The organism is Yaniella sp., assembly GCF_030453185.1.
In the GTDB taxonomy this organism is placed as follows: domain Bacteria; phylum Actinomycetota; class Actinomycetes; order Actinomycetales; family Micrococcaceae; genus Yaniella.
On record NZ_JAKDKW010000013.1, the window covers coordinates 1 to 42,635 of the forward strand.

Below are 42,635 nucleotides of genomic sequence, written 5' to 3' on the forward strand. Positions count from 1 at the left end.
TTGGGAGGGGATGGGAGGGTGTGTCGTCGCAGCCGTAAACAATGTGACAGAAGTGACCGTAGAACTACCGATGATTGAATCTCTGTCCGAAATATTGCTGCACAAAACCATCCATGACTTCAGTGGAGCGAAGTGGGGACTGTCTCGGGAACGAGAGTGAAGTGTGACAGACGCTGTTCGTCAAACATTTGGAAGTGAGGAACGCGCCAGAGCAGAATAGTCGTTGCGGGCACACCGAAGACCGTGGCTCGTTAAGATAGATCCAGCAGCATTGTCCGACACCATCCATCGGCACTGAACCTATTGGAAAGCTACACCTTGGAAATAATGAACCTTCGGAAGCGCCGCTCCGCGCCTCGACTCCGCCCCAGAGCACGCATCTTCGTGATGGTTACTTTCGTCGCTGCCTTTATACTCACGGCCTGTGGCTCCGACGTGAATACGCAGCTCAGGCTGCAAGAGGACTATTCAGGTCAACGTCAGTTCGTGATGACTATGGCTGATGATGACGTGCAAAGCCTCAACGGAGGTGTTGACGGCGCAGCGCAAGCACTAGAGACCCATACACCGGATGAACTAACTTTCGAGGGCATCGAATCAGAAGAGGAGGGGTATAGCGCTACGTTCACAATGAACTTCGATGACGTGGACGACTACAAACATAAAATTAACGCATTGCTTGACGTCTCCGATATACCTGAAGCGGACCGGGAGATGGACGTGAAAATCGATGAACAGCAGTTAGTTACATCGATAGTCTTTGAAGAGAAGTTCTATAATGACGATCTCATGGGCTGGGCTGCAGACGCGCTGGTCGAAGAACAAGTTGTTCCGGAAAACACCACGGTGTTGACCTCTGGAGGCACCGCATCCGTTTTATATGACGGCGAAGAGGTCGAGACCTCCACATCTCTCCCCCGCATCAACTTCAGCCTGAACGATGATCGACGCTTCAACGAGGTAGCTATGGATCTCGAAATCCTCGAATCGGGAGATTTTCAGATCGCTATGTCCTACTTCGTCTCACCCGAAGACACAGCGATACAAAACACATTCGTCAGTGAACGCGTGCAGAGCCTCAATGACCAAGATGGAGTTGGTGGTGCCGTTGAGGACTCCGGTCCCACAGAAAACCACGATTCAGGCAATGCAGAAGTACGAAAAATTTCGGCGCAGTTTGAATCTCCTGAGGCAGTCGAAGAAGGCCTGCGAATATTGTTGGCAAATGAGCAAGCCACTTTTAGCGCCACCGACACGGTTGGTGATGCGTCACCCGATGCGATCACTGAATACACGGGCTCACATTGGACTTGTGAAGCCATCTGTAATCCGACGAATATTCAACAGTTGAACGGCGATACCGTATATCCCGATCACTGGCAGCTGGTAGACCAGCGTCGTGGAGATGGCGATTTTCACCTGGAGCTCAACCGAGGTATCCCCTTAGACTCCCTATCCTCCACTACTCGCTTACACTTCGATGGAGGAATGGAACAGACTTTTGAATTTGTTCTCGCCGATGAAACGACGGAAGACCACGAAGACGCTGTGGCCAAACGGTTCGAACCAGCTCAAGGAACCGGCTCGTTCCGCACTTCCAGCCAAGACGGCAAAACCGTCTACACCACAACGTTTCAGGCACAAGACGCTCAAGCCCTCGCCAGCCAATTGAACGACTATCTCGAAGAAAAAGGCGTTACCGACACCATTAGCCTGCAGCACGATCCACTCAACGGCATTTGGCCTGAATATAATCTTGACGTCGATTTGTCAGCTATCTGGGAACTCGCAACGGGTGGTGTCGAAGAGACCACAACGTTCCAAGTAATTCTGCCGGCCCTCCATTCCGGAGGGACTAATACAACAGAGGCCGCTGACGGCACCCTTGCAATCGAAGACTCCACCGGCAAGTTCAGTGTGACGGCAAGCGGCCCAACGACGACGACAGTCTGGGCAACCCTGGCACTCATTGCGTTCCTTGCGGTAGCACTAGTCGCAGCACTGGTCTGGCGGAAACGGACTGCAAATTACAGCACGAATTCACAGCCTCGGAACAGCACGGAAAGCACACCGTATAACGTACAAGGGCCTAAAGATGATTTGACCGAAACTCAAATCTTTCGGTCACCGCTAGCACCAAGGACGCTGAGCGACACCACCTCGGAAACCAGCTCAACCAACCCGCTCGCAGAGCCGGAGCGTACCCGCATATACGATCAGACGCGGCCCTTCCCTGATGTGCCGATCCCGTCAGCTGCTGAGTACCGCGAATCCGAAAATCATCATGACACTACTGAGCATGCAGTCGATACTGACGAGACAGTCAGCAATGACTCCAATTTTGAAGAAGACTCAACTGGTGAAGACGAGCAGAAGTAAACTCTGAATTATTCGACATTTGAAGAGCAGAAAACCCGCAGCATATGCTGCGGGTTTTCTGTGGAAGGACAGGCGCCAGTGGTACGGCGAGCATCATTGCTGGCGACGCCGTTCGTCCCAGCGAGATTCAAGCCCTTCTATGAAACCTTGATTTGAAGTTGATGAATTATTTCCGGAGCCACCACGTCCGCCGGATTTGCTTGGCGGCTTAGTCGTCCGTTTGGATGCCAGATAAATACCACCACCCATGACGATGAATCCAACAATACCCAGCCAAATAGCGTCTATAGTTACACCTGTAAGGAGAACCACGATGCCGGCTGTAGCAATCAGCACACCTAATACAATATTCCGAGTTGAGAAACGGCGCGCTGAATCTTTTTTACCCATCTGCATCTGTGATGCAAACTTAGGATCGTCGGAAATCAGCTGAGATTCGATCTCAGCGAATGCCTCTTTCTCTCTATCTGATAAACCCACTGTTGCCTCCACATGATCTGCCGAAAATCCCTGAGAATCATCGGTTGAGTTTGTCTCTATTCTAGAGTTTTTGCCTGACGATTTGCTGAGATTGTCACACCGTGACGTGTGAGACTCGCCAACTATCCATCTGACATGCGCTGTTGTCTTTCGTGTCGTAGTAATGTGGCGGGTTTTATTGCTGCACTAGGAAATTTCTTAGCTACATCATCCAAAATTTGGTCAGTCGAATACCAGTCTTGACTTGCGTCTCGTTGTTGAAGAGTTTCGTCCACATCGAAAAGTGACTCTTGCACCTCTTGCTGCGCCACTGGTTCAGCTACGCGATCAGCGCGTAAACCTAGAAGACGCACTGGGTGCCACCGTTGATGCATTAAGGCATCAAGCAACGGCACAGCCTGTTGAAAGAACACGGCGCCCGATGTGGCTGGGCTTTGCAGTGACATTGATTTGGTCCGCGTTGAAAACTCATTATCTTTGACTTTGACGCTCAGCCCCCACGCTACGAGGCCGTCATGTCGCATTCGGCGTGAGCATTCATATGACAGCTCCAGCAGGTACTTTTCCAGCTGCTGGCTATCGACGATATCTCGTTCGAAGGTGTGCTCAACCGAAACCGATTTTGCAGCCTGGCGTGGTTCAACAATTCTTGCATCTTCGCCACGAGCAAGTGCCACTAACTGAGGACCAATTGCCCCTAACCAAAGTCTCATCCGCTGTGGATCTTGTCTCGCCATCTCCCCAACTGTGTGGATGTCAGCATTCATGAGTCTTTGATGCAGTTTCGGCCCAACGCCCCAGATCACGTTCACTGGCAGTGGCGCGAGGTACTGTTGGGTCTGTTCAATCGGCACAACACCCAAGCCGTCGGGTTTCGAATGGTCCGAAGCAATTTTAGCCACGGATTTATTCGCGGCCACTCCAACTGTAGAAGGTAGTCCGGTCGTCTCTCGAACTCGACGTTTAATGAGTGCTGCGATTTGAACCGGAGTGCCCAGCCTGCGGCGAGCCCCGCTGACGTCGATAAACGCTTCATCGATAGAAAGCTGCTCGACATTAGGCGTGATGTCATGCAGAACGTCCATGATCCTCTTCGAGGCTTGTGAATACTTGTCACGGCTGGGTTCGATAATCGCTAACCGCGGGTAGAGAGCAAGTGCATGGGACATTGGCATTGCTGATCGGATCCCGTATTTGCGGGCTTCGTATGACGGAGACGTCACAACCGAACGCCCTGATTTCCCACCCACTACGGCAGGTAAGCCCCTGAGCTCTGGCTGGTCCAGTAGTTCAACCGACAAAAAGAAAGCGTCCATATCGATATGTAGGATGGTCGAGTCCCAGGAACTATCGGCCCACTCGGGGCGGGGAATTGAGCTTCGACCCGTAGAGATCATGTATCAATTCTACGCGGTTCGCGCAGTAAGGTTGAAGGGTAAGGATTTAAGCCGTTCGCTTCAGCAGGCAGGAGACGCAAAACAGTGACGATTACCGATGCGGTGTGGTTCCGAAACACATTACATAACCGAATGCAGGAGATGTTGCTTGAATATCAGCAACGGGCCGGCAACATAGCTGAATCAGCTGAACCACTCGTGACATCGATCGTTGAGCTCGTACAGGGAGGTAAACGCCTACGAGCCCTGCTCGCGTGGTGGGGTTGGCAGGGTGCTGGTGGAGATGCCGATGACCCTCGCATTATCGATGCTGGGGTCGCGCTGGAACTTTTCCAAGCTGCCGCTCTGATCCACGACGATATTTTGGACCGATCTGACACCCGTAGGGGCCAGGCATCAGTGCACAAAAGGTTCCAGAACCTTCATGACGATAATCGCTGGGTTCAAGATGGCAAGCATTTTGGCATTTCGGCCGGCATCCTCGCTGGCGATCTGGCGTTAGGTCTTAGCGAAGAGATCTTCTCCACAACCGCTGATGCCACAGCGTTTGCCGCCCCGGCCCGTGATGCGTTCCACGCCATGCGTTTCGAAGTCATGACTGGTCAATATCTCGACATCTTGGCTGAAGCACACATCCCGGATGATCCTGAAGTGGCACTGGAACGTGCCAGAACAGTCTTGCAATATAAATCTGCCCATTATTCGGCCGTCTGGCCGTTCGAACTGGGAGGTGTGCTGGCCGGTGCTGACGAAACCACACTGTCGACATACCGTGATTTTTCTCTCCCCCTAGGCATGGCTTTCCAACTGGGAGATGACTTACTCGGAGTATTTGGGGATCCGGAGCTTACCGGTAAACCCTCCGGTGATGACCTCGTCGAAGGCAAGCGCACGGAACTCGTAGCTCACGCGCTCAACAGTCTCGATAGAGAAGACGCTCAAATGCTCAACAACTTTTTGATGCATCCTGCACAAAGTCCCCACAGCGTCCAAGAGCTCCAGGAATTACTGGAGCGATCCGGGGCACGGGCTACGGTTGAAGCTGAAATCGAGCGACTCGGTCTCGAAACTCGCGAGGCATTGGACCGTCTCGCCATCGCAGACGATGTGAAGGTCGGTCTTGGCGACCTTGTATCTGGCCTGATCGCCAGACAGCACTAGGGTTTGCTACCAACCCAATGCTTGAGCGCGGCGCCTAATCTCAGTTTTGCGTCCAGCCCGCAGCGCGTCGATGGGCCGTCCTGGCAGGGATTCATCTTCAGTAAAGAGCCACCGTACAATTTCTTCCTCATCGAAGCCTGCGTCCTCGAGCACGATAATCGTGCCACGTAGCGGCTTCAACAAGCCCGACTCCGTCAGGAATTCAGCAGGCACATACCGAATCCTGTCATCACCGAGCCGTATATCTAATAGTTGCTTGTCCTTAATCATCTTGTGAACACGGGTCACAATTACATCAAGGCGCTCAGCAACATCTGGAAGCGTTAGCCAGGTTCCAACAAGGGTTTCTAGATCGCGTGTTTGATTCACGCCTCTACCGTATCGCAGATATTCAAGATTTCGCGATTGCATCGACATGAAAAGCGCATCTTCAAGCTGATCTGGGAATAAACTTGAATCTTCTATTAACATTTGCACCATTAGTCATGTATATTCTCGTATGTAACATTTTCATCACGTACACCTCGACGCTACTTTTGTCACACGCTGCACAAAGGAACTTCCCCTGGCTCAGGTGCCTGACGCAAGAGGATACGTTTAATGATTGACCGTACATCCGGTGCTTCCCGGTTCTATAAAACAGCGGTTGCCACATCGGCTCTGCCGCTACTAGCGATGGGCTCTGCCGCCGCAGCCGCACCTGCAGTGGCTGATGCACCTGGTACGGCATTGAGTCCGAAACCAGCAACAGCCGCCAATGTCTCTGCCGCTCAAAGCGCGCTACAGGACACTCTCCTGTCCTCCGAGCAGCTAGCAGCTCAATTGCCCGCTCGTTTCACACAGACAAACTTCCAGGCTGCAAAAACAGCACCTTCCACCTATAAGGTGAAAGCAGGCGACACCCTGGGCCACGTTGCGTACGCTAACGGAGTTTCCCTCTCGAAACTGCTGAAATGGAACGGACTGAAAGCCTCCTCGACCATTTACCCGGGAGACGTCCTGAAACTTGGGGCATCTGCATCTGCCACGACAACCGCGTCGACTAGTTCGAATTCATCGTCAAACTCCTACACCGTCAAGACTGGCGACACCCTTTCTGGCATCGCCGCGAAACAGGGCGTGGGCCTCTCCACCCTGCTCAGCGCTAACGGCCTATCAACGTCGTCGGTCATCTACCCGGGCCAAAGCCTAAAACTCTCCGGCAGCTCAGCTTCCTCCACGGTTTCTACAGCGTCGAGCACATCGGGCGGCTCATACAAAGTGAAATCGGGAGACACACTCTCAGGCATTGCGGCCAGCCAGAAGGTCGGCCTATCAACACTGTTGAAAGCCAACGGCCTATCTGCCTCGTCGGTCATCTATCCCGGCCAACAACTCAAGCTTTCCGGTAGTACTTCGTCGTCGGCTTCTACAGACTCCTCGACGGCTTCTTCGACCAACTCTTCCAGTAGCTACACGGTAAAAGATGGTGACACACTTTCTGGAATAGCCGCTCGAAACAATGTGAGCCTTTCGACAGTGTTGAAAGCCAACAATCTTTCCCTGTCCTCGCTGATTTTCCCGGGGCAGACCATCAAACTCTCGGGATCAAGCAACTCGTCCAGCTCATCGGTTTCGACTGCAAGCTCCAGCGGATCGAGCTCCGGAGGCACATATAAAGTGAAATCTGGCGATACTCTGTCCGGCATTGCTGCCAAGGAGGGGGTAAGTGTTTCTACCCTTCGCAGTGCCAACAGCTTGAGCGGTGACAACATTTATGCCGGTCAGTCGCTGAAGCTCTCAGGGTCTTCGGCTTCGTCAGGTGAATCAAGCGGAAGTACTTCGGCCAGCACCTCGAGCGCATCCAGCTACAAGGTCAAGTCAGGCGATACCTTATCAGGCGTTGCTTCCCGGAATGGCCTGAGTTTGCAGCAGTTGCTGAACGCCAATGGGATGGAGTCCACGGACATCATCCGCGCCGGCCAAACATTGAAGCTCGGCGGCTCGGGTTCCAGCTCTACCAGCACCGCGTCATCTGGCAACGATGAGCAACTGGTAGGAGATACATTCCTCGACAGAACGTACCCAGAGGACGTCGTCGCAAACGCGAACGACAATAAACGTGCGCTACTTGATTCGCAGATGCCATCCCGCAGCCAAATTCGAGAAATGGTCCGCTCGACAGCAAGCTCGATGGGCGTTGATCCTTCGCTAGCGCTCGCGCATGCACAGATCGAATCGGGCTTCGATGCCACTGCGGTGTCGCCGGCTAACGCGATCGGTACTATGCAGGTAATCCCGAGTTCAGGCGAATGGGCATCACAGTTGGTTGGCCGGGACCTGAACATTATGGACCCACAAGACAATATCACCGCTGGTGTGGCGATTATCCGTCATCTCCAGAACAGTGACCCCGGTGACATCGGCATCGCCGGCTACTACCAGGGTGCAGGTGGCGTAGCCAAATACGGCATGTACGACGACACCAAGGACTACGTGAAGAAAATCAACGAGGCCAAGAGTCGTTACTAAATCACGTCCGCTTATATGGAAACGATGCCCGGTCAGCCTGGCTGACCGGGTATCGTATGTGACGTGAATACACCCGCAGGCCCCTCGCTCGTTGGCACCACCGTCGACAACCGTTACACCATTACACAACGGATCGCACACGGCGGCATGGCCACCGTCTATCGTGCCGTCGATACCAGGCTCGATCGCGAAGTCGCGCTAAAAGTTCTGCGCCCAAATATGGCCGAAGACCCAGCTGTGATCGAAAAATTCGAAGCAGAAGCTAAGAATACTGCCAAGATCAATCACCCGCACGTGATCAACGTCTACGACCAGGGCGTGGGCCCAGCTGGAGATGGCAACGTAGCCTTCCTCGCCATGGAGTTCATTGAAGGCCATACCTTGCGTGAAGTCATGCGTGCGGCAAAGGACATGACAGTTGAAGAAACATGGAACATCGCCCTCCCGATCATCCGGGGTGTAGCAGCGGCACACCGAATCGGTCTTATCCACCGCGACATTAAACCCGAAAATGTTCTTGTATCTCACGACGGCGACATTAAGGTGGCTGACTTCGGCTTGGCTCGCGCTGCCTCAAATCATACGGGGACTGGGATGGCCCTGATGGGCACCGTGTCCTACATGTCGCCCGAACTCGTGACCGGCGAACAGGCCGATGAACGATCAGACGTCTATGCACTCGGCATCCTAGTTTTCGAGATGCTGACGGGAAGCCGTCCTTATACAGGGGAATCTGCTGTAGCTATCGCCGTCCAACACACCAACTCCCGTGTCCCGGCCCCGTCCACGCTCGTCTCGGGTATAAGCGCTGCCGTTGACGACCTCGTCCTGCATATGACCGAGCCATCCCCAGAAGATCGTCCGGCAGACGCAACTGAGGTACTCATCCTGATCCAGCATTTGCTCGAAAACCCCGATACCGCTGAACAACTCGCGGGACACGTCCCGGCTGACGAAGCTGATACTCAGGCTTTTAACGACGTCGCGACGCAACCATTCGACCAGACAGCAACGCGCCCATATCAGCCGAGTCCCGAATCGGCTGAAGTCGACGGTTCAATGGACGTTACCGGTCCCCCACAACCAGCAGCACCTCCGCAACCAAATGTCTCGATCCTTCCGCCTTCGGTCACAGCAGAAACAGCACCGGCTGGCGATTTCAACCATTACCAGCGGGAGCCTGCACCGTCTCACCGTGCGGTGATGCCTCAGACCCGCGCCCTTGACAACCAGAAGCCGCATGAACCCGCGCAGAACTTTGCACCAATCGCTCCATCGCGAGCTGCAATCATGACATTACTGATCGTCATGGCAGCCGCTGCAACCGTTTTATTCGGCCACTGGGCCGGCACATGGATTATGAGCTGGCTGTTCGGCTAACCTGATAAAAGTTTCAGTGAAGGACCGCTCACTGAAGTGGCGATAAGCTCACAGAATTCTCCCCTTCCGGTTCGAAAATACACCGTCAAAGGGTACATGCCCACTATCCTCGGGAAGTTACACGTCCACAGTCGTCATGAAGCAGTGATTGCCGCCAGACGGTTCGGGCTCATCCCCTAGTGCATCGCCTTTGAACCAATAAACATTTTGACCCCCGCAGTTTGAAGTCGAATTCTGCGAGGGTCAAACAATTTACTTGGTTGTTGGCGACGAGGCCGTGCTGTCAGCGTTCGCTTGAGCAGATAATGCTTCAGCAACTAAGAAAGCCAGTTCTAACGACTGTTGATGATTCAGCCGAGGGTCAACCAAGGTCTCATAGCGCTCGTCAAACGCGGACTCGTCTACTTCTACGGATCCGCCCAGGCATTCGGCAACATCATCACCGGTCAGCTCGATGTGCAGTCCACCCGGATGAGTTCCGGTAGCTTGGGCGACTTCAAAGAAACCACGGACCTCGTTCATGATGTCTTCCAGGCGACGGGTCTTGTAACCATTGGCCGCAGTAATGGTATTGCCATGCATAGGATCGTTGATCCAAAGTGGCGTAGCTCCGGCGGCTTTGACACCCTCCATAATGGTTGGCAACTTTTCGCGAATGGTATCTGCGCCCATACGAATGATGAAGGTCAGGCGCCCTGGTTCGCGGTTGGGATCAAGCTTTTCCACGAGTTCCATAGCCTCATCGACCGTGGTCGTTGGCCCGAGCTTCACACCGATTGGGTTACGAATACGGGAAAGGTAGTCTACATGCGCGCCATCCACCTGGCGGGTTCGTTCGCCTATCCAAACAAAGTGTGACGACGTAATGTAAGGCAACCCGGTACGTGAGTCCACGCGAGTCAATGCCCGCTCATAATCCAGCAGCAAAGCTTCGTGAGCAGAAAAGAACTCCACTGTTCGCAGTGCATCAAAATCCGCTCCAGCAGCAGCCATGAAACGGACAGCACGATCAATTTCTGCTGCTAGCTCGTCAAAACGAGCGTACGCAGGGTTGGACATAAAACCCTTGTTCCACGAGTGGACGGTACGTAAATCAGCAAAACCGCCAGTAGTGAATGCCCGAATAAGATTCAACGTCGATGCAGAGGTGTGGTATGCCTGCATCATTCGACGTGGGTCGTGACGACGGGACTCTTCAGTGAAGTCGAACCCGTTGACGATCTCTCCACGGAACGATGGCAAGGTGACATCACCGCGAGTTTCCATATTCGAAGAACGTGGCTTGGCAAATTGCCCTGCCATACGCCCCATCTTGACCACAGGCACTGATGCCCCGTAGGTCAATACAACGGCCATTTGCAAAATTGTGCGGATTCGCGATGAAATTTTGTTTGCCGTTGCGCCGGCAAACGTTTCTGCACAGTCGCCACCCTGCAGTACAAACGCGTTGCCAGAAGCTGCCTGGGCAAGCCGTTCACGCAGGACATCAACTTCACCTGCAAATACCAAGGGCGGAACGTGGGACAGCTCGTTGAACGTGTCGTTAAAGATTTGTTCGTCATACCACTGCGGTGCTTGCTTTACGTCAAGATCCCGCCATTCATCCAGGCCTGGATAGTCAGCAGCGCCTTGGGAAAGGTTCGTCCCGAAGGGTTCAATCGCTTGAGTATTTTCCGCAGTGTCATACATCATGCAGCCCAGCATACGGGGCCTAATCCCGCAGTTGGTAGTTCATGACGCTATAAGCCAATACGATCTTTTTGTGAGCGCAATCGTTGGAAAACGGCATCTGGGATCCATCCTGTTTGCGCGGGTGATTATGCTGGAGGTAATGGGTATGCAGCAATCTTCAATTTACCTTGAGCCAGATCCGCTCGGGATACTTAATCATGATGGGATCCGATGGGCTGTTCTTTTGCTGCACGGATTCACTGCGGGACCAGACTCGGTGCTCCCCTGGGGCCAAGCTCTGTCCAAAGCCGGTGCAACTGTACGCATCCCACTACTCACCGGCCACGGCACCAATGTTGCTGACCTCGCACGAACAAAAGCCGGCCGGTGGCGTACCGACGTGCAACAAGAGCTCGATACTCTGCTCGCCGGCCCCTATGATGCAGTAGCCGTTGGTGGTTTATCCATGGGTGGTGCCCTTGCACTCGATGCAGCAGCACACCGTCCAGTCAATGCAACCTTTGTTGTGAATCCTGCACTTAGCTTCAAGGTTAGTGACCGCCTAGGAGTATTCCTCTCACCACTAGTGCATCGACTGGTACCAACAGTGGGACCATTGGCCGGCGACGTCAACAAGCCTGGTGTGTCAGAAAGCGCTTATGATCGGACTCCAGTGCCCGCAGTGCAGCAGTTGGCACAGTTATTTCGCACGACTCGCAGCAACTTATCGCGTATCGATTCTCCGGTCACACTATACGTCTCTCGAACAGACCATATTGTGCCGCGTTCGTCGGCACGCTTCCTCGAACGTCATCTTGATCCTGACCTGTTTGACAAGCTCGTGCTTGAGAACAGCTATCATGTCGCAACCTTGGACCATGATGCCGAGATGATCCATCACGATAGTGTCGCTAAACTCAGCGCTATGTCTGGAGGGCACCGTGAGCCGTGACGACATGAACCGCGACGCCGAATGGGAAGACCTGGTTCGACGCCTCGGAGGAAACCCGGAGCAAGCAAAAAGCGAGCCCATCTTCGAAGAAAACGGTAATGAGGATCGTCCGCACGCCGAAGAGCAAAGCCGTCCATTGAGTGCACCCGGCCCGCGTGACTACACGCTAACCGAGGACGATATTTCCGATTTCCAGCCGCCTGAACCGAAACCAGTTTCGGCTAGCAACCCTCGCACGGTGCTGTCGTGGCTGGGAGTTATTAGCGCCGCGGTTCTGTGGATTGTGGCGGGCATGGGAGGCTGGCAACTCCCGTGGTGGCTCAATATTGCTTCAACTCTGGGATTCCTGGCCGGAGCCATCAGCCTGTTCTTTCTGTTACCTAAAACCTGGGCACACCGAGATCGTTTTGACGACGATGACTACGGTGACGGCGCAAAGGTCTAAAGGTCTAAAACCTGACTACTCCGACAGGCCCGGCTCCATAACTCGTCAATCAAGATACCAGCCGGTAGAATGTGAGTCATATCTCATAACCACTTACGCCATAGAGGAGCCACATGCGAGAGATCACCGTCCCGTTGCTGGTTGAAGCACCCCCGCATTCAAATGCTACTGATCTCATTGAGGACCACTTTGCCGACGACCCGAACCTCCCGCTGTTTGCCCGCCAAACAGCTCCCGGTGAATGGACAGACATTTCAGTCCGCGATTTTCGCGAAGACGTCCAAACACTGGCTCGGGCCCTCGCTGCCATGGGTATCGAGCAAGGTCAATCCGTAGCCATTATGAGTCCAACACGATATGAGTGGACACTCCTTGACCTTGCGATCATGTACACGGGTGCAGTCACCGTTCCCATCTACGAAACGTCTTCCCCGTCACAGATCGCTTGGATTCTAGAAGACTCCAACGTACAGGCAGCCATTGTAGAAACCTCAGAACATCAGCGTGCGGTCCAAACCGCCATCCAGCGTGAAGGCCTCCCCGAACTTCGCGGCATCTGGATCATGGAAAACGGTCTCGACGACCTCCGCGCCCAGGCTGAACTTGGCCCCAATGCCCAAGATATGAACCAACGACGTTCCGCAGCCAATTTGGACGATGTAGCAACGATCGTGTACACCTCAGGAACCACCGGCCGGCCCAAGGGCTGCATGATTACTCACGGCAACCTGGTGAATCTATCGCTCAACGTATTGGCCTCGGAAATGGGTTCCGTGTTGCCACGCGGTAGCAAGACTATTATGTTCATCCCACTGGCACACATCTTCGCGCGATTTATCTCGTTTCAGGCTATAGCAGCCGGCGCCAAAGTGGGCCACACACCCGATGTGAAAGATCTGGTTCCAGATCTGAAATCATATCAACCCGACTTCATCCTGGCCGTCCCCCGGGTCTTTGAGAAAGTCTATAACTCGGCCATGCTCAGTGCTGAACAAGATGGCAAAGGGAAAATCTTCAGCACTGGCGCCGAAATCGCTGTCAAGTACTCCAAAGCCAAAGAAGCCGGTAAGATTCCAGTCGGCCTTCGAGCGAAGCACTGGGTCTTCGATAAGTTGCTCTATACAAAAATTCGGGCAGCTATGGGGGGTAATGTCAAAGACGCGATCTCCGGAGGCGGACCTCTGGGTGCATATCTCAGTCACTTCTTCCGAGGTGTCGGCGTCGACATTAAGGAAGGCTATGGTCTAACAGAAACCACCGCACCGGTGACGGTCAATCGACCTGGTGACCGCACTCGAGTGGGCACCGTTGGGCTACCGGTACCCGGCAACAGTATCCGCATCGCCGATGACGGGGAAATCTTGGCCCAAGGTATCTCTGTGTTCAAGGGCTATCACAACCTGCCGGATAAAACCGCTGAAGAAATGGTCGATGGCTGGTTCTACACCGGTGATGTAGGCCAACTAGACGACGACGGATTCTTATCCATTACCGGTCGGAAAAAGGAAATTCTCGTTACGGCTAGTGGGAAAAACGTTGCACCAGCACAATTGGAAGACCAGATCCGTGCTGATGGATTGGTCTCTCAAGTCATGGTCGTTGGTGACAATCAGAAATTCGTCGCCGCGATCATCACATTAGATGCCGAGACTGCCCCGTCCTGGCTCAAACAACGTCAACTTGATGAGTCCATGACAATGGCCGACATGTCACAACATCCAGCAGTTCGCGATTATGTTCAAAGTCTGATCGATCAAGCCAATGAATCCGTCTCTCGGGCAGAATCAATCCGTGAATTCAGGATCACTGACCAAGACTTCACCATCGAATCCGGCCAGATGACCCCATCGCTAAAGATCCGTCGCGAGACTATTATGCGCGACTATTCTGATCTCATCGACGATATTTACCAGCCAGCTGCATCGTAATACATACACGAAACGTTCCGGACCGTGGCCGAGACCAGTCCGGAACGTTTCGTGCATACCATAGGTATTTTAAAGCTGTCCGGATTCTGGGACGTCGAGTCCCAACAGGGCATTTTCTACAACTTCTGCCATGGCTGGATGGATCCAATACTGTCCCCGAGCCATTTGATGCGCCGTGATGCCGAACGACATGGCCATAATTATCGGCTGGAGCAAGTTCGTCGCTTCCGGTCCCATAATGTGGGCACCAAGCAACAGGCCGGTTGATTTATTGGCAATGAGCTTGACGAACCCATGTGAGTCTTCCATTGCCCAGCCGTATGCGGTGTCACCGTAGGCTTGGATTTTTACGGTAATTGCGTCCTGACCAAACTGAGCACGTGCGTCGTCTTCGGTAAGACCGGTACTGGCGATTTGTGGGCGAGTAAAGACCCCCGCCGGAATTGGGCCCAACGTATCTGGTTTCATGTTGGCAGGGTTTTCTAGGTTATGCGAGACGATGCGCTGTTCATGGTTGGCAACGTGTTTCAGCATCTCAGGATTTGCGATATCTCCGATAGCCCACACGTCTTTGAGCGGGTGGCCGTTTGATAGGACACGAAGATATTCATCCCGGGCGATCACATCACCGACCAAATCGATACCGGTGGCTTCCAGATTCAGTCGGTCTGTATTGGGGAATCGTCCCGTAGCCAGCAAGACGACATCCCCGGTGAAGGACTCCACCACATCGTCGTTATTCTGGCCAGTAGCACTGACATTGACTCGTAGCTGCTCACCTTCGTGTTCGATGGAATGCAGCGTCCGGTTCAGGGCAAGTTGCCACTGTTCCTGCGCGACACGAGTGAAGCGCTCCGAAACGGTCTTGTCATGGCTCGATAGCAATTGTCCGGAACGATTGACTTGGATAACTTCGGATCCTAAGCCTGCAAAAATTGCGGCGAATTCCGAGCCAATATATTTTCCGCCGACAATAATGATGCGCTTGGGCAGTTCTTCCAAGCGCATCACTGTGTCCGATGTGTGCACTCCAGAGAGATTTGTTCCAGGTACATCGGGCAGGCTCGGTCGAGAACCCGCAGCGATCACGATCTGGTCTGCTTCAAGAACTCGACCAGACGCGGTCGTCAATTGTTTCGGACCTGAGAAATGGACTTCTTCCGCAATCAGTGTTGTGTGGTCCAGTTCCACATCCCGGTAATGTTTTCCACCGTCGGAAATGGCATCGATTCGAGAGAAAATACGATCACGGATCGCTGGCCAGTCCGCAGATTGGAAGGCCATGTCCACGCCTAGTCGGGCACCTTCAGAAGGATAAGAAGCTAACTGCGACGGGTATGCGAACATTTTGGTTGGGATGCATCCAACGTTCAAACATGTTCCACCAAAGACTCCAGAGTCGATGATGGCAACTTTTTTGTCATCCCAATAGGGCGTAATAAGAGAATTACCGGACCCGGAACCAATGATGGCCAGATCGTATTTTTCGATGCTCATGCCAACAGTGTAATGGTTCCGAATCCGGTAATGAGATACAGGTTCACATCCAGCGTTATGCGGGGTCAAGCACCACTATCAGGTCGTTTCCTGCTACGGGGGTCGGCGTAGGCAGTACCACCCGTGAGACAGTACCGGCCACCGGAGCGGTGATGCCTGCTTCCATCTTCATGGCTTCGATAGTAGCCACAGTGTCCCCCACCGCTACGGTCTCGCCTTCTTCGACCGTGACGGTCACAGTGCCCGAAAACGGTGCCGGGACGTGACCCTGGTGCGAAGCATCTGCCTTTTCAGCTTCATGAACGCTGGACTCTACGGAACGGTCACGAACATCTACCTGGCGCTGTTGTCCATTTAATGTCACCATGACGGTTCGCATGCCCTTCTCATCGGCTTCTGACACCGCTTGGAGGGTGGTCAGCAACCGCACGCCCTTGCCTAGCGAGATCACGTGCTCGTGGCCTTCGACCATCCCATAGAGGAAGTCTCGGGTATGAAGCACCGAGGTGTCGCCATACTGCCGAACATGTTCCTCATACTCGGCTGTCGGTCCAGGGAAGAGCAAGTGGTTCAAGGTTCTGCGCCGTGTCTCACCAGCATCAGCGAGTTTGGCAGCGTCTTCTTCAGAGACATCTTCAATCTCGATTCCGGTGGCATTCCGGCCTTCTAGGGCCTTGGTTCGGAACGGTTCCGGCCAGCCACCTGGAGGGTCCCCGAGTTGTCCGGAGAGAAACGCAATCACCGAATCCGGAATGTCGTAGTTCCCTGGATTTTCTTCGAAATCTGCTGGATCTGCATCAGCGGAAACCAGCGCTAGTGCCAGATCTCCCACAACTTTCGACGACGGGGTGACCTTGACGATGTCGCCCAGAATGTCGTTGGCAGCCTCGTACATGTTTTCGATATCTTCGAATCGTTCCCCCACGCCCAGTGCAATCGCCTGCTGGCGAAGGTTGGAGAGTTGTCCGCCTGGAATCTCATGGGCATAGATGCGCCCCGTTGGTGCTGGAAGACCTGATTCGAAGGGTGAGTAAATCTCACGCACCGATTCCCAGTAGGGCTCCATTTCAGCAACATGGGCGAGGTCCAAGCCTGTCTCACGTTCGGTATTGTCCGTGGCTGCGACCAACGCAGACATCGATACCTGCGAAGTGGTGCCCGCCAAAGCAGCACTAGCTGTATCAACGGCGTCAACGCCTGCAGCGGAGGCGGCTATCAACGTTGCTAGCTGGCCACCGGAGGTATCGTGCGTGTGCAGATGGACCGGCAGATCAAAGTTTTCGCGCAGTGCGCTGACGAGCTTCGTCGCCGCAGCGGGACGAAGAAGTCCTGCCATATCCTTGATCGCAAGAACGTGTGCACCAGCCTTGACCATTTCATCGGCCAGGCCAAGGTAATAGTCAAGGGTGTATAGCTGCTCCTGGGGATCCAGCAAATTGCCGGTGTAGCACAGCGCTGCTTCAGCAACTGATGCGGTGTTCTCACGCACGGCTGTGATAGCCGGGATGATCTGATTGACATCGTTCAACGCATCAAAAATACGGAAGATGTCGACCCCGGTTTGCGCTGCTTCCTCGACGAATGCCTCAGTTACGCGTTGTGGATACGGTGTGTAACCAACGGTGTTGCGCCCCCGCAACAACATCTGTAGCGGGATGTTTGGCATCTCTTCGCGGAAACGCGCGAGACGATCCCACGGGTCTTCAGAAAGGAATCGCAGGGCGACGTCATAGGTAGCTCCGCCCCAGACCTCTGCGGATACCAAATTCGGCAATAAGTGCGAGACTGCCGGAGCCGCGGCAAGCATGTCCCTGGTACGAATCCGGGTAGCCAGCAGTGACTGGTGTGCATCGCGGAACGTGGTGTCGGTAACCCCGAGTCCCTCATGGTCCCGTAGTGCTTGGGCAAAGCCTTCGGGCCCCTTTTCAAGGAGAAGGTCACGCCATCCGGTAGGTGGGGCAACCTTCGAGGGGCCATCAAACGGGCTCCGATCAGGTTCATCAGACTTATCGCCAGGAAAATCTGGCAATTTTTTACGCGGATCCATACCTTCGATCCGTGGACCGTATGGAGGGTTGACCGTGACATCTGCCAGGTACGATAACGCTCGTGAGCCTCGGTCCTGTGAACGGTTAATTTGCGTCAGGTACGGATTCTTATCAATAAAGTCTGTGGCAACGTCGCCATCGATGAATTGCTGGTTGTCAAAGACATTGAGCAGGAATGGAATGTTTGTAGCCACGCCGCGGACTCTGAATTCAGCAAGGGCTCTCCGAGCTCGACGCTGAGCTGTTAAGAAATCGCGACCACGTGCTGACATTTTGACCAGCATGGAGTCAAAGTGCGGGGAAATTTCGGCGCCCGTGTAGATCGTCCCGCCATCTAGTCGAATGCCCGAACCACCTGCAGAACGGTACGCCGTGATTTTTCCAGTATCCGGACGGAAATCGTTGGCTGGGTCTTCTGTGGTGATGCGACACTGAATAGCTGAACCGCGTACGAAGAGCTCTTCTTGACGAATATCGAGATCCGCGAAGGTTGCCCCTGCCGCAATACGAAGCTGTGCGCCCACCAAGTCAACGTCTGTAATCTCTTCGGTAATGGTGTGCTCAACCTGGATGCGAGGGTTCATCTCAATGAACACGTGCTCTCCTGCACGCTCCCCTTCGGTATCAACCAAGAATTCGACAGTACCGGCGTTGCGATAGTTCATTGCCTTGGCAAATTTCACAGCATCATCATAGAGTCGCTGACGCAGTTCATCATCAATGTTTGGTGCCGGGGCAATCTCAATGACTTTTTGGTGCCGACGTTGCATCGAGCAATCGCGCTCGAACAGGTGCACGACATCGCCGTTACTGTCAGCTAAGACCTGGACCTCTATGTGTCGAGGGCGCAATACTGCTTGCTCAAGAAAAGCCGTTGGGTCACCGAAAGCTGTATCTGCTTCGTGCATCGCTGCTTTCAAAGCTTCAGGCAGATCTTGTGCTTTCTCGACGCGTCGCATACCGCGGCCACCGCCACCGGCAACGGCCTTAACAAATAATGGGAACCCAATGTCATCCCCTTGCGCAATGAGCTCGTCTTCATTGTCCGACGGTTCCGTAGACTTCAGCACCGGTACACCAGCGGCTTCAGCGGCACGTAGCGAGGCAACCTTATTGCCTGTTTGCTCCAGAACATCCGCAGGCGGCCCCACAAACGTCAGTCCGTTAGCTTCAGCCTTCCTGGCTAACTCTGAATTCTCAGAAAGAAACCCATAGCCTGGATAGATGGCGTCAACGCCTGCTTCCAAAGCAACATTGATGATGCTATCCACATCGAGGTAGGCCCGCACAGGGTGGCCTTCTTCACCAATCCGGTATGCTTCGTCAGCTTTTTGTCGGTGAATGGAATTACGGTCCTCATAAGGAAAGACCGCTACGGTCTTTGCACCGAGTTCGTGACACGCGCGGAATGCACGGACAGCGATCTCGCCTCGGTTAGCAACCAGGACTTTATTAAACATTCGTTCCCCACCGTTGCTTGCGGCCGAGTTAGCTTGAGTATCAGCCAAGGTACCTCCATGATGTTGGTGCTGCTGTCACGATTGGCAACAGACGCTCAGGTATGTTCCACGATATCGTTCGTGTATACATTGAACACATGTGATACTACCCACGTCGGGGGCCTTTGCAAAAATTGTGTACGGGAAGGGGACGCACACCGACGCAACCTATTCACTTGTTAGAATGTGTTATCGACCAAATCTTCTATTTCATAACTAAGGTGCAATCGTAGTGCAGGTTATTTCTATTTCGAGCCTTAAGGGCGGCGTTGGTAAGACTTCTATAACGCTAGGTTTGGCATCTGCTGCCTGGGCAGCCGGCATTTCTACACTGGTCATTGATCTTGACCCGCACGCTGATACAACAACTGGTCTAGGCATCAAACATGACCAGCCCGGAAGCGACATTGGAACAATGTTGCGGAAGCCAAAACACCACAATATTGCAGAGCACGCCGTGCCCTCTGGATGGGTCCCAGCTGCCCATCAAGACGGCACCCGGCCGGGTACGCTACACGTCGCTCGCGGTTCCGCGAAGACATCCATGTTTGAGAAAGTATCTACACGACGCCGAGAATTAAACCGCCTTTCGACGTTGTTAGACACCGCAGACGAGTACGATCTCGTACTCGTTGACTGCCCTCCGGCGCTAAATGGCATCACACGGATGGCTTGGGCCGCTTCAACCGCAGTACTACTAGTGGCTGAACCGAGTTTATTCTCGGTTGCTGGAACCGAACGCACGTTCCGTGCTCTGGACTTATTCCAACGGGAGTACGCTCCCAAACTTAAGACCTCCGCCGTTGTAGTGAATAGGGTTCGTGCAGCATCGACCGAGCATAAATATCGCCTGTCTGAAATGCGCCGAATGTTCGGCAATCGGCTGCTGGACACGCAAGTGCCTGAAACCTCTAATTGGCAACAAATGCAGGGCGCAGCCTGGCCAGTACATGCTTGGCCAGGCGATACCGCCCACACTGCGGCGCGCACTTTCGACCACCTGCTCGAGAGCCTGTACGATGCCAAACAACCCCCTCGAAGGGCCCGACGAAGTTAATATTCTCAAGCAATACATTATATGTGGCGCAAATAACAAAAACCCGGTTATGTATACATAACCGGGTTTTTCATGGTTTATTGACTATTTGTGCACAGCCGCCGTTAGGAAGCTGTCTTGCGGCGAGCATCACGGCGAAGCGCGAGTTCATCGCCAGGAAAGTCCTCTTCCGTTGTCTGGCCATCGGCGAGACGCTCCGCTGGAAGTTCAGACAAGGTACCTTCGACTTCACGCCATACACGACCCACGGCGATACCGTACACACCCTGGCCGCCCTGGACAAGATCAATGACCTCATCAGCTGAGGTACATTCATAAACTGATGCGCCATCAGACATTAACGTGATTTGTGCCAGGTCCTCCACACCGCGCTCACGGAGGTGTTCAACTGCGGTGCGAATCTGTTGCAGCGACACTCCAGTGTCGAGCAGACGTTTTACAACCTTCAGCACGAGAACATCGCGGAATGAATAGAGCCGGTGCGTACCCGAGCCCTCAGCGCCACGTAGTGACGGCACAACCAGACCGGTACGCGCCCAGTAGTCAAGCTGACGGTAGGTGATTCCTGCTGCCTTCGAGGCGGTAGGACCGCGGTAACCGTGGTCGTTATTTAGCCAGGGTGCGTCGTCGCTAAACAGTACGCCCTGGTTGCCAGAGTCCAAATTCTGGCTCTGCCCTGAATCACTGGTGTGAGACACTAGGGGTTCCTCCTGCTGATCTGTTCCACCCGGGGAAGTTTTGTAAGCACATCACCCTTCACCGAATCACTTCCGGCTACTAAATAATGGTCTCACATATACTGTGGAACTTATAGTGCTCCACGCTATTCTGCGAATTGACCCGGGTCAAAGACCACGGTGGAATATTCAGTTCGTGTCGGAACTATTTTTCCGATGATCCGGGGTCGTCGTTGTCTTCGGTCCCATTATCAGGGTCGTCATCTTCAAACGGTGGCGGTGTTTGCTGCTGTTCTCCCGACTTCAAGAAATCTTCTGGACTAAGATCCTTCAGGAATTCCCGAAAATCGTCGAGACTTTCTTCGGTAACCTCAGGCTGTGTCTCTGGGGTTTCGATATTCAGCTCTGCTGCAATATCGCCTTCGGTCAGGTCTATACCAGCGGAATCAAGAACATCTTCACTGGCATACACAGAGACTCCGGCAAATAGCGCAGCAGCTACAGCATCTGATGCCCGAGCGTCCACAGCCTTGCCGGATGCCAACATAAGCTCGGCATAGAACACCTCATCATCAACTTTAGCGATTCGCACTGCCTCAATTGGGTCTCCGGCCGTCTCAAGAGCCTCCACAAGGAGTTGGTGTGTCGTTGGACGAGGAGTATCGACACCTTGTTGCGCCAGGCCTATAGCGGTGCCCTCTGACGGTCCTATCCACAGTCTCAATAAACGCTGGGAATCTTGATGCAACAGCAACAGGATGGGTTGATTGCCGGGGAGGACGATCCGAATTTCAAGGACCTTCATTACTATGTCGGCCATGGCGAAGCTCCTTATCTTAGTGTTGCCTAAAGCGAGACGAGGCTAATCGTCCATATCTGCAATTTCAGCACTCACTACCCCAGCATGCAAGCTCAAACAGGCCTGAGTGATTTCTCGTGCCGCTTCTGTAACGCGCTCTTTGGAGACGCCACCATTGTTTTGGGCAATCCCTGAGGTAGCTTGTTCAACCATCCCCAGTTCACGGTCTGCCGCGATACGGAATGGTCGAAGGTGCCGTGCCTCGAATCCGAATCCAGTGAGCGTGACGGCCGCCCTGGCGACCTTGAGGCTGTGGTCGTCGTATCGGCCCGTCTCATCGGCCCAGACGAGACGGTAGGCTTCCAGCGTCTTCATCAAGTCGTCTGACGCCCCTGACATTCCCTGCAGTTCAGCGCGAGACATCGGCCGAATGTGTCCAGTCAATTCTTGCGCCAGCTGTTGCGATACTGAACGGGGCTCGAGCCTCAATCCACCAGGCAGTGATTCCGGGCGCTTTCCAGCATCTATGGCATCAAGATAATCCTTAATGACTTTTAACGGCAAAAACTGATCTCGCTGGAGTGCCAAGATAAAACGCAGTCGATCAACGTCTACCTGTGTGTATTTGCGGTAGCCCGCCGCTGTTCGCGCAGGTGTCAACAGTCCGCGCTCTTCGAGAAAACGCACCTTCGAAGCTCTCACCTCAGGGAATTCTGAGTTGATATGTTCTAACACTTCGCCGATCGTTAGAAGCGTTTGCGAACGTTTAGCTATAGCAGAGGCGACCGGGCGTGGTTTTGGGGAAGCGGACAATTGGTTCAGACCTTTTCAACAAGTAGGACCAGGTACAGCACGTCACCGGTCACCGAACCGACGACGAATGACCGAGATTTTAAGCGTGTGTTTGCTGCGTTCCTGCATAATACGACAGACGGAATTTCCCAATCTGAAGTTCCATACCTGTACGCAACTCAAGTGAGTCCACCCGATCGTTATTAATATAAGTACCGTTTAGTGATCCTGTATCGACGACCTTGAACCCGCCTGAGTGACGCTCAAATGTTGCGTGTTGACGAGAAACGGTCACGTCGTCCAAGAAAATGTCAGCATCCGGATGACGACCAACGGAGACTTTGTCTTGGTCGAGCAAGAAACGAGCTCCGCGGTTAGGACCTTCATGTGCCACAAGCAGCGCGGAACCTACCGGCAATGCTTCCACGGTCGCGCGCTCTTCTGGCTGCAGGTGAAGGTCTTTAAGGGGTTCAAGCTTCGGCAACCCTACGGTTGTTGGCTCAATATCAGAATGATCTTCTGAGTTACCAGGAACGGGGTTATCTGTTGTCATGCTTGAGCGCTCCTTGTAGTGCATAATTTAGCTGGCGACCCGGGTCCATGAGTCGCCCTGACTCACATAGTTTAGCTGATCGGTGCTTTGAATTCACTGCCTGGGGAAAACTAAATCGCGGCGAATGAGCTTGTCACCTTGAATTTTCAACTTCAGTATGCTTGCAGGAAAATCTTCTTTCGGATTATGTTGTTTTACCTGGCACATATTATCGATGTAGTACGCAAGAAGATGTGCATGATGTTGAAAAAGAAAACATCCTTGGCTCTATAAGAATCCAAGGATGTGCTGGTCGGGCTGACAGGATTTGAACCTGCGACCCCATCTCCCCCAGAGATGTGCGCTACCAAGCTGCGCCACAGCCCGTTCCAGTGCTCAAATTCAAGCGCTGGGATACTCGGGTTACTATACACGATGCCAAGTGAAAGTCCGAATTTCACCATTTCGTTGAATGCCTTCATGTCACAGTGAACGTTTTAGACTACAACCCATGACTACTCTTCCTTCCAACACTGAGCACATTGCGTATGCTCGATCCTTGATCCGGACCATCGAAAACTATCCTCAACAGGGCGTCTCTTTTCGTGACATCACTCCCCTGTTGGCTGATGGCCAAGCGATGCGCACAGTAGCCGAGGCGCTCGTCTCGCAAGCTGGCACCTCATTCGATGTCGTAGCCGGCGTCGAAGCCCGAGGTTTTATTTTTGCTGGGGCAGCTGCCACGGTCGCCGGAACAGGAATGATCCCCCTCCGTAAACAAGGAAAATTGCCAAAACCCGCCCATCAGGTGTCGTTTGAGAAGGAATACGGCCACGATGTACTGGAAGTGTCCCCGGAACTCGAAGCGGGTATGCGTGTGCTTTTACTCGACGATATTTTGGCGACGGGCGGTACTCTGAAGGCAGGCGCAGAATTGGTGAAGCGGGCTGGCGCCGACGTCGTAAGCGTCGGAGTCGTCATGGAACTTCAAGGGCTTGAAGGTAGAGCAATGATGCCGCAGACCAAAGCGCTGTTTAGCTTATAGTCCACGGCATCGCGCGGTGAGAGGTATTTAACGACCGCGGCGTTCTCGAACTCGCATCGCAATCTCTATAGGGCTACCTTCGAATCCAAAGAACTGTCGCAACCGGTTGATAATAAACCGGCGGTACCCCGGATCCAGGAAACCAGTGGTAAACAGGATGAATTTGGGTGGCCGTGTAGACGATTGTGTTGCAAACAATATACGCGGCTGCTTTCCGCCACGTACGGGGTGCGGGTGTGCTGCCACAAGCTCACCAATAAACGAGTTCAATTTCCCAGTTGGAACACGACTTTCCCACGACTCCAAGGCAGTCTCCAATGCGGGGACTAGCCGGTTTTTATGCCAGCCGGTCTTGGCTGATACGTTGATCCGTGGTGCCCATGTGACGTGTTGCAGATCCAAGTCAATCTCACGTTCCAGGTCGACTCGACGGTCCTCGTTCATAAGGTCCCACTTATTGAATGCCAATATCATCGCACGTCCAGAGTCCAACACCATTTGAATGATACGGACGTCTTGCTCGCTAAGCGGTTGAGATGATTCCAGCAGGACAACCGCAACTTCAGAGCGGTCCAATGCGGCGCGAGTACGCAGCGAAGCATAATAGTCCGACCCCGACGCCATGTGTTGGCGTCGACGAATACCCGCCGTATCGATGAGCTCCCAAACGTCGCCGTCCAGCTCGACTAATTCATCAACGGGATCGCGAGTTGTTCCAGCGACATCATCCACAACGGCTCGTGACTCATTGGCGAGTGTATTGAGCAGTGAAGATTTGCCAACATTCGGGCGCCCGACGATGGCAACGCGACGTGGGCCGTGTGCGGTCAGAACGTCCTTATAGGCTGATTCGTCAGGTAATTCCTCGACCAACACATCAAGTAGATCCGCGGTGCCACGACCGTGTAAGCCGGAGACAGGGTACGGGTGCCCAAAACCGAGGCCCCAAAGCATCGAGGCGTCAGCTTCTTGTGACAAGCCATCGACCTTATTCGCTGCCAACAGGATGGGCTTGCCGGCCTTGCGCAACATCGTGACAATGGCCTCGTCCGTCGCGGTGATGCCCACTGTTGCATCGACAACAAAAATCACATGATCGGCTAGCTCAACTGCTCGTTCTGCTTGATCGGCTACTTTCGCGTCCAACCCCTTGACACCGTATTCCCAGCCACCGGTGTCAGCAATTGTAAAAACTTTGCCGTTCCATTCAGCTTCGTAGAAGACGCGGTCACGAGTGACTCCTGGAACGTCTTCAACTACCGCTTGACGACGACCAATAATGCGGTTCACCAGTGTGGACTTGCCTACATTGGGGCGACCCACTATTGCTACTACGGGTGGGATGAAGGAGCGTTCTTCATATTCTTCAGCAGCCTCGAAGCCGGATAGAACCTGGTGGTCGTCTTCTTCTAAATCATATTGTTGCAGGCCTGCTAGATAAGCTTCAGTGCGGGCCTGATGGTCTTGATCAGTCATCCGAGCCAGATCTTCATCGATCGTGTCGGCACTTGTTGGAATGTATTCTTCTTCAGTCATGATGCTTTCTTAGGATCCGTTCGTGTTAACTTGGCGTTGAATTTCTGCCAAGACGACGGTCACGGTGTCTTCGAGGGAAAGAATGGATGAGTCAATTTCAACGACACCTTCGGCAGGTGTCATGAAATCAACGAGCGCAGAGTCTTTTTCATCGCGGCCGATGACGTCTGATTCCACGTTGCCAGGATCCTGGTTAGTTTCACGTAATTGTTGGCCACGCCGTGCCATACGAACTTCCGGAGAGGCAGTCAGTAAGATGCGGGCTTCCGCATCGGGCGCAACAACTGTTGTGATGTCTCGACCTTCAACCACAATGCGCGGCCGAGACTGAATCGCTTGGCGTTGCAGCTCCACGAGGTGTTCACGAACTTCAGTTCGTGTTGAAAGTACTGACACATTTGAGGTCACTTCATCTGAACGTATTGCATCAGTGATGTCTTGCCCGTCTAATGCCAAAGTAAAATTGTGCGGATTCAAGTCTTGGGCTAACGGCATGGTGGTAATGAGCTCGGTGATCTGTTGAGTATCCACCGAGTCCGGCTGCGAAAGGTCCAAACCGTTTTTCATGCACCAAAGCGTGGCGGCACGGTAATTCGCTCCAGTATCGAGGTAACTAAGGTTTAATTCTTGGGCTATCCAGCGAGCGATCGTAGACTTCCCGGTGCCTGAGGGGCCATCGATAGCGATAACAAGTCGAGGTTGTGCTGACATTAGAGTACCTTCCATCCAAGATCGGTCAACGAATCGACCAAGTGCTGTTTCTGGCCCGGAACCACGGCGATCTCCAGCATACCGACTTGGTAGCCGGAGGAGTGCTCCATTCGTAAGTCTTCCACGTTCACCCCGACATCGGCTACCGCTTGGAGAGCCGACACGATCGAACCAGGAGCATCATCGACCAGGACTGTCACCAGGGCAAAGGACTCAGCTGGGCCACCGTGTTTACCGGGGATTCGTGCTTGTCCCCGGTTGCCCTCGTGCATCAGTTGAGCAACATCAAGACGTGAACCAGCGTCGAAAGGTTGGGATAAGGTGTGGATCAAACGGTCCAGGTCTTCTTTCATACCGTGAAGCTGTGGAAGAATTTGACTAGCATTCGCCGTCAGGATCTGTACCCACAAGCTCCCGTCTGAGGCGGCAATGCGCGTGGTGTCGCGTAGACCGTTACCTGCCAGCTGGAGCGCCTGGGCAGAAGTGTCCTGCAGCCGGGAAGCCAAGAGTGACGCTGCGATTTGTGGGAGGTGACTAATTTGTGCCACCGCACCATCATGTTCCTCTGCGGTCATGTGATAAATCGTAGCGCCTAGTAATCGCGCGACGTCAGAGGCTGTGTCGATGACGAACTGCGGTGTTTCGTCTCTCGGACACAGCACCCAGGGCGCAGCTGTAAACAGTTCTCCACGCGCTGCAACCGGGCCGGATCGTTCCCGGCCTGCCATGGGGTGAGTTCCGATATACCGCTTGGTATCATCCCCGTTGATGCGGCCTGCGTCAAAAGCTGCAGATAGCTCTTCTGCAATGGCGCCTTTCACCGAAGCGATATCCAACACCACGGCCTCCGGCCAACGTTGCAAGGCTTTGATAACTTCTTCGCCAGTAACGTCCGGGGGTGCCGCTACCACGACGGTTCCCGGTTGGTCCTGGTCGGTAAGCCCTCGCCCAGCACCAATGTCTTCGGCAACCGCTTGGGCCGAGGGCGACGGATCGCTGAGCAACACCTCGATCCCGGCGCTCCGCAGTCCCAATCCAATCGAAGCCCCCAGGAGGCCACTTCCAATGATCAACGTCGGCTGGTGAATCGAGTGCTGTTTTGAGATCGTTTCAGTGGCCGCCGCCAACGAGGCAGTATCGACAATTTCGGTGCGTGAGAACCGAGGTGTGGTCATAGTCCCACCGTTGCCATGAGGTGTCCAACTTCTTGAGAGTTCAATTGCCGGATAGAGCCTTGACGCTGGTCCCCCAAGGTAATTGGTCCATGTGCGATTCTTACGAGTCGCTGAACTGGATAGCCAACGGCTTTCATCAGGCGCCGGACCACGCGGTTTTGGCCACTATGAATGACAACTTCACACAAAATGTGTCCCGGTGTTGAGTCCACGAGGCGGAAGGAGTCAACCGATACGAGACCGTCTTCTTCCAGCTCGATTCCCGCACGAAGTTCTTCCCCCACTCCCCGACGCATTGGGCCTTTGACCTGTACTAAGTAAGTTTTGGGCACTTCATAACTGGGATGCGACAAACGGTTTGCAAGGTCTCCGTCATTGGTCAGCAAAAGCAGACCTTCGGTTTCATTATCCAAACGCCCGACGTGAAATAAGCGTGTGTCGGTGGTATCAACAAAGTCTGCAATAGAGGGTCTGCCCTTGGGATCCGACATAGTCGAAATCACACCGCGTGGCTTGTTGAAAGCGTAGTAAACAGCTTCTGGTTGCGTATTCACACGGATGCCGTCAACAAAAATGACGTCGTTATCCGGGTCTACTCGAGTGCCTAAGGCGGTAACAATGTCGTGATTGACTTCGACGCGACCTTCGCTGATGAGGTCTTCTGCGACGCGACGCGACGCGATGCCCGCAGCGGAGATGACTTTCTGAAGTCGTTCCCCTTGTGGCACATGGTGGCGGGACTTTTTGCCTTGGCCTTGCCCCTTTTTACGGTATTGGCTGCGATCAACCGGACCCAGATTGCGGTCGTAATCAGCACCGGAAAATGGGCCACCGCGACGACCAGACTTTGGTGTGCGACTGCGGTTTCCGGAGCCTCTCGGCTTGCGGGATGTCATAGTTATTCCTGACTTTCTGCCATTTTAGTGGCTTCGTCTACCCCCGGAAGTAACGGGGAAATCTTTGGTAGTTCCTCGATAGAGTTTAGTCCAAGGAGCTCGAGAAAATAATCCGTTGTACTATAGCGTACGGCACCGGTGAGCTCTTCTGTTCCGTCTTCAGCAATAAGCCCCCTGGTTAACAGCGTTTTAACGACAGAGTCTGAGTTTACGCCACGGATCTGTGCGACGCGTGACCGTGTGGTGGGTTGCAGATACGCGATAACCGCTAGTGCTTCCAATCCTGCTTGGCTCAGTTTCTGCGTTGCCCCCTGAATCATGAAGGCTGTAATCGCTTCCGCATGTTCAGATCGAGTATACAGCCGCCAGCCCCCAGCCACATGACGAAGTTGAAATCCACGCTGGACTCCGGATCCGTCGCCATCATAATCACGCTGAATCGCCTTGAGCGTTGCCTCGAGTATTTCGGGAGTTTGGCCTGTGGCCTTGGTCAACTGACCCAATGTGAGGGGCTCATCAGTCACCATGAGCAACGCTTCCAGTTGACTAAATAATTCTGTTTGATATCGTTCTTGATTCACGAGGCCTCTTGCCAGTACACGGTAATTTCTCCCAGTGCTACCGCTTGATGCCATTCAATCAGTTTGTCGCGGTACATCGTTAGCAGTCCTAAGAGCCGGACAACCACAACCATCGTGGTGGAGGCGTCCTCTACCAGTTCAGTAAATGTCAGGATGCCCGCTTCTTGGATCCTCCTGGTCATTATCGTGACTTGTTCTGTAATCGATACCACCGGAGCATGAAGGTGTTGAGTCCCTACTTGTTCTGGCTCTTCAACGAATTTCTCAAACAGATCATGTGCCAGGTCGGCAAAATCTTTCGAGCTGAGATCAAACACGAGCGTCGGCAGCAGATTTGCGTATTGAGGTTCCGGACCGGCCTGCCGAGCCACCATGGATCCTTGAGTCTCAATGCGTTCCCGAATCATGTCGGCCGCTTGCTTGAAGGCGCGATATTGCAACAAACGTGCGAATAGTAAATCCCGTTCCTCGAGCAGTGCCATCTCTTCTTGAGCATCACTGACCCCGGATGGCAGCAGGCGAGCAGTCTTAAGCTCGAGCAACGTTGCCGCTACCACCATAAATGCCGTTGAGTTTTCTAAAACTTCCTCTGTGGTGTCCAGCGTCGCGATATACGCCAAAAACTCATCAGTTACTTCGGCTAGGGCAATCTCGGTGACATCCATGCGACGTCGGGCAATCAGCGATAATAACAGGTCGAAGGGACCAGAAAAGTTAGTGAGCGCTAGTTCAAAGCCGACATGTTCGTCTGAGTAGTCCTCATCGAATGTTGGCGTTGAGGGTTGGCTCACGGCGCTCCGCCGCGACTCACAAGCTCACGGGCCAGTTGCCGATAATTCTTAGCACCAGCATGCCGGGGGGCAAACGCGGTAATGGGTTCAGCCGCCACGGTGGCGTCTGCAAACTTGATTGAACGGTTAATAACCGTTTCAAAGACTTTGTCACCAAAGGCTTCTACAAGACGTCCGATGACCTCTTTGGAATGTAATGTTCTTGCATCAACCATGGTGGCAAGCACACCATCAATGACGAGATCAGGGTTAATTCGGTCCTGAACTTTCTCAATGGTTTCCACTAGTAATGCGACAGCACGTAGCGCGAAGAACTCGGCGGTCAGCGGGATAATCACACCGTGTGCTGCGGCGAGCGCATTGACGGTGAGCAAGCCAAGAGACGGCTGACAATCGATGATGATGACATCGTAGTCATTCATGACTGGGCGCAGCGCACGTGCGAGAACCTGTTCACGGGCAACTTCATTCACCAGTTGAACTTCTGCAGCAGACAAATCGATATTTGCTGGCAGAAGATCAATGTTGGCGTCTTCTGTTTTGAGAATGGCTTCGGAGACATGAACGTCCCGTTCCATCAGCACGTTGTAAATGGTCAGATCCATTTCATGTGGGTTCGTCCCGAAACCTGCAGACAAAGCGCCCTGCGGGTCAAAATCGACCATGAGTACTTTTCGGCCGTAGTCAGCCAGTGCCGCTCCAATGTTAACGGAAGAGGTGGTTTTACCGACGCCACCTTTTTGATTAACCAGGGCAATAATGCGGGCGGGCCCGTGAGAATCCAAAGCCTGAGGTACGGGGAATTCGTGTTTTGGCCGTCCTGTTGGACCGATCACGGGTTCTCCGTTGATCATCATCACAGGGCGTGGTTGTTGGCTGGCGTCATTCACGATGCTTGAAACTCCTGACCGCTACGTAAATTGGGGGCGCATTCCTCTTAGTGTGATAGAAAATAGACTTTTTTCAATTCACTTCCAGTCTATGACGCAATTCCTATATGCCCGGACAAATGGCGTATTTTCTCGGCGAGCCTTAAAGCTTAAAGTCAAACCTGAAGGTCTCATGCACTGTTCGCACGCGGGTGTGCGGATGCAAATACTTCTCGAAGTGTATCAGCGGTAACCTGCGTATAGATCTGTGTTGTGGTCACCGAGGCATGGCCCAAGAGCTCTTGGACAACTCTGACATCCGCACCGCCTTGAAGTAAATGGGTAGCAAATGAGTGGCGAAGCGTATGAGGAGAAATTTCAGCGGTAATCTCAGCGGTCTCAGCCGCATGCTTAATTACATTCCAACCTGTCTGCCGTGAGATGCGACTTCCGAAACGGTTCAAGAACAAACCCGGTGACCCTTTGCCTCCGGATGCCAGCTGTGGTCTCCCCCGTATCAGATAAGCATGGACGGCATCGACGGCGTATGAGCCCAACGGAACGACGCGTTCTTTCGAACCTTTGCCGAACAGTCTCACCACGGTTGCCTTATCTTGTTCGAGACTGACGACGTCGTCTACATCGAGTCCAATAGCTTCGGTGATGCGAGCGCCCGTGGCGTACAGCAGTTCCATGAGAGCTCGGTCCCGCAATCCTTGCGCGGTCTCCGGAGAGGGGGTAGTAAGCAGTCGCGTAACGTCTTCGATCGACAACCCTTCCGGGAGGTATAGCCCGGTTTTAGGTGGTTTTATGTCGGCTGCTGGGTTTACCTCGGTAGTGTTTTCTAGGAACATGAATCGGTGCCATCCACGAGCTGCAATCAGAGTTCGATTGATAGAGCTATCAGCAAGCTGCCCCATATGATGGCTACCTGAGCTGAGTGCTTGGAGAAATCCTGTGACGTGGTGCGCGCTGATATTGTTGACGTCGGAGACACGCTCTTGCGCCAGGTAAGTCAGATAACGTTTAAGGTCGCGTCTATACGCTGCCATGGTGTTGTCCGAAAGGCCTCGCTCGATCGTCAGGTGATTGAGATAGACGTTGACCTGATCTTGCAACTGCACTGGAATGTCGATGTCTATTGGGGACATGAGTTATCTAAAGGGCGCATCGACTGGGCGCGCAGGCTGACCGCGTTGCGCCACTAGGTGGGCTGCCATGATTCCCGCGACAGCATTGGCATTTCGTATATCGCCGGCCAAGACAGCATCGAGAAGTTCTTCGAGAGGAACCCATCTCATGATCAGATGATGTTCTTCGGCTTCTCGGGTATGACGCTCACCCGTCGGGACTTGCCGGAGGTCTTGGGCCAGAAAAATTCTGATGGCTTCCGAAGACGAACCGCCGGACGGGTAGTGGTCTACCAGGACCGACCAATTATCAGCGATCAAATCGGCTTCTTCAGCTAGCTCACGGTGCGCGGCAGCGACGAGACTCTCTCCAGGGACATCGAGCAAACCAGCAGGTATTTCCCAGCAGTCTTGGCGTACTGGATGCCGATACTGGTTGACCATAGCGACTTGTCGCTGTTCATCAAGCGCGACTATGGCCACTGCGCCCGGGTGCCGTATGTATTCCCGAGTCATAGGCGTATCCGTTGGCTCAATGGTGAAAGTGTCACGCTGGATATCCCAGATTGCACCGCGATACACGGTTTGATGCTCATGGATGTCAACCGAGCGGTCATTATCTTGTATATGCAGTCCCCTCACCCGTGCGATGCCTCCAAAAGTTCACGAGCATGCTCACGAGCTGAACTTGAGTTAGCGTGGCCTGCCAACATCCGCGCTAATTCTGAAATTCGTTCTTCCCCTACGAGCTCACTCACATCCGAAGTGGTGAAGCCTGCTTCCACATCAGGGTCTTTATTGACTCGCAAGTGCTTGTTGGCATAGGCGGCCACTTGAGGCAAGTGTGTGACCACAATTACCTGCACCCGGGTAGCCAATCTCGCCAGCCGCCTGCCAATCTGTACAGCGGCTTCACCGCCGACCCCAGCATCGATTTCATCGAAAATAAACGTTGGCACGGGATCAGTATCGGCAAGGACAACTTCAAGAGCAAGCATGATGCGTGAGAGTTCACCACCAGACGCTCCTTTGCCCAGCGGACGAGGATCCGAACCCGGGTGGGGTTGCAAGAGCAGTGCGATGGAATCGAAGCCGTGGGGCCCTGGCGCAGCTGAGGGCTCTACAGCCACTGAAAATTGTGCCGTCGGCATGAGTAAACCATGGAGTTCTTCGGTTACCTGCTCCCCCAGTTTGACCCCGCACTCTTGACGTAGTGCGGTAAGTTCGTTGCCTTGTTCGTTCAGGGTTTCGGTCAGGTGCTGTTGTTCTGCAGCAAGATATTCGATCCGATCCGTATCTCCGTGCAATTCGTCCAACCGTGGGCGTTGTTCTTCTGCCCAGGTCAAGACGTCAGCTAGATCAGGACCATAGAGCTTCTTCAATCGATTCAGCTCAGCCAGCCTCGATTGTGCCTGATTCAGCGCGTACGGGCCGTCTTCGGTAAGGCTCGACGCGAACTGCGAGATCTCCGCAGTAATATCAGCTAGCTCAATACCTAGTGTTGCCAGCCTATTGCGAATCGCTTCCAACTCTTCGAGTTCACCTGGCGTCTGGTCAATCGTCTGACGCGCCAATTCAACTAGCGACTCGGCACTCGGTGCGTCAAGGTCATTGTCGTCGCCGGAGAGTGCGGTGGTCGAAATGTGGGCGGCAGTGCGGAACTCTTCGGCTGATTCCAGACGCTTGATCTGTTCCTGGAGTTGAACATCTTCCTGGTCTTCTATATTCGCGTTGTCAATCTCTTCTAAACTCCGCTGAAGATTTTCAGCCTCCAACGCGCGCTCTTGAGCCTGATTTATGAGTTCTTGTAGTTCATTAGAGACACCCTGCAAAGTGTCGTATGTTTTTCGGTACCGTGTCAGCGCTGATGCCAGGGGCTTACCGCCGTAGGCATCCAAGGCACTTCGTTGAGCTGTAGTGGACTTCAAACGCAGCTGATCGGATTGTCCATGAATAGCAACTGCGTGCTCACCAATCTCAGCAAGCAGCGCTACGGGCACACCGCGACCTCCAGCTGTTGCTCTCGATCGGGTTCCTGACCCAGATGCCGTAATTGATCTGGTGACCACCAAATGACGGTTGTCGGCATCCTCATCTAATACTGCGCCAGCCTCCGCAGCTGCGGTAGCGGATTTATGATCTGGCCGCAGGATAAAACCAGCTTCAACGCTAGCTTTGCCATCTCCTGCGCGAATGGCGCCTGCATCCGCACGAGCACCCAGCAGCAGGTTCAACGCGGTCACCACCATGGTTTTACCCGCACCAGTTTCACCCGTAACCACAGTCAGGCCCGGATCGAGTTCAACCGTGGTTTCTTCGATGACGCCCAAGGAATTGATCGACAGGTGCTCTATCATTTAGTCGTTCCTCGGTTCCTCGTTATGTTCGTCAGTCGGTGGTGATGGCGAAAGCTGCACGATCTCTTGTTCATCTGCCTTTGTTATCACAGGGATTGGCGTCGTCACTGGTGGCACTACCCCAGGCCTAGGGGCCGTATGGTGGGGTTCCACGATGCGGATCCCGTGGGAGTCCGCGAGGGTCTGATGCCAGTTGTCCTGGTCACGACCAGCTAGTTTCCGTTTCTCCATCGCGGCGCGATCCTTGTCAGGGATACTGCCGCGCCAACCGTCGGTTGGCAAATCAAATTTTCGCACCAAACGTTCAGAGAACGGCGTTAACGCCAATCGCGCGAGCTTCACCGGGCTCGATGAACGGGTCACTTCGATACGGGCACCGGCCGGCAGATCGACCGTTCGGCGACCATCGCACCACAACACTCCGGCTTCATTCGTCCGCTGCAAAACGTCAACCGAGATCACTGACTCTGGCGACACCACCAGAGGCCGAGCAAATAACGCATGCGCTGAAAGGGGCACCATGAGCATGGCTTGAACTTCGGGCCATACAATCGGTCCTCCACCAGAAAAAGCATATGCGGTTGAGCCCGTTGGTGTAGCCATCACGACCCCATCGCAGCCAAAGGATGAAATGGGGCGATCATCGACACCCATGACGACTTCCAACATGCGTTCGCGATTAGATTTCTCAACAGATGCTTCATTCAGTGCCCAGGTATGGGCTACCAGGTGTTTACCCACCAACACTTTAACGTCGATGGCCATACGCTCTTCAACTTTATAGTCTTTATTCACGATGGAGGTGACTGCGCGCTCCAGATCTGCTTGCTCTGCTTCAGCGAGAAAACCAACGTGTCCGAGGTTGACGGCCATAAGTGGCAGATCGGACTCTCGAACCATCTCCGCGGCCCGCAATACTGAACCGTCCCCACCAAGTACCATGCCAAGTTCGACATCCTGAAGTGACGACTTCGTATCGATACTTTCTACGGTCAGCCCGTTGGCTGACAAAACCCCATTATGGATGGCCTCGTGTACAACAGCGGAATCGTGGGGCAGCATCACCGGGGTCAACCCAGCTCCACGCAGCAGCTCAATGGCATGCAGCGCAGATTGCATAGCCTCATGGCGCCCGGTGTGAGCCAAAATTAATATTCGCCGGCTCATCGATCTCCTTTGTTTGTACGTCTGCCTAACAATCCAATCTAGTCGGTCTATTCGATTTTGTTATCATGCCAGGCGCGATCTGGATAACTAGGTCCAGGTTCATCCGCCCACTGGACATGTTGAGTATCCAACCACTGTGTGGCCTCGGTCGACATGTATCCAGGCTGTCCATCGAAATCGTGACTTGCCCAAAAGAAATATTCTCTATTCCCGTCTTGCCCCGGCAGCGGGCTCGTGGCTACACCCCGGGGTGTTAGCCCCTGTTTTAGTGCCTCTTCAATCACGGTAGTGACAGCTTCTCGGCGTTGTTGTGGATCAACCACAACACCGGTCTTCGGTAAACGTGCCCTACCAATTTCAAATTGTGGCTTGACCATCAACACGAGTTGAGCACCGGGTAGGCACACATCCACGAGCGACCCGATGACGAGTTTCAGTGAAATGAACGACAGATCAGAAACAACGACATCCACTGGCCCTTCAATATCATCCGCTGCCAGATAGCGAACGTTGACGCCCTCCCGCACGTCGACCCGAGGATCGACGCGTAGTCGCTGGATGATCTGGTCATGGCCCACATCGACGGCTACCACCTCATGTGCGCCACGCTGGAGGAGCACGTCGGTGAACCCTCCGGTCGAAGCTCCCGCATCCAAACAACGCTTGCCAGCCACGTCTATGGTGTTGAACGTGTCTAGTGCACCAGCCAATTTGTGACCTGCCCGTGAAGCATATTGTGGACCAGCAACGGTCAGCCTAACCACATCTTGGTCGGATATTTTACTTGCTGGTTTGGTGACAGTGTGATCATTAACCATGACTTCTCCGGCTTGGATATGCCGAGCGGCTGCTGTTCGTGAAGTTGCCAATTGCCTGGCAACCAGCACTTGATCGAGGCGTTTCACGTTAGACGGCACCCGGCCCGTCTTCTTCAGGTGCATTGAGTAATTCAGTGAGCTGAGCAAGCACATGTTCATAGGTTGCGAGTTCTTCAGCGGGGCGCTGCTGGTCAACATGCTCTAGTTGCGCGAGTATTTCGGCGGCACGATACCTAGGCTCGGTCATCTCTCCCCCGGTAAGCGTCGAGAGGTTCTCGAAGTAAGGCTCCGAGGTTGGGCAGTACCCAGTCAGGGACCACCACATCCTGAAAGGTCGAAATATCGGCTCGCTGGTGAATACCGGTTTCGACTAAAGCGCCGTGGAAACCCGCGTTCAGGGCACCCAGCATATCTGTGTCCAACCGGTCGCCCACAACCAGCGGATTGATCATAGAGAAGCGCTCAGCCATGACGGTAAACATCACAGGGGCCGGTTTGCCGGCCGCAACTTCTGGACGAGTTCCTGTAGCTTGGGCGACAGCATTAACCATGGAACCGTTACCCGGTGCGACACCCTCGGTCAACGGGATCGTCAAATCGAGGTTGGACGCTAACCATCCCGCCCCGTTCTGGATAGCAAAACTTGCTTCGGCCAGATCATGCCAACCAAGCCCCGGGTTGAAACCTTGGACTACCACCTGCGGTTGATCTGCTGCAGTGCCGGTGACCGCATATCCCTCGGCTTCTATTTGCGCCGTCAGTTGTGGTGAACCGGTCACGAGGACCGGACCGGCGTCAGGGGAGTATTTGATGGTGAGCAGGCTAACTACTGCCTGAGCCGACGTCATCACGCCCTTGTCATCGACCGCTAGCCCCATGGAGTTCAGCCGCTCGGCGACCTCAGTGGCAGATTTCGAAGCGTTATTGGTGACAAATGCGACGGGAATGCCCTGACCGATCAAAGCGTTCAGCGTTGCCACCGCAGTATCAATACGGTGTGAACCAGCATAGACCACCCCATCTAGGTCACACAGAACGCCGTCGTATCCGTTAAAAAACGTGGTCACAGACTACTCATCGCCGCCTTTTGTTGCGGTCTGTGCTGAGGGGTCGCTTGGAGGCAGGATGTCACGGGCTCGCGCAGGCGGCGTGTCGTATTCGTCGTCTCCGAGATCCAGTATTTCAGGTTCGGGTTCAACGTTGAGGCCGAGTGCTCGTTCAGCTCGAGCAACCAAAATCGACCATTTCCGGGCCTCCTCTTGGCGTCCAGCAGCACGCAGGGCCTCCGCATACGCGCTAAACAGCCGCGGAGAATATGAGAAACCGCGTCGTGGATTCAGCTGAGGAATCTCAAGTGCCGCAACCGCAGATTTCGGATCATCATTATCCAGGTGAATGCCTGCAACAACAATGGCGAATTCAACTCGCGAGATCGCCGGTAGCTTGTCCAATGGTGCTTCCTGAACCAGCTGCAAGGCTTTATCGGTACGTCCAAGGGCACGCTCGGAATCGACCATCTCCGGCAAATGAGCATTGTCACCTGAGATACGACGGTACGTCCGAAACTCACGCAATGCCTCTGAAAACTTCCCAGCAGCATAGGCAGTCATCCCCGCAGCTTCTCGAACGACGCCAAGGCGGCCCCCTCGTCGAGAGGCCGCTAATGCATGGTCGAATGCCAGTTCAGGGTCATCCTCTAACAAGCGCAGAGCCATCACTAAGTGCTTCTGTACCCAAGGTCGGTTTTGTTCATCCAAAGTACCCAGCTCACGCTGCACGCTACGGTCCAACTCTTTACCCGTAACATCATCGTCAATATTCGGAGAACGGCCACGATCTGGCCGGTTCGCGGAACGCAGGTCCGCCGGATTGTGCTGTGGCGTGTTAATCGGAGCATCTTCGTCCGGATACGAACGCCCACCACGACCGCTGTTCACCTGACGTCCGCGCTGATCGTCTCGGCCTCTCCCGCCCCGACCGTGCTCTCTTTGTTTGCGGTCACGCGGTCCGCCCCGGCGATCAGAACGTGATGAATCGTCGCGACTCTTCGGTTGGTTTGCACTGCTATCTGTCAAAGCTAATAGGTCCTTGGGTCAATGTTGTGCCTGAAATACATGTCGCAGGCAGAAAACTTTCTTGTGACTATCCTACAACTGTTCAGGCGCTTACAGCGGGGATTTTCTCCCTATTAGCTCACCGGGCAAGGCACCCACGACTATTTACACTGCGACAGCATCTTTCCCAGCATCGGAACTGCACAAATCGCTGGCTTAGTGGTCTCCAGGGCGACAAAATCTGGGTCAGCGCCGCCCACGGGAAAACCTGACAGAATATGCGACGTCGCTTCAATACCATTAGGTGAAGCTGCTGGGAAACTTGGACTAGCAGTCATGATGATCTCCTCAAAGACCTTGAGTGCACGCGTGTGCATCGACTATTTCGGGTCTGTGGGAATCCCTGGCGCCTAGCAGGAGCTCAGACTTTATCTGCGGCCTTCGAATAACGTTTCGTCTAAAGAACCTGGTGCCCACCGATATAAAGTGACACTTTGGTCCTTCGCTTGGGAAACGTTATGAGCCGCGGGAATATTCTTTATAGGATTCCGAATCGCATGCTGCATCATCGAAGCATGCGATTAGAGACACTGTAGTGTACCTCACAATTTAAATCCAGGGTTTCGTCAATTTCTCACCCACTACTGCTCAATGCCGCTACACTTTCGCACTGTTATCGGTGTAGCGTGCTAATCTATCACCCTCGATTCATGTGGCCTTTGAGCCTTACCAGGCCAGTGCCGCTGCATGTGCTGTCGTCATCCACCCGATGATCGTCAGGCTGTGCATACGACGCGCTCGTACCCTTACCGGCCAATAGCATTCATGCTGTAATCCGCCGTCCTATATTTGCCAAGGAGTCCAATTAAACATGGCAACACCTAGCCCCGGCTATTCGATCATCGTAAAAGTTCAAGCCCCTTCGACCTTCACCGCAACCAGCGATCTCACAGCAGTAGTAGCCGAGGCCGGCGCAGCCATTACTGCACTAGATATCGTTGATGCCAGCCACGAAAGCAACATCATCAACCTGGCATGCAACACTCGCGGCAAAGAACACAGCCGGAAGGTCAAGGAGTCCATCGACGCTGTCGAAGGCTTCGAAGTTCTCAGCCTCTCGGATCGTACATTCCACATGCACCAAGGCGGAAAACTTCAGACAACTTCCAAGGTCAACGTACGCAATCGCGACGATCTTTCTCGGGCTTACACTCCAGGAGTAGCCCGCGTTTGCACCGCCATCGCTAAAGACATCAATCGCGCCCGCGAACTAACGATAAAACAGAACACCATTGCTGTCGTGACAGACGGTACTGCTGTACTGGGACTAGGTGACATTGGCCCAGAAGCCGCTATGCCTGTCATGGAAGGCAAGGCCGTCCTCTTCAAGCAATTCGCCAACGTCGACGCGTGGCCAGTCGCTTTGGACACAACTGATACCGAAGAAATCATCAGTATCGTCAAAGCGATCGCACCCGCCTACGGCGGCATTAACCTTGAAGATATATCCGCGCCACGTTGCTTTGAAATCGAAGCACGTCTTCGCGAAGAACTCGACATTCCAGTCTTCCACGATGATCAGCACGGTACCGCCATCGTCACGCAGGCAGCTCTTAACAACGCCTTGAAAGTTGTTGGCAAACAGCTTTCCGAGGTACGGATCGTCGTCTCGGGTGTTGGCGCAGCCGGACACGCAATCATCCGCTTGTTGAAGGCATCTGGTGCAGAACATATCTTGGCAGCAGGCCGCGACGGCGTACTGGAGCGAAATACCAACCAGCGTGACGAGCACCGCCAATGGTTGGCAGACAACACCAACGCTGAAGGCTTTACCGGCTCTCTAAAAGAGGCTCTCCATGGAGCCGACGTGTTCATAGGGGTCTCGGCTCCAAACTTGCTGGATGAAAATGACGTAGCAAATATGAATGACGACTCTATAATCTTCGCTATGGCCAACCCTGATCCAGAGATTCTACCAACCGAAGCTTCGAAACACGCTGCTGTTGTTGCTACAGGTCGCTCAGATTTCCCAAACCAAATCAACAATGTTCTGGCTTTTCCCGGCTTCTTCCGGGGCCTGTTAGATGCCGGCGCTTCGGACATTACTGAAGACATGCTGGTAGCGGCTGCTGATGCTATTTCTGCTTCGATCAGCGACGACGAACTGAACCCCAGCTACGTCATTCCTTCAGTGTTCAACGACAAGGTAGCTGGTGCAGTTGCCGAAGCAGTCGCAAACGTCGCAGAGCGAAATGGCATAACTCAACGAACCGCCACGAAGACTCCAGACGATATCGACTTCTAGAAACTCCACAATACAGTATTGGGTGGGACCGGTTACCGGTCCCACCCAATTTTTATGTCTCTGGATATGTCGAGCTAGGACGCGTTGTCCAACGCATCTTTCAACGCAGCCAACACAAGGTGAGCATTTGCTTCCGTCGCATTATGGCCCATCAAACCAATGCGCCAAATCTTTGCAGCGTACGCTCCGGTTCCAGCACCGATCTCTAGGTTGTATTTATCCAAGAGGTAATTTCGAACTGCAGCAGAATCTACGCCCTCTGGCACCTCGACCGTAGTCAACTGGGCTAACCGCGCGCCTTCTTCGGCAAACAGCTTTAGACCCATCTCTTCTAAACCATCCTGCATGGCTTTGCCAGCGGCCCTGTGACGCGCATAGACGTTATCTAGTCCCTCAGCCAAAATGCGTTGTAGACCTGCCTGAAGAGAAACAACCATACCTGTGGGTGCAGTGTGGTGGTAGGTCCGTTTGCCCCCCGGCTCCCCACTGGCATATCCGCCCAGCAGATTCAAATCCAAGTACCAATTGGCGGGTCTTTCGACACGACGTTCAAAAGCACGATCAGAAATACTAAAAGGCGCCAGCCCAGGCGCCACCCCTAGACATTTCTGCGACCCCGCATACGCTAAATCGACGCCCCAGTCGTCTAAGCTAATTTCCATGCCTCCAACGGAAGTGACGCAGTCTGCAAGCAATAAGGCATCACCTTTGTTCTCGCCAAGGGTTTTAATATCAGAGACGACACCTGTCGAAGTCTCGGCGTGTACAGCTGCGATTATATTGGGATTCGGGTGTGCTGTCACAACGCGCTCAACATCAATTGGAGTACCATACTCGTGCTCAACCACAATGACCTCTGCGCCGTGACGGGACGCAACTTCAGCCATACGTTCTCCAAATAGACCGTTCACCGCTACGACTACCACATCCGATGGCCGTACAGTGTTCACGAACGCTGCCTCCATACCGGCTGACCCAGTCGCAGAAAGCGGTAGCGTCCGCTGGTTCTGCGTTCCCCATACTTTGCGAAGCATCTCGCTGGTGTCATCCATCGCTGAGATGAACGCTGGGTCTAAGTGTCCCAACAAAGGCAAACTTAACGCCAAGTGTGCTTCTGGATAGGGATTGCACGGCCCCGGCCCGAACAATTGACGACCAACAATAGGACTTGAAAAAACTGAACTCTCTGTCATGTTGACTAAGTCTAATCTCTAACCGGGAAACCAAACATAGCCGACCAGCGCCAAATGAAACATCAGAGACGCGATCCCATAATCAAATAGTCTCGCCATTGGATTCTCTGATGGACCTTGTCCGATTATGCAGTGACCCGGCAATCCCCCTTGAACATCCAGCGGGCCGCGATACGGCAATGTTAATCATCCAAGGCACTAGTAGGTCTATTGTTTGGTGCAAGATTTCGATAAGCTACTTCAATAACAGCCGACGGGGCCTTGCTCCAGCGTCTTCTTCAAATTCTCATAGACGAAACTCGCAACTGTCAGAAGGAGAACGCCAAAGACATGCCTAACAACAACATCGACCTCACAAGTATAAATATTCCCGACGAACAGCAACGCCTCATGACAACTGCACGAACGGCCCATGCTCGCAGGGCAGGACGAACTCTCTATCATGGCGATGGTCTACGCCAAACAATGGTTGCGCTGCTGAACGGGACAGAACTTGCTGAGCATGAGAGTCCATTAGAAGCTTTCTTCCACGTCCTGCAAGGGGAAGTGGTCATTCATGGAGACAATCGCCAGTGGCAGATCGCAGCAGGTCAGCTGCTTCCTGTCCCTCCAGAGCGTCACTCGGTTACCGCACTCAAAGATAGCGTCATCACGCTGACCGTCCTCCGTGATGTCACGGTCTACCGCAGCTAGAAGCTTTCGACCAGGATACCGGGGAAACTTGACCCCAGCCGGAGGGCTCGGGGTTGGTGGGTTAAATGCGTGAAGGCCCCAACAAGACACTCCCTCTCTGCTTGGACCA

The 42,635-nt window shown here is 53.7% G+C and carries 38 protein-coding genes and 1 tRNA gene; 11 read left to right on the top strand and 28 right to left on the bottom strand.

The features are described from left to right. Positions 1-327 precede the first annotated feature (327 nt). Positions 328-2,379 carry a hypothetical protein gene (locus L0H14_RS03470; RefSeq protein ID WP_301416890.1) on the top strand — a complete coding sequence of 684 codons (2,052 nt, stop codon included), beginning with the start codon at positions 328-330 and terminating at the stop codon, positions 2,377-2,379. 93 nt (positions 2,380-2,472) lie between these two features. Here the strand turns inward: L0H14_RS03470 and L0H14_RS03475 are convergent, their stop codons facing one another. Together L0H14_RS03475 and dinB are read right to left on the bottom strand one after the other, a co-directional pair. After that, positions 2,473-2,859, bottom strand: a complete 387-nt coding sequence (locus L0H14_RS03475) for a DUF3040 domain-containing protein (protein ID WP_301416892.1) — start codon at positions 2,857-2,859, stop codon at positions 2,473-2,475. Positions 2,860-2,981: 122 nt separating this feature from the next. Further along, positions 2,982-4,256, bottom strand: coding sequence for a DNA polymerase IV (gene dinB / locus L0H14_RS03480; protein WP_301416894.1), 1,275 nt, complete (start codon positions 4,254-4,256; stop codon positions 2,982-2,984). Positions 4,257-4,340: 84 nt separating this feature from the next. On the opposite strand from dinB, the gene L0H14_RS03485 reads away from it, so the two are divergent. Further along, a complete protein-coding gene (locus L0H14_RS03485) occupies positions 4,341-5,417 on the top strand; it encodes a polyprenyl synthetase family protein (protein WP_301421398.1) in 1,077 nt (358 codons plus the stop codon). Positions 5,418-5,423: 6 nt separating this feature from the next. Here L0H14_RS03485 and L0H14_RS03490 read toward each other — a convergent pair whose 3' ends face one another. Continuing rightward, positions 5,424-5,786: an Rv2175c family DNA-binding protein gene (locus tag L0H14_RS03490; protein WP_301421399.1), complete on the bottom strand. Its 363-nt coding sequence runs from the start codon at positions 5,784-5,786 to the stop codon at positions 5,424-5,426. 231 nt (positions 5,787-6,017) lie between these two features. Here L0H14_RS03490 and L0H14_RS03495 point away from each other — a divergent pair, with 231 nt between their 5' ends. Together L0H14_RS03495 and L0H14_RS03500 are read left to right on the top strand one after the other, a co-directional pair. After that, positions 6,018-7,928, top strand: a complete 1,911-nt coding sequence (locus L0H14_RS03495; RefSeq protein WP_301417561.1) for a lytic transglycosylase domain-containing protein — start codon at positions 6,018-6,020, stop codon at positions 7,926-7,928. Positions 7,929-7,991: 63 nt separating this feature from the next. Continuing rightward, on the top strand, positions 7,992-9,308 hold the full coding sequence (locus L0H14_RS03500; protein ID WP_301417563.1) for a protein kinase: 1,317 nt from the start codon (positions 7,992-7,994) through the stop codon (positions 9,306-9,308). Between the two features lie 252 nt (positions 9,309-9,560). Here the strand turns inward: L0H14_RS03500 and L0H14_RS03505 are convergent, their stop codons facing one another. Beyond that, on the bottom strand, positions 9,561-10,997 hold the full coding sequence (locus L0H14_RS03505; RefSeq protein ID WP_301417617.1) for a class II 3-deoxy-7-phosphoheptulonate synthase: 1,437 nt from the start codon (positions 10,995-10,997) through the stop codon (positions 9,561-9,563). A gap of 148 nt (positions 10,998-11,145) precedes the next feature. Between L0H14_RS03505 and L0H14_RS03510 the strand changes: the two genes are divergently transcribed. From L0H14_RS03510 to L0H14_RS03520, 3 genes are all read left to right on the top strand, one after another. Next, positions 11,146-11,931 carry a carboxylesterase gene (locus L0H14_RS03510; protein ID WP_301421400.1) on the top strand — a complete coding sequence of 262 codons (786 nt, stop codon included), beginning with the start codon at positions 11,146-11,148 and terminating at the stop codon, positions 11,929-11,931. After that, the gene (locus tag L0H14_RS03515) at positions 11,921-12,376 is read left to right on the top strand and encodes a hypothetical protein (protein WP_301417567.1); all 456 of its coding nucleotides are present in this window, start codon (positions 11,921-11,923) and stop codon (positions 12,374-12,376) included. Before L0H14_RS03510 ends, L0H14_RS03515 begins: the two co-directional genes overlap by 11 nt. Before the next feature lie 113 nt (positions 12,377-12,489). Then, positions 12,490-14,304, top strand: a complete 1,815-nt coding sequence (locus tag L0H14_RS03520) for a long-chain fatty acid--CoA ligase (protein WP_301417569.1) — start codon at positions 12,490-12,492, stop codon at positions 14,302-14,304. A 69-nt stretch (positions 14,305-14,373) separates the two neighbouring features. Here L0H14_RS03520 and L0H14_RS03525 read toward each other — a convergent pair whose 3' ends face one another. After that, complete coding sequence (locus L0H14_RS03525; RefSeq protein ID WP_301417571.1) at positions 14,374-15,801, bottom strand: mycothione reductase; 1,428 nt, start codon at positions 15,799-15,801, stop codon at positions 14,374-14,376. 55 nt (positions 15,802-15,856) lie between these two features. After that, positions 15,857-19,309, bottom strand: coding sequence for a pyruvate carboxylase (locus L0H14_RS03530; RefSeq protein WP_301417618.1), 3,453 nt, complete (start codon positions 19,307-19,309; stop codon positions 15,857-15,859). A 271-nt stretch (positions 19,310-19,580) separates the two neighbouring features. Between L0H14_RS03530 and L0H14_RS03535 the strand changes: the two genes are divergently transcribed. Next, positions 19,581-20,405: a ParA family protein gene (locus L0H14_RS03535; RefSeq protein ID WP_301417573.1), complete on the top strand. Its 825-nt coding sequence runs from the start codon at positions 19,581-19,583 to the stop codon at positions 20,403-20,405. Between the two features lie 104 nt (positions 20,406-20,509). Here L0H14_RS03535 and L0H14_RS03540 read toward each other — a convergent pair whose 3' ends face one another. The 5 genes from L0H14_RS03540 to L0H14_RS03560 form a co-directional block, all read right to left on the bottom strand. After that, the gene (locus tag L0H14_RS03540; protein WP_301417575.1) at positions 20,510-21,103 is read right to left on the bottom strand and encodes a MerR family transcriptional regulator; all 594 of its coding nucleotides are present in this window, start codon (positions 21,101-21,103) and stop codon (positions 20,510-20,512) included. 184 nt (positions 21,104-21,287) lie between these two features. Next, complete coding sequence (locus tag L0H14_RS03545; protein WP_301417577.1) at positions 21,288-21,902, bottom strand: bifunctional nuclease family protein; 615 nt, start codon at positions 21,900-21,902, stop codon at positions 21,288-21,290. A 42-nt stretch (positions 21,903-21,944) separates the two neighbouring features. Then, positions 21,945-22,655, bottom strand: coding sequence for a MerR family transcriptional regulator (locus L0H14_RS03550; RefSeq protein WP_301417620.1), 711 nt, complete (start codon positions 22,653-22,655; stop codon positions 21,945-21,947). Positions 22,656-22,773: 118 nt separating this feature from the next. Then, positions 22,774-23,226, bottom strand: a complete 453-nt coding sequence (locus L0H14_RS03555; RefSeq protein ID WP_301417579.1) for an FHA domain-containing protein — start codon at positions 23,224-23,226, stop codon at positions 22,774-22,776. A gap of 289 nt (positions 23,227-23,515) precedes the next feature. Further along, positions 23,516-23,592: transfer RNA gene (locus tag L0H14_RS03560), tRNA-Pro, on the bottom strand. A 124-nt stretch (positions 23,593-23,716) separates the two neighbouring features. Here L0H14_RS03560 and L0H14_RS03565 point away from each other — a divergent pair. Then, complete coding sequence (locus L0H14_RS03565; RefSeq protein ID WP_301417581.1) at positions 23,717-24,250, top strand: adenine phosphoribosyltransferase; 534 nt, start codon at positions 23,717-23,719, stop codon at positions 24,248-24,250. 27 nt (positions 24,251-24,277) lie between these two features. Here L0H14_RS03565 and der read toward each other — a convergent pair whose 3' ends face one another. The 16 genes from der to L0H14_RS03645 form a co-directional block, all read right to left on the bottom strand. Further along, complete coding sequence (gene der / locus L0H14_RS03570; protein WP_301417583.1) at positions 24,278-25,786, bottom strand: ribosome biogenesis GTPase Der; 1,509 nt, start codon at positions 25,784-25,786, stop codon at positions 24,278-24,280. A 9-nt stretch (positions 25,787-25,795) separates the two neighbouring features. After that, entirely contained in the window at positions 25,796-26,497 is a 702-nt protein-coding gene (gene cmk, locus L0H14_RS03575; RefSeq protein WP_301417585.1) for a (d)CMP kinase, read from the bottom strand. Further along, a complete protein-coding gene (locus L0H14_RS03580; RefSeq protein WP_301417587.1) occupies positions 26,497-27,672 on the bottom strand; it encodes a prephenate dehydrogenase in 1,176 nt (391 codons plus the stop codon). Before L0H14_RS03580 ends, cmk begins: the two co-directional genes overlap by 1 nt. Beyond that, entirely contained in the window at positions 27,669-28,568 is a 900-nt protein-coding gene (locus tag L0H14_RS03585; RefSeq protein ID WP_336621684.1) for a pseudouridine synthase, read from the bottom strand. Before L0H14_RS03585 ends, L0H14_RS03580 begins: the two co-directional genes overlap by 4 nt. Before the next feature lie 2 nt (positions 28,569-28,570). Next, positions 28,571-29,149, bottom strand: a complete 579-nt coding sequence (scpB, locus tag L0H14_RS03590; RefSeq protein ID WP_301417590.1) for an SMC-Scp complex subunit ScpB — start codon at positions 29,147-29,149, stop codon at positions 28,571-28,573. After that, the gene (locus L0H14_RS03595) at positions 29,146-29,940 is read right to left on the bottom strand and encodes a ScpA family protein (RefSeq protein ID WP_301417592.1); all 795 of its coding nucleotides are present in this window, start codon (positions 29,938-29,940) and stop codon (positions 29,146-29,148) included. Before L0H14_RS03595 ends, scpB begins: the two co-directional genes overlap by 4 nt. Continuing rightward, positions 29,937-30,797, bottom strand: a complete 861-nt coding sequence (locus L0H14_RS03600) for a ParA family protein (RefSeq protein WP_301417622.1) — start codon at positions 30,795-30,797, stop codon at positions 29,937-29,939. Before L0H14_RS03600 ends, L0H14_RS03595 begins: the two co-directional genes overlap by 4 nt. A 203-nt stretch (positions 30,798-31,000) precedes the next feature. Further along, positions 31,001-31,960, bottom strand: coding sequence for a site-specific tyrosine recombinase XerD (xerD, locus tag L0H14_RS03605; RefSeq protein WP_301417594.1), 960 nt, complete (start codon positions 31,958-31,960; stop codon positions 31,001-31,003). 3 nt (positions 31,961-31,963) lie between these two features. Next, the gene (locus L0H14_RS03610; RefSeq protein ID WP_301417595.1) at positions 31,964-32,581 is read right to left on the bottom strand and encodes an NUDIX hydrolase; all 618 of its coding nucleotides are present in this window, start codon (positions 32,579-32,581) and stop codon (positions 31,964-31,966) included. Next, on the bottom strand, positions 32,578-34,296 hold the full coding sequence (gene recN, locus L0H14_RS03615; RefSeq protein WP_301417597.1) for a DNA repair protein RecN: 1,719 nt from the start codon (positions 34,294-34,296) through the stop codon (positions 32,578-32,580). The genes L0H14_RS03610 and recN overlap by 4 nt, the downstream gene beginning before the upstream one ends. After that, positions 34,297-35,463, bottom strand: a complete 1,167-nt coding sequence (locus L0H14_RS03620) for an NAD kinase (RefSeq protein ID WP_301417599.1) — start codon at positions 35,461-35,463, stop codon at positions 34,297-34,299. Positions 35,464-35,510: 47 nt separating this feature from the next. Continuing rightward, a complete protein-coding gene (locus L0H14_RS03625; protein ID WP_301417601.1) occupies positions 35,511-36,404 on the bottom strand; it encodes a TlyA family RNA methyltransferase in 894 nt (297 codons plus the stop codon). Continuing rightward, positions 36,370-36,528 (bottom strand): hypothetical protein, encoded by a 159-nt coding sequence (locus L0H14_RS03630; RefSeq protein ID WP_301417603.1) that lies wholly within the window; start codon positions 36,526-36,528, stop codon positions 36,370-36,372. The genes L0H14_RS03625 and L0H14_RS03630 overlap by 35 nt, the downstream gene beginning before the upstream one ends. After that, positions 36,515-37,348: an HAD-IIA family hydrolase gene (locus tag L0H14_RS03635; protein WP_301417605.1), complete on the bottom strand. Its 834-nt coding sequence runs from the start codon at positions 37,346-37,348 to the stop codon at positions 36,515-36,517. Before L0H14_RS03635 ends, L0H14_RS03630 begins: the two co-directional genes overlap by 14 nt. Before the next feature lie 3 nt (positions 37,349-37,351). Further along, positions 37,352-38,356: a M48 family metallopeptidase gene (locus tag L0H14_RS03640; protein WP_301417607.1), complete on the bottom strand. Its 1,005-nt coding sequence runs from the start codon at positions 38,354-38,356 to the stop codon at positions 37,352-37,354. Positions 38,357-38,496: 140 nt separating this feature from the next. Continuing rightward, positions 38,497-38,673 (bottom strand): hypothetical protein, encoded by a 177-nt coding sequence (locus tag L0H14_RS03645; protein ID WP_301417609.1) that lies wholly within the window; start codon positions 38,671-38,673, stop codon positions 38,497-38,499. Between the two features lie 533 nt (positions 38,674-39,206). Between L0H14_RS03645 and L0H14_RS03650 the strand changes: the two genes are divergently transcribed. After that, positions 39,207-40,640, top strand: coding sequence for an NAD-dependent malic enzyme (locus tag L0H14_RS03650; protein WP_301417611.1), 1,434 nt, complete (start codon positions 39,207-39,209; stop codon positions 40,638-40,640). Positions 40,641-40,714: 74 nt separating this feature from the next. Here L0H14_RS03650 and L0H14_RS03655 read toward each other — a convergent pair whose 3' ends face one another. Then, a complete protein-coding gene (locus tag L0H14_RS03655; protein ID WP_301417613.1) occupies positions 40,715-41,833 on the bottom strand; it encodes an alanine--glyoxylate aminotransferase family protein in 1,119 nt (372 codons plus the stop codon). 330 nt (positions 41,834-42,163) lie between these two features. Here L0H14_RS03655 and L0H14_RS03660 point away from each other — a divergent pair, with 330 nt between their 5' ends. Continuing rightward, complete coding sequence (locus tag L0H14_RS03660) at positions 42,164-42,526, top strand: cupin domain-containing protein (RefSeq protein WP_301417615.1); 363 nt, start codon at positions 42,164-42,166, stop codon at positions 42,524-42,526. Positions 42,527-42,635 lie beyond the last annotated feature (109 nt).

Coding starts and splice junctions, on each gene's coding strand:
- L0H14_RS03470 (WP_301416890.1), top strand. CDS start 328: ATGAACCTTCGGAAGCGCCGCTCCGCGCCTCGACTCCGCCCCAGAGCA.
- dinB (WP_301416894.1), bottom strand. CDS start 4,256: ATGATCTCTACGGGTCGAAGCTCAATTCCCCGCCCCGAGTGGGCCGAT.
- L0H14_RS03495 (WP_301417561.1), top strand. CDS start 6,018: ATGATTGACCGTACATCCGGTGCTTCCCGGTTCTATAAAACAGCGGTT.
- L0H14_RS03505 (WP_301417617.1), bottom strand. CDS start 10,997: ATGTATGACACTGCGGAAAATACTCAAGCGATTGAACCCTTCGGGACG.
- L0H14_RS03510 (WP_301421400.1), top strand. CDS start 11,146: ATGCAGCAATCTTCAATTTACCTTGAGCCAGATCCGCTCGGGATACTT.
- L0H14_RS03520 (WP_301417569.1), top strand. CDS start 12,490: ATGCGAGAGATCACCGTCCCGTTGCTGGTTGAAGCACCCCCGCATTCA.
- L0H14_RS03525 (WP_301417571.1), bottom strand. CDS start 15,801: ATGAGCATCGAAAAATACGATCTGGCCATCATTGGTTCCGGGTCCGGT.
- L0H14_RS03530 (WP_301417618.1), bottom strand. CDS start 19,309: ATGTTTAATAAAGTCCTGGTTGCTAACCGAGGCGAGATCGCTGTCCGT.
- L0H14_RS03545 (WP_301417577.1), bottom strand. CDS start 21,902: ATGGCCGACATAGTAATGAAGGTCCTTGAAATTCGGATCGTCCTCCCC.
- L0H14_RS03555 (WP_301417579.1), bottom strand. CDS start 23,226: ATGACAACAGATAACCCCGTTCCTGGTAACTCAGAAGATCATTCTGAT.
- L0H14_RS03565 (WP_301417581.1), top strand. CDS start 23,717: ATGACTACTCTTCCTTCCAACACTGAGCACATTGCGTATGCTCGATCC.
- der (WP_301417583.1), bottom strand. CDS start 25,786: ATGACTGAAGAAGAATACATTCCAACAAGTGCCGACACGATCGATGAA.
- cmk (WP_301417585.1), bottom strand. CDS start 26,497: ATGTCAGCACAACCTCGACTTGTTATCGCTATCGATGGCCCCTCAGGC.
- L0H14_RS03580 (WP_301417587.1), bottom strand. CDS start 27,672: ATGACCACACCTCGGTTCTCACGCACCGAAATTGTCGATACTGCCTCG.
- L0H14_RS03585 (WP_336621684.1), bottom strand. CDS start 28,568: ATGACATCCCGCAAGCCGAGAGGCTCCGGAAACCGCAGTCGCACACCA.
- L0H14_RS03600 (WP_301417622.1), bottom strand. CDS start 30,797: ATGATGATCAACGGAGAACCCGTGATCGGTCCAACAGGACGGCCAAAA.
- xerD (WP_301417594.1), bottom strand. CDS start 31,960: ATGTCCCCAATAGACATCGACATTCCAGTGCAGTTGCAAGATCAGGTC.
- recN (WP_301417597.1), bottom strand. CDS start 34,296: ATGATAGAGCACCTGTCGATCAATTCCTTGGGCGTCATCGAAGAAACC.
- L0H14_RS03620 (WP_301417599.1), bottom strand. CDS start 35,463: ATGAGCCGGCGAATATTAATTTTGGCTCACACCGGGCGCCATGAGGCT.
- L0H14_RS03625 (WP_301417601.1), bottom strand. CDS start 36,404: ATGCACCTGAAGAAGACGGGCCGGGTGCCGTCTAACGTGAAACGCCTC.
- L0H14_RS03630 (WP_301417603.1), bottom strand. CDS start 36,528: ATGACCGAGCCTAGGTATCGTGCCGCCGAAATACTCGCGCAACTAGAG.
- L0H14_RS03645 (WP_301417609.1), bottom strand. CDS start 38,673: ATGACTGCTAGTCCAAGTTTCCCAGCAGCTTCACCTAATGGTATTGAA.
- L0H14_RS03650 (WP_301417611.1), top strand. CDS start 39,207: ATGGCAACACCTAGCCCCGGCTATTCGATCATCGTAAAAGTTCAAGCC.
- L0H14_RS03655 (WP_301417613.1), bottom strand. CDS start 41,833: ATGACAGAGAGTTCAGTTTTTTCAAGTCCTATTGTTGGTCGTCAATTG.
- L0H14_RS03660 (WP_301417615.1), top strand. CDS start 42,164: ATGCCTAACAACAACATCGACCTCACAAGTATAAATATTCCCGACGAA.